Source organism: Streptomyces sp. H27-C3 (assembly GCF_030063415.1).
In the GTDB taxonomy this organism is placed as follows: Bacteria; Actinomycetota; Actinomycetes; order Streptomycetales; family Streptomycetaceae; genus Streptomyces.
In genome coordinates, this window is sequence record NZ_JASITA010000018.1 from 56,415 (window position 1) to 110,915 (window position 54,501).

The 54,501-nt window shown below is 70.6% G+C and carries 61 protein-coding genes and 3 pseudogenes (2 of these 64 running past the window's edge); 33 read left to right on the forward strand and 31 right to left on the reverse strand.

The window, feature by feature from the left end; genetic code table 11:
• From QMK30_RS19515 to QMK30_RS19530, 4 genes are all read right to left on the reverse strand, one after another.
• Positions 1-739 carry the 5' portion of an N-acetylglucosamine kinase gene (locus tag QMK30_RS19515; protein ID WP_283519567.1) on the reverse strand. Its footprint begins 380 nt before the window's first position, so only the first 739 of its 1,119 coding nucleotides appear in the window; its start codon is at positions 737-739; its stop codon lies beyond the left edge, outside the window.
• Positions 736-1,413 (reverse strand): uracil-DNA glycosylase, encoded by a 678-nt coding sequence (locus QMK30_RS19520; RefSeq protein ID WP_283519568.1) that lies wholly within the window; start codon positions 1,411-1,413, stop codon positions 736-738. The genes QMK30_RS19515 and QMK30_RS19520 overlap by 4 nt, the downstream gene beginning before the upstream one ends.
• 34 nt (positions 1,414-1,447) lie before the next feature.
• A complete protein-coding gene (locus QMK30_RS19525) occupies positions 1,448-2,533 on the reverse strand; it encodes a WD40/YVTN/BNR-like repeat-containing protein (RefSeq protein ID WP_283519569.1) in 1,086 nt (361 codons plus the stop codon).
• Between the two features lie 223 nt (positions 2,534-2,756).
• The gene (locus QMK30_RS19530) at positions 2,757-3,686 is read right to left on the reverse strand and encodes a saccharopine dehydrogenase family protein (RefSeq protein ID WP_283519570.1); all 930 of its coding nucleotides are present in this window, start codon (positions 3,684-3,686) and stop codon (positions 2,757-2,759) included.
• A gap of 24 nt (positions 3,687-3,710) precedes the next feature.
• Here QMK30_RS19530 and QMK30_RS19535 point away from each other — a divergent pair, with 24 nt between their 5' ends.
• Positions 3,711-3,983: a TetR family C-terminal domain-containing protein gene (locus tag QMK30_RS19535; protein ID WP_283519571.1), complete on the forward strand. Its 273-nt coding sequence runs from the start codon at positions 3,711-3,713 to the stop codon at positions 3,981-3,983.
• 19 nt (positions 3,984-4,002) lie between these two features.
• Here QMK30_RS19535 and QMK30_RS19540 read toward each other — a convergent pair whose 3' ends face one another.
• On the reverse strand, positions 4,003-4,620 hold the full coding sequence (locus QMK30_RS19540; protein WP_283519572.1) for a TetR/AcrR family transcriptional regulator: 618 nt from the start codon (positions 4,618-4,620) through the stop codon (positions 4,003-4,005).
• Positions 4,621-4,831: 211 nt separating this feature from the next.
• Between QMK30_RS19540 and QMK30_RS19545 the strand changes: the two genes are divergently transcribed.
• From QMK30_RS19545 to QMK30_RS19560, 4 genes and pseudogenes are all read left to right on the forward strand, one after another.
• The gene (locus tag QMK30_RS19545) at positions 4,832-5,596 is read left to right on the forward strand and encodes a class II aldolase/adducin family protein (RefSeq protein ID WP_283519649.1); all 765 of its coding nucleotides are present in this window, start codon (positions 4,832-4,834) and stop codon (positions 5,594-5,596) included.
• A 41-nt stretch (positions 5,597-5,637) separates the two neighbouring features.
• The gene (locus QMK30_RS19550) at positions 5,638-7,521 is read left to right on the forward strand and encodes a neutral/alkaline non-lysosomal ceramidase N-terminal domain-containing protein (protein ID WP_283519573.1); all 1,884 of its coding nucleotides are present in this window, start codon (positions 5,638-5,640) and stop codon (positions 7,519-7,521) included.
• A 68-nt stretch (positions 7,522-7,589) separates the two neighbouring features.
• Positions 7,590-7,958: pseudogene (locus QMK30_RS19555) on the forward strand (hypothetical protein); the annotation flags it as partial.
• A gap of 238 nt (positions 7,959-8,196) precedes the next feature.
• The gene (locus tag QMK30_RS19560) at positions 8,197-8,595 is read left to right on the forward strand and encodes a hypothetical protein (RefSeq protein WP_283519574.1); all 399 of its coding nucleotides are present in this window, start codon (positions 8,197-8,199) and stop codon (positions 8,593-8,595) included.
• A gap of 62 nt (positions 8,596-8,657) precedes the next feature.
• Here the strand turns inward: QMK30_RS19560 and QMK30_RS19565 are convergent, their stop codons facing one another.
• A complete protein-coding gene (locus tag QMK30_RS19565) occupies positions 8,658-9,737 on the reverse strand; it encodes an NADH:flavin oxidoreductase/NADH oxidase (protein ID WP_283519575.1) in 1,080 nt (359 codons plus the stop codon).
• A 159-nt stretch (positions 9,738-9,896) separates the two neighbouring features.
• On the opposite strand from QMK30_RS19565, the gene QMK30_RS19570 reads away from it, so the two are divergent.
• Positions 9,897-10,253 (forward strand): ArsR/SmtB family transcription factor, encoded by a 357-nt coding sequence (locus tag QMK30_RS19570; protein ID WP_283519576.1) that lies wholly within the window; start codon positions 9,897-9,899, stop codon positions 10,251-10,253.
• A 48-nt stretch (positions 10,254-10,301) separates the two neighbouring features.
• Here QMK30_RS19570 and QMK30_RS19575 read toward each other — a convergent pair whose 3' ends face one another.
• Both QMK30_RS19575 and QMK30_RS19580 read right to left on the reverse strand, forming a co-directional pair.
• A complete protein-coding gene (locus tag QMK30_RS19575) occupies positions 10,302-11,648 on the reverse strand; it encodes an FAD-dependent oxidoreductase (protein WP_283519577.1) in 1,347 nt (448 codons plus the stop codon).
• 262 nt (positions 11,649-11,910) lie between these two features.
• Entirely contained in the window at positions 11,911-12,585 is a 675-nt protein-coding gene (locus tag QMK30_RS19580) for a DUF305 domain-containing protein (RefSeq protein WP_283519578.1), read from the reverse strand.
• A 143-nt stretch (positions 12,586-12,728) separates the two neighbouring features.
• Between QMK30_RS19580 and QMK30_RS19585 the strand changes: the two genes are divergently transcribed.
• Positions 12,729-14,216, forward strand: a complete 1,488-nt coding sequence (locus tag QMK30_RS19585) for an LVIVD repeat-containing protein (RefSeq protein ID WP_283519579.1) — start codon at positions 12,729-12,731, stop codon at positions 14,214-14,216.
• Here QMK30_RS19585 and QMK30_RS19590 read toward each other — a convergent pair.
• The 7 genes from QMK30_RS19590 to QMK30_RS19620 all read right to left on the reverse strand — a co-directional run bounded on the left by QMK30_RS19590 (position 14,204) and on the right by QMK30_RS19620 (position 19,602).
• Positions 14,204-14,845, reverse strand: a complete 642-nt coding sequence (locus QMK30_RS19590; RefSeq protein WP_283519580.1) for a TetR/AcrR family transcriptional regulator — start codon at positions 14,843-14,845, stop codon at positions 14,204-14,206. The two genes, QMK30_RS19585 and QMK30_RS19590, sit on opposite strands and share 13 nt — an antisense overlap.
• Positions 14,846-15,001: 156 nt before the next feature.
• Positions 15,002-15,763, reverse strand: coding sequence for a GNAT family N-acetyltransferase (locus QMK30_RS19595; RefSeq protein ID WP_283519581.1), 762 nt, complete (start codon positions 15,761-15,763; stop codon positions 15,002-15,004).
• A 62-nt stretch (positions 15,764-15,825) separates the two neighbouring features.
• Positions 15,826-16,515, reverse strand: a complete 690-nt coding sequence (locus QMK30_RS19600) for an HAD family hydrolase (protein WP_283519650.1) — start codon at positions 16,513-16,515, stop codon at positions 15,826-15,828.
• 2 nt (positions 16,516-16,517) lie between these two features.
• Entirely contained in the window at positions 16,518-17,198 is a 681-nt protein-coding gene (locus QMK30_RS19605) for a phosphatase PAP2 family protein (RefSeq protein ID WP_283519582.1), read from the reverse strand.
• 33 nt (positions 17,199-17,231) lie between these two features.
• Positions 17,232-18,167, reverse strand: a complete 936-nt coding sequence (locus QMK30_RS19610) for a M56 family metallopeptidase (RefSeq protein ID WP_283519583.1) — start codon at positions 18,165-18,167, stop codon at positions 17,232-17,234.
• A gap of 125 nt (positions 18,168-18,292) precedes the next feature.
• Positions 18,293-18,868, reverse strand: coding sequence for a DUF5134 domain-containing protein (locus QMK30_RS19615; protein WP_283519584.1), 576 nt, complete (start codon positions 18,866-18,868; stop codon positions 18,293-18,295).
• Positions 18,869-19,026: 158 nt separating this feature from the next.
• Positions 19,027-19,602: a TetR/AcrR family transcriptional regulator gene (locus tag QMK30_RS19620; protein ID WP_283519585.1), complete on the reverse strand. Its 576-nt coding sequence runs from the start codon at positions 19,600-19,602 to the stop codon at positions 19,027-19,029.
• 153 nt (positions 19,603-19,755) lie between these two features.
• Here QMK30_RS19620 and QMK30_RS19625 point away from each other — a divergent pair, with 153 nt between their 5' ends.
• Together QMK30_RS19625 and QMK30_RS19630 are read left to right on the forward strand one after the other, a co-directional pair.
• The gene (locus QMK30_RS19625; protein ID WP_283519586.1) at positions 19,756-20,760 is read left to right on the forward strand and encodes an agmatine deiminase family protein; all 1,005 of its coding nucleotides are present in this window, start codon (positions 19,756-19,758) and stop codon (positions 20,758-20,760) included.
• Positions 20,757-20,930, forward strand: coding sequence for a hypothetical protein (locus tag QMK30_RS19630; protein ID WP_283519587.1), 174 nt, complete (start codon positions 20,757-20,759; stop codon positions 20,928-20,930). The genes QMK30_RS19625 and QMK30_RS19630 overlap by 4 nt, the downstream gene beginning before the upstream one ends.
• 73 nt (positions 20,931-21,003) lie before the next feature.
• Here the strand turns inward: QMK30_RS19630 and QMK30_RS19635 are convergent, their stop codons facing one another.
• Together QMK30_RS19635 and QMK30_RS19640 are read right to left on the reverse strand one after the other, a co-directional pair.
• Complete coding sequence (locus tag QMK30_RS19635) at positions 21,004-21,390, reverse strand: VOC family protein (RefSeq protein WP_283519588.1); 387 nt, start codon at positions 21,388-21,390, stop codon at positions 21,004-21,006.
• A gap of 92 nt (positions 21,391-21,482) precedes the next feature.
• Positions 21,483-22,169, reverse strand: coding sequence for a DUF2848 domain-containing protein (locus QMK30_RS19640; protein ID WP_283519589.1), 687 nt, complete (start codon positions 22,167-22,169; stop codon positions 21,483-21,485).
• 126 nt (positions 22,170-22,295) lie between these two features.
• On the opposite strand from QMK30_RS19640, the gene QMK30_RS19645 reads away from it, so the two are divergent.
• Together QMK30_RS19645 and QMK30_RS19650 are read left to right on the forward strand one after the other, a co-directional pair.
• Positions 22,296-23,660, forward strand: coding sequence for an MFS transporter (locus QMK30_RS19645; RefSeq protein WP_283519590.1), 1,365 nt, complete (start codon positions 22,296-22,298; stop codon positions 23,658-23,660).
• Between the two features lie 25 nt (positions 23,661-23,685).
• Positions 23,686-24,477, forward strand: a complete 792-nt coding sequence (locus QMK30_RS19650) for a carbon-nitrogen hydrolase family protein (protein WP_283519591.1) — start codon at positions 23,686-23,688, stop codon at positions 24,475-24,477.
• Positions 24,478-24,485: 8 nt separating this feature from the next.
• Here QMK30_RS19650 and QMK30_RS19655 read toward each other — a convergent pair whose 3' ends face one another.
• Positions 24,486-25,133, reverse strand: a complete 648-nt coding sequence (locus tag QMK30_RS19655) for a GntR family transcriptional regulator (protein WP_283519592.1) — start codon at positions 25,131-25,133, stop codon at positions 24,486-24,488.
• A 96-nt stretch (positions 25,134-25,229) separates the two neighbouring features.
• On the opposite strand from QMK30_RS19655, the gene QMK30_RS19660 reads away from it, so the two are divergent.
• Positions 25,230-25,781, forward strand: a complete 552-nt coding sequence (locus QMK30_RS19660) for a GNAT family N-acetyltransferase (RefSeq protein ID WP_283519593.1) — start codon at positions 25,230-25,232, stop codon at positions 25,779-25,781.
• A gap of 50 nt (positions 25,782-25,831) precedes the next feature.
• Here the strand turns inward: QMK30_RS19660 and QMK30_RS19665 are convergent, their stop codons facing one another.
• On the reverse strand, positions 25,832-26,515 hold the full coding sequence (locus tag QMK30_RS19665) for a glycerophosphodiester phosphodiesterase (RefSeq protein WP_283519594.1): 684 nt from the start codon (positions 26,513-26,515) through the stop codon (positions 25,832-25,834).
• 272 nt (positions 26,516-26,787) lie between these two features.
• Between QMK30_RS19665 and QMK30_RS19670 the strand changes: the two genes are divergently transcribed.
• The 6 genes from QMK30_RS19670 (at position 26,788) to QMK30_RS19695 (ending at position 31,882) form a co-directional block, all read left to right on the forward strand.
• Entirely contained in the window at positions 26,788-27,039 is a 252-nt protein-coding gene (locus QMK30_RS19670) for an alpha/beta hydrolase fold domain-containing protein (RefSeq protein ID WP_283519595.1), read from the forward strand.
• 187 nt (positions 27,040-27,226) lie between these two features.
• Complete coding sequence (locus tag QMK30_RS19675; protein ID WP_283519596.1) at positions 27,227-28,624, forward strand: DUF6421 family protein; 1,398 nt, start codon at positions 27,227-27,229, stop codon at positions 28,622-28,624.
• Positions 28,625-28,650: 26 nt separating this feature from the next.
• Positions 28,651-29,424, forward strand: coding sequence for an SDR family NAD(P)-dependent oxidoreductase (locus tag QMK30_RS19680; RefSeq protein WP_283519597.1), 774 nt, complete (start codon positions 28,651-28,653; stop codon positions 29,422-29,424).
• Entirely contained in the window at positions 29,421-30,491 is a 1,071-nt protein-coding gene (locus QMK30_RS19685; protein ID WP_283519651.1) for a threonine aldolase family protein, read from the forward strand. The genes QMK30_RS19680 and QMK30_RS19685 overlap by 4 nt, the downstream gene beginning before the upstream one ends.
• A 75-nt stretch (positions 30,492-30,566) precedes the next feature.
• Positions 30,567-31,166 carry a transglutaminase-like domain-containing protein gene (locus QMK30_RS19690; RefSeq protein WP_283519598.1) on the forward strand — a complete coding sequence of 200 codons (600 nt, stop codon included), beginning with the start codon at positions 30,567-30,569 and terminating at the stop codon, positions 31,164-31,166.
• Between the two features lie 11 nt (positions 31,167-31,177).
• Positions 31,178-31,882 (forward strand): B3/B4 domain-containing protein, encoded by a 705-nt coding sequence (locus tag QMK30_RS19695; RefSeq protein WP_283519599.1) that lies wholly within the window; start codon positions 31,178-31,180, stop codon positions 31,880-31,882.
• Between the two features lie 20 nt (positions 31,883-31,902).
• Here QMK30_RS19695 and QMK30_RS19700 read toward each other — a convergent pair whose 3' ends face one another.
• Entirely contained in the window at positions 31,903-32,625 is a 723-nt protein-coding gene (locus tag QMK30_RS19700; protein WP_283519600.1) for a lysophospholipid acyltransferase family protein, read from the reverse strand.
• A 244-nt stretch (positions 32,626-32,869) separates the two neighbouring features.
• On the opposite strand from QMK30_RS19700, the gene QMK30_RS19705 reads away from it, so the two are divergent.
• From QMK30_RS19705 to QMK30_RS19730, 6 genes are all read left to right on the forward strand, one after another.
• The gene (locus tag QMK30_RS19705; RefSeq protein ID WP_283519601.1) at positions 32,870-33,226 is read left to right on the forward strand and encodes a TlpA family protein disulfide reductase; all 357 of its coding nucleotides are present in this window, start codon (positions 32,870-32,872) and stop codon (positions 33,224-33,226) included.
• A 211-nt stretch (positions 33,227-33,437) separates the two neighbouring features.
• Positions 33,438-33,953 (forward strand): flavin reductase family protein, encoded by a 516-nt coding sequence (locus tag QMK30_RS19710; RefSeq protein ID WP_283519652.1) that lies wholly within the window; start codon positions 33,438-33,440, stop codon positions 33,951-33,953.
• A gap of 199 nt (positions 33,954-34,152) precedes the next feature.
• Positions 34,153-34,938 carry an electron transfer flavoprotein subunit beta/FixA family protein gene (locus tag QMK30_RS19715; RefSeq protein ID WP_283519602.1) on the forward strand — a complete coding sequence of 262 codons (786 nt, stop codon included), beginning with the start codon at positions 34,153-34,155 and terminating at the stop codon, positions 34,936-34,938.
• Positions 34,939-35,017: 79 nt separating this feature from the next.
• A complete protein-coding gene (locus tag QMK30_RS19720; RefSeq protein ID WP_283519603.1) occupies positions 35,018-35,980 on the forward strand; it encodes an electron transfer flavoprotein subunit alpha/FixB family protein in 963 nt (320 codons plus the stop codon).
• A gap of 153 nt (positions 35,981-36,133) precedes the next feature.
• Positions 36,134-37,417: a DUF6986 family protein gene (locus tag QMK30_RS19725; RefSeq protein ID WP_283519604.1), complete on the forward strand. Its 1,284-nt coding sequence runs from the start codon at positions 36,134-36,136 to the stop codon at positions 37,415-37,417.
• A gap of 108 nt (positions 37,418-37,525) precedes the next feature.
• Positions 37,526-38,635 (forward strand): serine/threonine-protein kinase, encoded by a 1,110-nt coding sequence (locus QMK30_RS19730; protein WP_502963170.1) that lies wholly within the window; start codon positions 37,526-37,528, stop codon positions 38,633-38,635.
• On the opposite strand, the gene QMK30_RS19735 is transcribed toward QMK30_RS19730, so the two are convergent.
• Positions 38,610-39,656 carry a LacI family DNA-binding transcriptional regulator gene (locus QMK30_RS19735; RefSeq protein ID WP_283519605.1) on the reverse strand — a complete coding sequence of 349 codons (1,047 nt, stop codon included), beginning with the start codon at positions 39,654-39,656 and terminating at the stop codon, positions 38,610-38,612. The two genes, QMK30_RS19730 and QMK30_RS19735, sit on opposite strands and share 26 nt — an antisense overlap.
• A gap of 133 nt (positions 39,657-39,789) precedes the next feature.
• Here QMK30_RS19735 and QMK30_RS19740 point away from each other — a divergent pair, with 133 nt between their 5' ends.
• Entirely contained in the window at positions 39,790-40,752 is a 963-nt protein-coding gene (locus QMK30_RS19740; RefSeq protein WP_283519606.1) for an ROK family protein, read from the forward strand.
• 332 nt (positions 40,753-41,084) lie between these two features.
• Positions 41,085-41,588 carry a tetratricopeptide repeat protein gene (locus tag QMK30_RS19745; RefSeq protein WP_283519607.1) on the forward strand — a complete coding sequence of 168 codons (504 nt, stop codon included), beginning with the start codon at positions 41,085-41,087 and terminating at the stop codon, positions 41,586-41,588.
• Positions 41,589-41,616: 28 nt separating this feature from the next.
• Here QMK30_RS19745 and QMK30_RS19750 read toward each other — a convergent pair whose 3' ends face one another.
• On the reverse strand, positions 41,617-41,805 hold the full coding sequence (locus tag QMK30_RS19750; protein ID WP_283519608.1) for a DUF8839 family protein: 189 nt from the start codon (positions 41,803-41,805) through the stop codon (positions 41,617-41,619).
• 514 nt (positions 41,806-42,319) lie between these two features.
• Between QMK30_RS19750 and QMK30_RS19755 the strand changes: the two are divergent.
• Positions 42,320-42,442 (forward strand): annotated as a pseudogene (locus QMK30_RS19755) (IS701 family transposase); the annotation flags it as partial.
• A 100-nt stretch (positions 42,443-42,542) separates the two neighbouring features.
• On the opposite strand, the gene QMK30_RS19760 reads toward QMK30_RS19755, so the two are convergent.
• From QMK30_RS19760 to QMK30_RS19775, 4 genes are all read right to left on the reverse strand, one after another.
• Positions 42,543-43,199 (reverse strand): NAD(P)H-dependent oxidoreductase, encoded by a 657-nt coding sequence (locus tag QMK30_RS19760; RefSeq protein ID WP_283519609.1) that lies wholly within the window; start codon positions 43,197-43,199, stop codon positions 42,543-42,545.
• Positions 43,200-43,233: 34 nt separating this feature from the next.
• Complete coding sequence (locus QMK30_RS19765; protein ID WP_283519610.1) at positions 43,234-43,566, reverse strand: ArsR/SmtB family transcription factor; 333 nt, start codon at positions 43,564-43,566, stop codon at positions 43,234-43,236.
• A gap of 160 nt (positions 43,567-43,726) precedes the next feature.
• Complete coding sequence (locus QMK30_RS19770; protein ID WP_283519611.1) at positions 43,727-44,206, reverse strand: nuclear transport factor 2 family protein; 480 nt, start codon at positions 44,204-44,206, stop codon at positions 43,727-43,729.
• A gap of 62 nt (positions 44,207-44,268) precedes the next feature.
• The gene (locus QMK30_RS19775) at positions 44,269-45,009 is read right to left on the reverse strand and encodes an AraC family transcriptional regulator (protein WP_283519612.1); all 741 of its coding nucleotides are present in this window, start codon (positions 45,007-45,009) and stop codon (positions 44,269-44,271) included.
• 54 nt (positions 45,010-45,063) lie between these two features.
• Between QMK30_RS19775 and QMK30_RS19780 the strand changes: the two genes are divergently transcribed.
• From QMK30_RS19780 to QMK30_RS19790, 3 genes are all read left to right on the forward strand, one after another.
• The gene (locus tag QMK30_RS19780) at positions 45,064-46,308 is read left to right on the forward strand and encodes an MFS transporter (RefSeq protein ID WP_283519613.1); all 1,245 of its coding nucleotides are present in this window, start codon (positions 45,064-45,066) and stop codon (positions 46,306-46,308) included.
• A 29-nt stretch (positions 46,309-46,337) separates the two neighbouring features.
• On the forward strand, positions 46,338-46,940 hold the full coding sequence (locus QMK30_RS19785; protein ID WP_283519614.1) for a gamma carbonic anhydrase family protein: 603 nt from the start codon (positions 46,338-46,340) through the stop codon (positions 46,938-46,940).
• 163 nt (positions 46,941-47,103) lie between these two features.
• The gene (locus QMK30_RS19790; RefSeq protein WP_283519615.1) at positions 47,104-47,955 is read left to right on the forward strand and encodes a hypothetical protein; all 852 of its coding nucleotides are present in this window, start codon (positions 47,104-47,106) and stop codon (positions 47,953-47,955) included.
• 309 nt (positions 47,956-48,264) lie between these two features.
• On the opposite strand, the gene QMK30_RS19795 is transcribed toward QMK30_RS19790, so the two are convergent.
• On the reverse strand, positions 48,265-49,236 hold the full coding sequence (locus QMK30_RS19795; RefSeq protein ID WP_283519616.1) for a MerR family transcriptional regulator: 972 nt from the start codon (positions 49,234-49,236) through the stop codon (positions 48,265-48,267).
• Positions 49,237-49,306: 70 nt separating this feature from the next.
• Here QMK30_RS19795 and QMK30_RS19800 point away from each other — a divergent pair, with 70 nt between their 5' ends.
• From QMK30_RS19800 to QMK30_RS19810, 3 genes are all read left to right on the forward strand, one after another.
• The gene (locus QMK30_RS19800) at positions 49,307-50,068 is read left to right on the forward strand and encodes a maleylpyruvate isomerase family mycothiol-dependent enzyme (protein ID WP_283519617.1); all 762 of its coding nucleotides are present in this window, start codon (positions 49,307-49,309) and stop codon (positions 50,066-50,068) included.
• A gap of 47 nt (positions 50,069-50,115) precedes the next feature.
• A complete protein-coding gene (locus QMK30_RS19805; RefSeq protein ID WP_283519618.1) occupies positions 50,116-50,478 on the forward strand; it encodes a DUF952 domain-containing protein in 363 nt (120 codons plus the stop codon).
• A 128-nt stretch (positions 50,479-50,606) separates the two neighbouring features.
• A complete protein-coding gene (locus QMK30_RS19810) occupies positions 50,607-51,248 on the forward strand; it encodes a M23 family metallopeptidase (RefSeq protein ID WP_283519619.1) in 642 nt (213 codons plus the stop codon).
• Here the strand turns inward: QMK30_RS19810 and QMK30_RS19815 are convergent.
• From QMK30_RS19815 to QMK30_RS19830, 4 genes and pseudogenes are all read right to left on the reverse strand, one after another.
• Positions 51,235-52,233 carry a glycosyltransferase family 2 protein gene (locus QMK30_RS19815; protein ID WP_283519620.1) on the reverse strand — a complete coding sequence of 333 codons (999 nt, stop codon included), beginning with the start codon at positions 52,231-52,233 and terminating at the stop codon, positions 51,235-51,237. The genes QMK30_RS19810 and QMK30_RS19815 overlap by 14 nt on opposite strands.
• A gap of 7 nt (positions 52,234-52,240) precedes the next feature.
• Positions 52,241-52,815, reverse strand: a pseudogene (locus tag QMK30_RS19820) (class I SAM-dependent methyltransferase); the annotation flags it as partial.
• A 65-nt stretch (positions 52,816-52,880) separates the two neighbouring features.
• Positions 52,881-53,645, reverse strand: coding sequence for a PIG-L deacetylase family protein (locus QMK30_RS19825; protein WP_283519621.1), 765 nt, complete (start codon positions 53,643-53,645; stop codon positions 52,881-52,883).
• Positions 53,642-54,501 carry the 3' portion of an acyl-CoA dehydrogenase family protein gene (locus tag QMK30_RS19830; protein ID WP_283519622.1) on the reverse strand. It continues 145 nt past the right edge of the window, so the window shows 860 of its 1,005 coding nt (coding positions 146-1,005); the start codon falls outside the window, past its right edge; the stop codon is at positions 53,642-53,644. The genes QMK30_RS19825 and QMK30_RS19830 overlap by 4 nt, the downstream gene beginning before the upstream one ends.

Below are 54,501 nucleotides of genomic sequence, written 5' to 3' on the forward strand. Positions count from 1 at the left end.
GGTAGAGCAGCGCGGGCAATTCGGGAGCGGGACCGAAAACCGCTTCCACCCGGGCCAGCAGCGCCGGGGAACCGCCGCGCCTGCCGTCATGGGCGCGCATCGCCGCGTCGAGCCCGGCCCGCCCGATCCAGGCACCCCCGCCGCAGTCGCCCAGCAGGTGCCCCCAGCCGTCCGCCCGGCGCCAGCCGGTCAGATCGGTGCCCAGCGCGATCATCCCGGTACCGGCGGCGACCACCGCTCCGGGGCGCTGGCCGAGCGCTCCCGCGTACGCCGTGACGGCGTCTCCTGCCAGCGCGAGACGCCGTACGCCGAGCGACCGCGCCAGCGTCCCTGGCAGCTCGGCGCGCAGGTCGGCGCCGAGCGTCGCCATTCCGGCGGCGCCGATCGCGACGGCCGACACGGCGCCGGCCCCGGCCCGATCCAGCAACGTCCGCACCATGGGCAGCAGTTGGTCCAGCAGGTGCCCGGCGTCGATTCCGGCGGGTCCGGTGCGTACGGGCACCCGGGACGTGGCGTTCCACACCGGCCCGACGCCGACGCTTTCCCTGGCGCCGACGCTGCTTCCCGCGCCGACACTGTCCCCGGCGCCGACGCCGCTTCCGGTGTGCAGTCCGTTCCCATCGTCCGGGCCGTTCCCGGCGTTCGCGAGGGCCACCCGCAGCCCCGAGCCGCCGGAGTCCACCCCCAGCACCCAGGGTCCCGTACCGCCGTGGGGCGCGGCCCCGGCCGGCACCGTCACGGCAGCCGCCAGTCAACCGGCTGCGCGCCCTGGCGGACCAGTAGTTCATTGGTCCGGCTGAACGGGCGCGAGCCGAAGAAACCACGGTCGGCGGACATGGGTGAGGGGTGCGAGGACTCGACGGCCGGCAGGTCGCCGAGCAGGGGACGCAGATTGCGGGCGTCGCGCCCCCACAGCACCGACACCAGCGGCCCGCCGCGCGCGACCAGCGCCCGGATGGCCTGCTCGGTCACCACTTCCCAGCCCTTGCCCCGGTGCGCCGCGGGCGCGCGGGGTGCCGTGGTGAGGGCCCGGTTGAGCAGCAGCACTCCCTGCCGCGTCCAGGGCGTCAGATCACCGTTGGACGGGCGGGGCGCACCCAGGTCGGTGTGCATCTCGCGGTAGATGTTCTCCAGGCTGCCCGGCAGCGGTCGCACCTCCGGCGCCACCGAGAAGCTCAGCCCCACGGCGTGCCCCGGTGTGGGGTAGGGGTCCTGGCCGACCATCAGGACCCGCACATCGGCGAACGGCTGCTGAAACGCCCGCAGTACGTTCGCACCGGCCGGTAGGTAGGTACGCCCCGCGGCGATCTCCGCACGCAAGAAGTCGCCCATCGCGGCGATCTGTTCGGCCACGGGCTCCAGTGCGTCTGCCCAGCCCGGCTCGACGATCTCTTTCAACGGTCTTGCTGCCACGAACGTCACTCTACTGGCGCGGACCCCGCCCCCATCAACCGACGGCCGCCGCCCGCACGCTCAGTACGTCCGGCAGGTGCGAGGCGAGGAGCTGCCAGCTGTCCCCGTCGTCCGCACTCGCGAAGAGCTCACCGTTGCGATTGCCGAAATACACGCCCGCCGGATTCGCGTCGTCCGTACAGAGGGCGTCGCGGAGCACCGTCCCGTAGTGCGCTTCGGCGGGCAGTCCGGCCGACAGGGGCTCCCAGTTCTTACCCGCGTCGCTCGTCCGGTAGACCCGGCACTTGTTGTCCGCGGGCACTCGGTCGGAGTCGGCGGCGATGGGGAAGAGGTACACCGTGTCCGCGCGGTGCGGGTGCGAGGCGGCGGCGAAGCCGAAGGTGGAAGGGAGGCCCGCCCCGATGTCGTGCCACTGCGCCCCCGCGTCGTCGCTGCGGAACACACCCCAGTGGTTCTGGAGGTACAGCCGGTCCGGATCGACCGAATCCTGCGCGATCTTGTGAACGCACTGGCCGAACTCCGGGTCGGGGTCCGGCAGGAAGACCGCGGAGACGCCCTTGTTGGACGGCGCCCAGCTCTCGCCGCCGTCCGTCGAGCGGAACACTCCGGCGGTCGATACCGCGACCGTCACGGCCCGGGCGTCGCGCGGATCGGTGACGATCGTGTGCAGCCCCTCACCGCCACCGCCCGGCACCCACTGGGAGCGAGTCGGATGCTCCCACAGTGATCGAACGAGCTCGAAGGACTCCCCGCCGTCCGTGGAGCGGAACAGCGCGGCCGGCTCCGTGCCCGCGTACACCACGTCGGGCGCCGCGGGCCCGGCCGGATGGAGCTGCCAGACCCGCTCCAGCGAAGCCCCGGTGAACTGCGGGAACTTCACCGCCGGCTGCTTCGGCTCGACCCAGGTCGCGCCGAGGTCGTCGGAGTGGAAGACGGACGGCCCCCAGTGCGCGCTGTCCCCGCCGACCAGCAGCCTGGGCGCAGCCCGGCGGGTGTCGATGGCCGTCGAGTACACCGCCTGCGCGTTGAAATGCGGCCCGTCGAACTCCCACTCCCCGCCGCGCCTGCGGCCGATGAAGAGTCCTTTGCGGGTACCTACGGTGAGCAGTACGTCGGTCATTGCCGACACCTCCAGGACGCCGATGTCTCAGATACGGGTCAGTGTGCACCCACCCACTGACAGTGGCCCCTGGAGCGGGTGTTGTCCCAGGTCAGTGCGGTCTGTCCCGGCCCGGAGCGGCCGGCCGGGGACGGGGCGGCGGGGGCGCGGGACGGCCGGTCGGTGACCAGTGCGGTCCGCCCAGGATCAGGACCAGGACCAGGACCAGGACCAGGACCACGATTCACAGTCGGCGGTCGGCGGTCGGCCCGTCGGTCGGTCGGTCGATCGAGGTCAGGACGGCCCGCGGCCGGGTGTCGCGGCGACCGTGCAGGCGCCGAGTCGCTCCAGCTCGCCCAGGAACGCTGCGGCGGGCACCGCCTCGGCCGGGGCGAGCACCCCGGCCCGCGCGGGCGCCTCGCCGCCCGTCAGCCGCATTGCCGCCACCACCGAGGCCAGTGCCCCGGCCCGCCAGATGTCGCGCCCCCACAGATGGCCGTTCCGGCCGCCGCCGCCCAGCGGTCGCCTGCACCGCGACGGTGAACTCCGTCCCGGCGCGCTCCTGCGCACTCGCCCCCTCGCTCGTGAAGACCTGCTCCTCCTCGAAGGTCGACGAGGTCAGCTGCGATTCGACGGTGCGCGCCGCGATGTGCCGCGGGATCGTGACGACCTCGCTGGACGGGAAGGGCGCGATCATCGTGCGCGGTCCCAGCGGCGGTGGGAAGGGGAAGACCGCGTTGCGGATCTCGGCCGGTCCCACCCTCTGGGCGCCCTCGGTGAAGGTCACCCGGTCGATCTCAGCGATCAACAGCTCGGCGGTCCGCCGCGCGCCGGGCGTCATGCGCCAGCCGGTGACCGCGTAGCCGACGGTCACCCGGTCCACGGCGGCCATCCCCGCGGTCACCGCCGAGGCGAGCAGGTCGGCGAGGCCGCCGTAGAAGCTCATCGAGGGGACCAGGACGGCGCCCGAGCGACGCGCCGGTTCGTCGAGGGTGTCGAAGAGGTGCTTGACGGGGTGCGGTTCGACGGCGTGGTCGAGGTAGTGGCACCCCGCTTCGGCCGCGGCCGAAGCGACGGCTGCGCCGGTCTCGGCGTAAGGACCCGCGCAGTGGATCAGCGCGGCCGCGCTCTCGGTCAGTCGGCGCAGGGCCTTCGGGTCGTCCAGGGGCGCCACCTGGACCGGGACTTCCGCCGCATCGTGCTGCTGGACGGACCGTCCGTGCTTGGCTGGGAGCAGGTGCGCGAGATCGAGTACGAGCACACTCTGCGCGTGCTGCGCGACGGCATGACCGCAGCGGCGGAGGACGGCCTGATCGCCGACGGCGACCTCACCGCCCGCTGCCAGCTGGTCTTCGGCGCGCTGTGCGAGGCGGGCATGCTGCTGGCGCGCGCCGAGGACCCGGAAGGCAGGCTACCGGTGGTGGCGGCCGAGGCCGAACTCCTCCTCGGCGCACTGGTCAGGGCGCGCTGAGGACGACTGGGGTCGCGGCTCAGGCCGTGCGGTCCTGAGTGGTCGACGCCGACAGCAGCAGAGGCAGGAACCGGTGGGCGAGCGCCCCCGGAGCCAGCCGCCCCGGTTCGACGTAACTCTGGCCGAGCGCCCCCTCGCGCATCGCGATGACGATCCGCACCAGCTCGTCCGGGGCGACCGTGAGGCGCAGCCCGGCCCGTGCGAAGAGGCCGTGCAGCAGCCGGACCGCCTCCTCGCGCAGCCGGGCGTCATGATCGGCGAGCATCCGCGCGGCCCGCGGGTCCCTGATGGCGTGCGGGGTGAATTCGGTGGTCACCAGGAACCAGGTGCGCTCGTCCGGTTCGGTGTACGCCAGCACCTCGGCGATCCGGCCGACGGTGAGTTCGTCGTCACTGATTTCCGCGGCCGCCCGGGCGATGCGCGCGAGTTCCCGGTCGGCGTGCGCGTCGAAGAGCGCGAAGAACAGCTCGTCCTTGGTCCGGAAGTTGGAGTAGAAGGCGCCCCGGGTGAAGCCGGCCCGGCGGCAGATGTCCTCGATCCCGGCGCCCCGGAAGCCGGACTCGGCGAACACCTCGCGCGCGGCGTCCAACAGCCGCGCCAGCGTCTGCGGCCGGCGTTTGGTCGGTCCCTTGGGCATCGCCCACCTCCCGGAAATCCCCGGAAATCTACGGAACTCCCGGTTCTCCCAGGACCCTTGACAGTCCGTACGACCTCGGAAAGCATCCCGACCCGTATCGGATACGTGAATGTATCCGATACGTACGACGTATCCGATGGACGAGGAGGCAACCATGACCGCCGCGACGTCGCCCACCATGACCCAAGTCATCGCCGCAGCCGTAGGTCCGATGCCCGAGGGGGGCTCGGTCCCGACGCCCCCGGTCTTCGACTCTGTCGACGCCGAACGGCGCTACCGCAAGGAGCAACTTGCCGCCGGATTTCGGCTGTTCGGCAAGTTCGGCTTCTCCGAGGGGGTCGCCGGGCACATCACCGTGCGTGATCCTGAGAACCCGGAGTGGTTCTGGGTCAACCCCTTCGGCATGAGCTTCGGCCAGATCAAGGCCTCCGACCTGATCCTGGTCGACCACGAGGGCACGTTGCTGCACGGCGCCCGTCCCGTGAACCGGGCCGCCTTCGTCATCCACTCCGAGGTGCACAAGGCCCGCCCCGACGCGCTGGCCGCCGCGCACTCCCACTCGCTGCACGGCAAGGCCTTCTCCAGCCTCGGTATTCCGCTCGCCCCGATCACCCAGGACGCCTGCGCGTTCTTCGAGGACCACGGCCTCTACAGCGACTTCACCGGAGTGGTCAGCGACGCCGAGGAGGGCCAGCGCATCGGTGCGGCCCTGGGCCCGCACAAGGCCGTCATCCTGCAGAACCACGGCCTGTTGACGGTCGGCCGGTCCGTCGCCGAGGCCGTCTGGTGGTTCATCACCATGGAACGCTCCTGCCAGGCCCAGCTGTTGGCGATGGCCGCAGGCACGCCCAAGCTCATCGACCGCGACACCGCGCTGCGCACCCGCGGCCAGGTCGGCGGCCACTTCGCGGGCTGGTTCCAGGCCCGGCCGCTGTGGGACCGGATCACCGCCTCCGACCCCGACCTCTTCGACTGATCCCGCCGGCCCCCACCGAACTCCCCTGAAGGAGTACGCACATGAGCTACCTGGCCGGGCGTGGCATCGCGGACATCACAGGGGAGGCGGCGGGCTGCGGGATGCTCGGATACGGCAAGGCCGAGCAGCAGTCGACGGGCATTCACACCCGGCTGCACGCGAGGGCGTTCGCCCTCTGCGATGGAGAGGGCCGGCGGATCCTGTTGGTCGTCTGTGAGCTGCCGCTGATGTCCGCGGGCGTCGTCAGGGACGTCCTGCGACGGTTGCCCGACGGTTACACCGAGTCCAACGTGATGATCACCGCGACCCACACCCACTGCGGCCCCGGCGGCTACTTCCACCACGAGCTCTACAACAGCAACACCGGCGGATTCCGCGAGCAGACCTACCGGGCGATCGTCGACGGCATCGTCGAGGCCGCCCGAGCCGCCCACGCCGACCTCGCCCCGGCGGTACTGCGGCTGGCCCACGGCGAACTGCTGGGCGCCAGCGTCAACCGCTCACGGCGCGCCTTTGACCGCAACCCCGCCGCCGACCGGGCGCACTTCCCGCACGCCGTGGACCCGCAGACCACCGTGCTGCGCATCGAACGCGAAGGGCGGCTCGCGGGCGCGGTCAACTGGTTCGCCACCCACAACACCACCATGACCAACACCAACACGCTCATCAGCGCCGACAACAAGGGCTACGCCGCGTCCTGTTGGGAGCGGCATGCCAAGAGCGCGGGCCTCGTGACGGCGTTCGCGCAGACCAACGCCGGTGACATGTCGCCCAATCTCCTTCTGCGGCCGGGCAGCGGCCCCACCGAGGACGAGTTCGAGAACACCCGCATCATCGGCAGCCGCCAGTACGAGGCGGCCCTAGCCCTGGACGGCGACGAGCTGACCGGCCGTCTGGACGCGCGGCTCACCCATGTCGACCTCTCCAAGGTGACGGTACGGCCCGAATTCACCGGAGACGGCCGTACGCACCGCACTTCAGGCCCGGTCGCGGGCGCGTCGGCCTTCGCCGGTGCCTGGGCGGACGGACCGGGCTTCAAGGGCTTCAGGCCCGGCCGCAACCTGCTCTGGGACACCCTTTCGCAGCAGGTCATCTACCCCTTGGCGCCCGGACTCCGCGACGCGCAGTCACCCAAGGGACTGTGCCTGCCCGCCGGCCTCGTCAACCGCCTGAGGCCCGTGATCCAGGAGAGGATCCCGGTCCAACTCCTGCGGATCGGACCGCTGTACCTCATCGGCCTGCCCGCCGAGGTCACCATCGTGGCGGGGCTCCGGTTGCGCCGTACCGTCGCGGACATCGTCGGCGCTGACCCGGCGCAGGTGCTCGTCGCCGGGTACAGCAACGCGTACGCGCACTACGTGACCACCCCCGAGGAGTACGACGCCCAGGAGTACGAGGGCGGCAGCACCCTCTTCGGACGCTGGGAACTGCCCGCCCTGTGCCAGAGCACGGCCGGTCTCGCGGAAGCGATGCGCGACGGCGTACCGGCAGGGCGCGGCACGCCGGAGCGGCTGCGGCCGCCGCGCAGGCGCCACCGACGGCAGGGGAGCGACAGCCCCCATCCCGGCCGGGACTTCGGCGACGTGCTGTCCTTCGGACGCGACGGCAGCGTGGTCACCGCCAGGTTCGTCGCCGCGCACCCCGGCAACGACCTGCGCCGGGGCGGCACCTATCTGGCGGTGGAACGGCTCTGCGCGGGTGGTGGAGACGGCGGCGAGGGCGACTGGATCCGTACCGCCGACGACGGCGACTGGTCCACGACCTTCCGCTGGGCGGCGGCCGGAGGATCGGCCTCCACCGTGACGGTGACCTGGGACGTCCCGGCGGACACCGCGCCCGGCAGCTACCGGCTGCGCTACTTCGGCGATACGACGTCGGGCCCGTTCACCGGCGCGACCGGTCCCTTCGAAGTGCCGGGGCGGTAGGCGGAACCGGGAGGTGCGGAAGCGCCGTTGTACCTGCGGAAGCGAAGCGAACTGAGGGGAGTGCGCCGATGGCCATCGGGTCGGTGCGGATCGACGGGGACAGCCTGCTGCTGCCGGGCGGGGTGGGGGTGCGGTGCGTACGTACGCTGCGGCTGCCCGAGAAGGGGACGCACGCGCTGCCGCCGGGCCTGGGCTCCTTCCCGCTGCGCAGGGTCGAGGACTACCCGGACACGGCTCCGGCACAGTGGGTGGAGCGGGGCGGGGTGATGCTCCCGGTCTACCTGCGGGAGGCGATGTGGCTGAGCTTCTCCGGGACCGTGGAGCCGGCCGCCCTCCAGGTGGGCGTGGGCAAGGTGTGCGCGGTGTCAGGGAAGCCCTGGAGCAGCCGGCTCGCGCACGACCCGCAGAACTATCTGGCGCTGCCGCGCCAGCCCTGGGCGGCGTCAAGCCCGCCGGAGAATGGCTGGGCGACGACCACACGCCGTGGCAGGAGCCGTCGCAGCACCAGGTCAAGCCACTGAAGGACGCGCCCGGGAAACCGGTGGCCGACGGGGACTGGTGACGTCGGGGACCGGTGACGTCGGTACGGTCGCGGTGGGCGCGCACGCCCGCAGAGAGCCGCCGGTCCGTCGGCGTAATCCGTCGGCGTACGAGTCGGCGCATGAGGAGACAGCGATGCCCGAGATCCGTATGCACACCGTGGACGATTCGGCGGGCCGGGTTGAGGTGGCCGCCGGGCCCGCCGGGAAGGCCGGCGCCGGGCAGGTCCACATCGGTGCGCGGGGCGGCGCGTACGTCGGTCTCGTCGCCACTGCCGAGCAGGCCAGGGAGCTTGCGGCCGTTCTCCTGCGCGCGGCCGACGAGGCGGACAGCAACCGGCAGACGGAACCCGTGACCGTCAAGGCGGGGGAGTTGCGCCGGGGAGACGTGCGCGGCGGCGAGCGTACGATCACGGTCGAGCGCGTCAAGATCGACGGGAACACGGCCCAGATCACCTGGACATCGGGCCCCGGTCGCCAGTGGACCCAGGGCTATGCCACGGACACGGACATCATCCTCCGGCGGCGGGCATGACACCGGCCCCCGCCGCGTTCCACGGATGCGGCGGGGGCCGGTGCGCTGTGCCGGTCGTCGGATCAGACCGACCGGTGGTACTGGTCGGGGACGTGGACGTCCCCGCCGAGCTCGCGGGCCGCGTGCCGCGCGAAGGACGGGTTGCGGAGCAGTTCGCGGCCCAGCAGGACGGCGTCAGCCTCGCCATTGGCGATGATCTTCTCGGCCTGCGCCGCGTCGGTGATCATCCCTACGGCGGCCACCGGCAGTTCGGTCTCGGCCTTGACGCGGGCGGCGAAGGGGACCTGGAAGCCGGGGCCGACCGGGATCTTCACACCGGATGCGTTGCCGCCGGTGGAGACATCGAGCAGGTCGACGCCGTGCTCCTTGAGGAGGCCGGCGAGGCGGACGGTGTCGTCCGGGGCCCAGCCGTTCTCCTCCAGCCAGTCGGTGGCGGAGATGCGGAAGAACAGCGGCTTGTCCTCGGGCCACACCGCCCGTACGGCGTCCACGACTTCGAGGGCGAAGCGGACGCGGTTCTCGAAGGAGCCGCCGTAGGCGTCGGTGCGGTGGTTGGAGTGCGGGGAGAGGAACTCACCGATCAAGTAGCCGTGGGCGCCGTGGAGTTCAACGACCTCAAAACCGGCGGCCAGGGCGCGCCGGGCCGCCGCCGTGAATTGCCCGACGATGTAGTGGATCTGCTCGGTCGTCAGCTCGTCCGGTACGGGATGACCCTCCGCGAACGGGACCGGGCTCGGGGCCGTGGGCTGCCAGCCGCCCGCGTCCACAGCGACCGGCCCGCCGTCCACCCAGGGGCGGCCGGTCGAGGCCTTGCGTCCCGCGTGGGCGATCTGAATGCCCGGAACCGTGCCCTGGCTCTTGAGGAAGCGGGTGATCCGGGCGAGGGCCTCGACCTGGGTGTCGTTCCAGATGCCGAGGTCATACGCGCTGATCCGGCCCTCGGGGCTCACGCTGGTCGCCTCGACGAGGATGAGGCCGGTGCCACCGGCCGCGCGGGCGGCGTAATGGGCGAAGTGCCAGTCGTGGGCGACGCCCGCTTCAGGACCGGTCGGCTGCGCCGAGTACTGGCACATCGGCGCCATCCAGACCCTGTTCGGGATGGTCAGGGATCGCAGAGTGTAGGGCTCGAACAGGCTGCTCACGGTGGACTCCATTCACGACGGTGCCGAATACGCGTCGTACGATACACATCGTAGTACGGTGAATGTCAAACTACGATGTCTCTCGTATAATGGAATCTCGAAGACCAAGAATCAAGACGAAGCCGCAAGCTGAAGATCCAGGATGGAAGTGGAGTCGCCGTGACCGCCGCCACGAGCAGTCGAGAACTCGCGCACCCCGCGCGCGAGGAGATCCGCCTCGAAGGGGTGCTGCACGCGCTCTCCGACCCCATCAGGATGCGCGTCGTCCGCGAGATGGCGGTGGTCGACATCGGGCTTCCCTGCTCGTACTTCACGCTGCCCGTCACCAAGTCCACGTCCACCCACCACTTCCGGGTGCTGCGCGAGAGCGGTGTGATCCAGCAGGTCTACCGGGGCACGGCCAAGCTCAACGGCCTCCGCCGCGACGACCTGAACGCACTCTTTCCCGGGCTGCTCGACAGCCTCCTGGTCGCCGCCGACGGGCAGGAGGGCCGGTTGGGGCGGGCCGGTAGCTGATTCACCGGGGCGAGCGACCGCGCTGATCCGGCGGAGCCGCCACCCGGTTCAGTCCGTCCTGTGCGCCGCCGCCAGCAGCCCCGCCCAGTCGTGGAGCTTCACCGAGCCCCGGCCCAGCGAAACCCCCAGCGCGGCCTCCGCCACCATGATCGCCTGCCACTGCGGCCACTCCACCGGCCTGAGCCCCGATGCGCGCAGGGCGTCGAGGGGGTCGTCCGGGAGCGGGCGCCCGGCCATTGCGGGTGCGTCCGCGAGCAGCGAGGCCACCGTCTCCTTGGAGCACGGCCGGTTGGTGCCGATCACACCGGTCGGGCCGCGCTTGATCCAGCCCGCCACGTACTCCCCGGGCGATGGGACGCCGTCCCGCAGGACCCGCCCGGCGGCGTGCGGCACCGTGCCGCGCGCCGGGTCGAACGGCAGCCCGGCGAGCGGCGTCCCCCGGTAGCCGACCGACCTCAGGACCAGCTGGGCCTCGATGTCCTCATACGTTCCGGTGCCGCGTACGCCGCCGGAGCCGTCCGGCACGGTGCGCTCGAACCGGACCCCGACCACCCGCCCGTCCTCCTCGAGCACCTCTACGGGCCGCAGGAAGAACCGCAGGTGGATGCGGCGCGCCCGGTCTTCGGTGTCGCCCTCCGCCCAGCCCCGCAGCACCTCGACATTGCGCCGGTTCACGGCGGGCAGGGCCGCCGGCCGCGCGTAGTCGGGATCCAGGGCCAGCTCGTCGGGCCGGACCACCACCCGGGCGTCGGGCAGCGTGCCCAGCTCCCGCAGCTCCTTGGTGGTGAACTTCGCCTGCGAAGGACCGCGTCGCCCCACCATGTGCACGTCCTGCACCAGGCTGTCGGCCAAGGCGCCGAGCGCGGGCTGCGGCACATCGGTGTGACGCAACTCCTGGGCGTCGCGGGCGAGGATCCGGGCCACGTCCACCGCCACATTGCCCACCCCGATGACGACGGCCGAACGGGCCCCCAGCGCGAAGGCGTTGGGGGCCGCGTCCGGGTGCGCGCTGTACCAGGAGACGAAGTCGGTCGCGGAGCAGCTGCCCGGCAGGTCCTCGCCCGGGACGCCGAGTCTGCGGTCCGTCGCGGCCCCGACGCAGTACACCACCGCGTGGTAGAGCTCCAGGAGCCGGGTGGCCGGAAGTGCGGGCGATCCCACTTCGATGTTGCCCGCGAAGGTGATCCGCTCGTGTTCGAGGACCGTCCGCAGATTGTTCTGAAGGGACTTGATCTTCTCGTGGTCCGGCGCGACGCCGTACCGGACAAGGCCGTAGGGGCAGGGGAGCCGGTCCAGTACGTGCACCCGCACGTCGGGTACCGCCTCCTGCTGCACCAGGGCCTGCGCGGCATAGACCCCGCTCGGGCCTGAACCGATGACTGCGACGCGAAGCACGGCGGGGGCTCCTTCCCGCAGGATGTCTCCAGCATCGCACCGAAGTGCCGTCCTGCGGGAGATGGGCGAGGAGTGCCTTCGCGCCACGGGGCAGGGGCGTGGGCGGCGGATCGCGTCCAGGACACGCACGCCGGGCCCGCCAACGTTCCTCCTCGACGGCGTCGCGGTGCTCGGCGGCCGGATCAGGTGCCGGCCCGCGGAGGCCTCGTGATGGTGGCCGCCCGGCACGGGACCGGCGTCGCGAGCCCTCGGTGCGCAGGGCTCACTTCATATCGCGCATCCTGCCGACCTCGACGGTCTGCTGGGCGACCACATCGCTCGCCATCTCCTCGATCAGGACGTTGTTCCCCTGTGCGCGGACATCGGTGGCCATGGCGATGGCGCCCTCGTGGTGAGTGATCATCAGCTTCAGGAAGAGACGGTCGAAGGTCTCGCCCTGCGCCCCCCGCAACTGTGCGAGCTGCTTCTCGGAGGCCATCCCCGCCATCGCCTCGTGCTGGTGCACGTTCTTGCGCTTCGCCCCGCCGTTGTTGTCGAGCCAGCCCTGCATGGCGCCGATCTCCGGCCCCTGGGAGCCCGCGATCCGCTCGGCCAGCCGCTTGACCTGCGTCGAATGTGCCTGTTTCGGCGCCAGTTCGGCCATCACCAGGGCCTGGCCGTGGTGCTTGATCATCATGTGTGTGTAACTGAAGTCCGCCGAGTTCGGCGAGTCGTCCGTGCCTGCCTTCGCCGCCTCGTCCGCAGACAGGGTCCGCGCGGGTTCGCCCGGCTTGCCCGGCGCCACCACCGAGGGCCCCGCGGCGGCCTTTGGCTGCGACGCGTCCCGGTCTTCCCTGCCGCCCGCGTCACAGGCGCCCAGGCCGAACGCAAGGAGTGCGACCGACGTCGCCGTGAGGGCGAGCGGTCGAAAACGTGCGGACCTGCGACGGAACGACATGGTGACTCCTTGGGACACAACGGGCATTTGGAGACCGACTTCTATTACGTCTTCGTTGCCATCTGTTGAGATGTGCATGCAAAGGAAGATACTGCCGAGGTCCGCGAACCGTTCAACCATGAACGGACACAAGGGAGGACGCAGTGACCTCGTTGCACAACACCAGAGTGCGGCGCAGACGTCTGGGCGTGGCAGTAGCCGCGGCCGGTCTCTTCGCCACCCTGCTGACGGCAGGCACCGCAGCCGCGACCCCCGACCCGGGAGACGCGCCTGCGAAGAAGAAGGGCGTCACCACCTCGCAGCAGGCCGAAGCCAGGGCTGCCATCGAGAGCGGTGAGATACCCGGCGTGGACGAGATCGTCCACAGCGAGAACATCAAGCACCTCGCGAACATCCCCAAGGACGCGCTCAAGGGCACCAATTCGGACCTGGCGTTCCAGGGCGAGTACGCTTTCTCCGGGAATTACGACGGCTTCCGGATCTTCGACATCAGCAACCCGAAGGTCCCCAGGACCGTCGCGCAGGTTCTGTGTCCCGGTTCGCAGAACGACATCTCCGTCTCCGGGGACCTGCTCTTCCTCTCCACCGACTCCTCGCGCAGCGACGACTCCTGCACCAGCACCACGCAGCCCGCGACGGAGAAGTCCTCCTGGGAGGGCATGAAGATCTTCGACATCAGCGACAAGCGCAACCCCAGGTATGTCGCCGCCGTCGAGACCGCATGCGGTTCGCACACGCACACCCTCGTGCCGGAGCGCCGTGACGTCTACGTCTACGTCTCCTCGTACTCCCCGAGTGCGACCTTCCCGGACTGTCAGCCGCCGCACGATGGGATCTCCATCATCAAGGTGCCGCGCAATGCCCCGCACAAGTCCGCGGTCGTGGACTTCCCGGTGCTCTTCCCGGACGGCGGCAACCCGGGCTCGCCCACCAACCCGGGTGTCTCCAAGACCACCGGCTGCCACGACATCACCGTGCTGCCCTCCAAAGACCTGGCGGCCGGCGCCTGCATGGGTGACGGCATCCTCTTCGACATCGAGGACCCGGAGAATCCCAGGGTCATCGACCGCGTCCAGGACAACGTGAACTTCGCGTTCTGGCACTCGGCGACCTTCAACCAGAAGGCCAACAAGGTCGTCTTCACCGACGAACTCGGCGGCGGTGGCGCGGCCACCTGCAACGCTGCCATCGGCCCGAACCGCGGCGCCGACGGCATCTACGACATCACCGGCAAGGGCGACAAGCGCAAGCTGGTCTTCAAGAGCTACTACAAGATCGACCGCCACCAGGCGGACACCGAGAACTGCGTCGCCCACAACGGCTCGCTGATCCCGGTCAAGGGCAAGGACATCATGGTCCAGGCCTGGTACCAGGGCGGCATCTCCGTCTGGGACTTCACCAACTCCTCCGAGCCCAAGGAGATCGCCTACTTCGAGCGCGGTCCCCTCAGCGCGGACACCCTGGTGACCGGCGGCTCCTGGTCGGCGTACTACTACAACGGCTACATCTACTCCAACGACATCGCGAAGGGCTTCGACGTCCTGAAGCTCAGCGACAAGCGCACGGACGGCGCGAAGAGAGTGTGGCTGGACGAGCTCAACGTCCAGACACAGCCCGACTACCGCCGCTGACCGGACTCAGAGGTACGCGTGTCGCCGGGCGGTTCCCCGCCCGGCGACACGCCGCTTTCCCAGTCCAGCCCGTACCGCTGGAACAGCTCGGCCCGCAACAGGTCCGGCGGCATCGGGGCGCCGGGCAGCAGCACGGCGAACACCGCCCCCATCAGCAGGGCGCGCAGCAGCGGATAGTCGACGTCCGCATCGGGCGAGCCGTAGTGCACCACCGTGTCGCGGAGCAACTGCGCGAGGCGCTGCTGCTCCGGACACTGCACGAACCCCTCGGCCTGCAAAATGCCCGCCATGTGCGTGCGCATCAGGCGGGGCCGTTCGCGCGCCAGACCCAGAATGGCGTCGATGGCGCGGGCAAGGAGCTCGTCACCGTCCTCGGTGCGGGGCTCACGCTCCAGCGCGGCCTGGAGCGTCATGTGCATCAGCCGGTGCACGGCCGACTGCAGCAGCTGCCGTTTCCCGGGGAAGTAGTACGACACCAGCCCCCGGGCCGCGCCGGCCCGGTCGGCGATGTCTCCGAGCTTCGTCGCCTCGTAACCGTGCTCCCCGACGAGCTCCACGGTCGCCTGCAGCAGCCGCTCCCTTGAACGTCGTCGCAACTCTTCATTGACCGATGCGCTGCGCGGGGACATGCTGTACTCCTGCGTTGACTGGCTACGAGCCAATATACTCAGTTGTCTCACGTCAGCCCCCTTCCGGGGTCCGTATCGTGGGATTGCCATCCGTTATCCGGCGGCGCGGGGGACTGCCGGATACGGATGGCGTTTTCTGTCGGGGAGCTGAGAGGCTCAGCCCTGCCAGGCGAAGACGTGTGACCGGCCGATGGCCGTGAAACCGCGGCGTGCGTACCAGCGCTGCGGCCAGCCTTCCGGGTCGGACACCAGGAAGAGCAGGGCCGAGTCCCCGGCGTGGTGCACGGCGGTCGACAGGATCGCGTTCGCGTAGCCGCGCCCGGAGTGGTGGTCGGCGGTGATGAGGCCTTCCAACTGGGCGATGCCCTGATCCGGTTCGAGATAGACGTCGGCCCAGGCGCTGATGGTGCCGTTCTCGTCGCGTACGGCGAAGAAGTCGACCCGTTCGGCGCCGCCGAGCCGGGCCGCGCGGGAATCGGCGAGCTGACTGATGACGCCGTCGTCGGCGTCGGGCAGCCAGCTGCGGAACTGCCGGACGGTGGCCGGCCGCAGCTCGTTCAGGGACACCGTGCGCACCCGCGGGTCGGGGGCGGCGGCCTTGCCGGAGCGCACCATGACGAGCTCGGTCGCGTGGGTGTACCCGGCGGCCGTGAGCGCCGGGGCAACGGCGGCCCCCACGGCGTCGTCCAGCACGGTGATCCGGCGGTGGGCCAGGTGCCCGAGCACGGAGTCCGCGAGTGCGGGGAGCCGGGCGGGCGGCGCCGTGTCGTCGATGACGATCTGGTTGTGTTCGGGGGAGTGCGCGTACTCGGGGGTCAGCACCGCCACGCCACCGGGCACCTCGGTGGTCTCGGCGGCCTGGCGTCTGGCGAAGGACGCACGGAAGGCCGCGATGCGTTCAAGATCCGTGGCTGGCATGCGGTCACTGTATCGACGGGCCGCCCGGACTCGGCGGCTGCACGGATCCCGCGCGAGGCGGATCAGTCGACGAGGTCGAGCACCGGGCGCAACCCCGCGGGCCGCTCATCGGCGGGCCCATGGTCAACGAACCGCACCGCGCAGCCCAGTTCGGCCGCGCCGCCGTCCGCGTGCCGGTCGTCGCCGACCATCAGGACCTCCAGCGGATCGTGCCCGAGCGCCTCGCAGGCCGCGGCGAAGAGTCGCGGGTCCGGTTTCTGGATGCCGTGCTCGTAGGACAGGACGTACGCGTCCACCCGTGCGTCCAGCCCGTGCGCGCGGAACACCGGCCGCAGGTCCCAGCCGATGTTGCTGACCACCGCGACTCCGATGCCTCGGCGGCGCAGCTCGCCGAGCACCTCGGCGGTGTCGGGGTACGGCCGCCAGGCGTCCGGCGACATGTGGCGGTCGTAGAGGGCGTCGTACAGGCGTGCGTCCGGGAGCTCCACCTGGCGGGCGAGGCCCGTGTAGGCGGCGCGGTGGCGCTCCGTGCTCTCGTCGCGGGTGGCCCACAGGTCCGCGAGATGCGGCGGCACCCGCAGGGGAGAGGCCCCGCCGGGCAGCGCGCCCGCTGCCTCCAGCTGCCGCGCGTACCGGGTGAACGCTTCGGGCGGTACGTCGAGACCCAGCTCGTCGATGGCGGCCCGGAGCCATGCGCCGGTCGGTTCGATCCTCAGGAGGGTGCCGGAGAAGTCGAAGAGGACGGCCTTGATCGTCACGCGGGTACTCCTTCTCGGGAGGCGCGACCGTACGCCACGACGGAGAGGGCCACGAGCGCCACCCCCAGCAGCCATCCGCCCAGCACGTCGGTCGGCCAGTGCACGCCGAGATACATCCGGGTCAGGCCGACACCGGCGACCGACACCACGCCCACCACGAGGACGACGGCACGCAGCAGGGAGTCCGCGCCGCACAGGGCGAGCAGCCACACCAGCAGTCCGAAGGTGACCGTGGCCGTCATCGCGTGGCCGGACGGCCAGGCCGCGAAGTGCGCGGAGTCGACCGGGTCGGGCCACTGGGGCCGCTCACGGCCCACCGCGGCCTTGAGGCCCTGTTGCAGCAAGGTCCCGGCCACGCTGGTCGCGACGGCCCAGAGGGCCGGCAGCCGCTCTCCCTGCCACAGCAGCCAGCCGACGGCGACGGCCAGCAGGGCGCGCATCATCCAGGGGTCCCACACCCAGTCGGCGAGGATCCGGTTCGTCTTCGTGATCCCGGGGTGGCCGACCGCCGAGCCGTGCAGGCCGTCGACGACCGTGCGGTCGAACGACATCAGGGGTCCCCACTCGAACGCGACGAGCAGCAGGAGCAGGCCCGACAGGGCGGTGAAGGCGATACCGGTGCGCAGCGGGGCCGGGGGTGCGGGGCGGGCCGACGAAGCGAGGTGTGGGGGGTGCATGGAAAGATCCTCACCCACGACCGGTGGTGGAAACTATCCCAGGGCGCGCAGCCCCGGCACGAAAGCCACCAGCAGCGGCACCACCGGGACGAACGAGGCGGCGGCCGTCAGCCGCAGTCTGCGGCCCGCGGTGAGGCGGGGGGCCGCAGAGAGCAGCCGGTGCACGCGTCGCGGAAGTTCCGCGTCGGACATCGCGCAGGGGCCGAACACCCCGCGGTCCTCGTTGAGTTCGACCAGGGCCAGCGCGATCGTGAGGCGGCCGAACCGCCGTGAGGCGACATCGTCGGCAGCCAGCTCCACCAGCCGGTGCATCTCGTCGCGGAACGCCGCGAACACCGGGATCTGCGGAAAGCCGATGGCCAGCGCGGACGCGCAGTGCAGCAACCAGTCGTGCCTGGCCCGCGCGTGTCCCTGCTCGTGCGCCAGCACGGCGTCGAGCTGGCGGCCCTTGAGGCGCTGCAACGCCGCTGTGGTGATGACCAGTTGCGGCGCCGCCCCGGGCAGCCACCAGGCGTCGGGCCGCTCACCCTCGAGTACGACGAGCCGGTCACTGCCGGGCTCCTCGCCGGGCATCAGCGGGGAGCGTACGAGCAGTTCCGCGCGCCGCTGCCTGCGGCCCACGTGCGCCCGGCGGATCTCCCGGACCAGCATCGCCGCGGTCCAGACGCCTCCGCACGCCAGCAGCACCGCGATGACCGCCGACCAAGGGCCGTACGCGGCAAGGGCGTACGCCTCCATCACGCCGTGCGGCGCGGAGGCGAACACGTGGCCCCGTACGGCCTGCCAGGCGGCGGCCGCGCTGAACGTCATCGACAGTGCGAAGCACAGCAGCACGGCGGCCACCACGCACTGCCACACCCACAGCGCCACCACGGGCTCGCGATCCCGCCAGTCGGCGCGCGACATGAGCCGCGGGGCCGCGACGGCAGCAAGGACGCCGAGCAGCAGAAGCGCGAGGGAGACCGTCATGGGGTCAGCCTATGAGGCGGTGCTACCTGGCGGTACGGCCTCGCGCGGCAAGTGACGCAGGCCACGGTTTCGCCGAGGACCGCAGAGGCGTCTAGAGCCGCCCCCGCAGGGGAAACCCGGCGCCCTCACAGCGTGAGCAGCATCGCGATCATGCCGATGCCCATGGACAGCCGGCAGGCCAGCGCGAGCTCCGGCCGCGCCCCCCAGGCGACGGCCACGCCGCTCTCCGGGTCCCTCGCCACCACGGACACGGGCATCAGCCGCACCCCCGAGCGCAGCACGTATCCGGCGTAGTACAGCAGCAGGGCGCCGGTCAGCAGCGGGATTCCGCCCGCGCCGTACCCGGTCGTGTGCCCCGTGTGCGCGGAACTTCCGGCGCCGGGCGCCATCACCAGCGCCATATAGACCATCGCGGCCGACCCGATCACATGGTGCAGGTGGTGCGTGCTCCCGCGGGAGTGACCCAGGGCCCACAGCGCCGCGACGCCGAACACGGCGGCGTACAGCGCCCACCCCCACACCGGCGGCGCGATCGCCGCCGCGGGAAGGGCCATAGCTGCCATACCGAATCCCATCAGCGCCTCGCTGCCCGCACCCGTGCGGTGTTCCCCCGCGCCGCTGCTCATGCGCAGCAGGCAGTACGCGCCGGTCGCCGCGCACAGCGCAACGAGCAGCCAGCCGGACATCGCCTCTCCGTGCACGGCGAACCTCCCCGTTCGACGGACGGTGTCGTCCCGTCGATGCCCAGGGCCGTGACGTCGTATGCGAGCGCACGGGGGTACATGGGGGGCTCACCGGAGGTATTCGAGTCCGCCCCACCCGTGCGAGCCGCGCCGGGCAAAGCCGTGGCCGGACCGGACTACCGCTCGCCGAGCTCCACGGTGAGGGCGCCGCCGAGCAGCTCACGGGCCCGCTCCAGGGTCAGTGACCCGCTGAGCCACCGCTCGCTGATCCCCTCGACCAGCGCCGTGAGGCGCTCCGCCGCGGCTTCGGGGTCGGCCCCGGCCGCGGCCGAACCGGCGCTCTGCGCGGCGCGGATCGCCTCGGCGACATCACTCACCCAGGATCGGGTGGACTGCGCCAGGGTCTCGCGCAGGTCGGTCTCGAAGATGGCGCTGGCGCGCAACTCGCCCCAGGCGGTGCTGTTCTCGCGGACCCGGGGCGTGTCCTGGAGTTCGAGGAGGAGCATCTGCTCCAGCTCCTCGCGCGGGCCACCGGAGGCCGTCGCGATCTCGTCCGTGTACGCCCCGGCCCGGTCACTGATGAATTCGAGCGTCCGGCGGACCAGACCGGCGCGGTCGCCGAAGTGGTAGTAGATCAGCGCCGTGGACACCCCCGCCTCGGTGGCCAGCTGCTCGACGCGCAGTCCGCGCACACCACTGCGGGCGATGACCCGTACGGCGGCTTCCATGATCAGCACCTGGCGATCGGACATGTTCTCTACTCACTCCTCGGGAAAATCCGACGGTCGATCCCTGACCGAAGTCCTTGACTGAAAGTTCAGTCAAGCCACAGGATAGCGGCCAACGATCGGCTGACTGAATTTTCAGGCAGCCGGTGTCTCAGCGAGGAGAGCGGAGCCAGTGCGATGGGTACACGGATGCCGGCCGAGTGGGCCGAACACGAGGCATGCCTGATGGCATGGCCGACCCGGCAGGAACTCTGGGGCCCGGTCTACGACCGGGCGCTGGGGGAGTACGCGGCGGTGGCGCGAGCCATCTCGGCCTTTGAGCCGGTGATCATGATCGCCGGACCCGGTCGGGGCGCGGAGGTACGCAGGGCCTGCGGGAAGCAGATCGAGGTCATCGAGCTGCCGACCGACGATTCCTGGCTGCGCGACTCGGGCCCGATCCTCGCGTTCACGCAGGACGGCGAGCGCGTCGGAGTGGACTTCCGCTTCAACGCCTGGGGCGAGAAGCGCTATCCGTGGGACTCCGACGACAAGCTCGCCGGGTTGCTGCTCGACCGGCTGGGTATCGGCCGCGTCCACTCCTCGATGGTCCTCGAAGGCGGCGCGATCACCGTCGACGGCGAGGGGACACTCATCACCACCGAGCAGTGTCTGCTCCACCCCAACCGCAACCCCCTCATGAGCCGTGAAGAGATCGAGTCCGTGCTCAGGGAGCGGCTCGGCGCCGACAAGGTGATCTGGCTCCCCTACGGCGGGCTGGAGGACACCGAGACCGATGGGCACGTGGACGGGGTGTGCGCCTTCGTCGGCCCCGGCCGGGTCGTCGTGTCACTGCCGGACGACCCGGACCACCCCGACTACGCCCGGATGCGCGCCAACCGTGCGGTGCTGGAAGCGGTCACGGACGCCCGCGGAAGGAAGCTGGAGATCATCGAGCTGCCACAGACGGCGTACGCGGACCTCGACGGCGAAGAGATCGAGGTCGGCTATCTGAACTTCTACCTCGCCAATGGCGGTGTGGTCGTCCCCGTCGCCGGAACGCCGGAAGACAGGGCGGCCCTGGCCGTCCTCGCCGCCGCGCTCCCCGACCGCGAGGTCGTCGGGGTGGAGACACCGACGCTCGCCTACGGCGGTGGCGGCATCCACTGCATCACCCAGCAGCTCCCCAAGGCCGGGGCGTGAGCACCATGACGTACGAGCTGCTCACCTCCTTCGGCTCCCCGCTGGGCTCCCCGGCCCGGCGCTCGGGCAAGACGCTGACCTCCCGGTCCGCGCTCGGCCTGCTCCCCGCCGGAGCCACCGCCACGGGCTCGGTGCGCGTGACGGGCGGCGGCCGGGCTCACGGCCGGTAGCGCAGCGGATGCTCCTCGGGCACCTCGACGACCGCGATGTGTACGCCGTCGGGATCACCCGAGGAGTTCCCCCTCAGGGTCGGTACCGCAGCGGGTGATCCTCGGGGACTTCCACGATGACGATTTTGCATCCGTCGGGATCCGCGATCCACATCTCGACGAGCCCCCAGGGCTCCTTCACCGGCGGGCGCAGCACCTCGACGCCGTGCGCCGTCAGTTCCTCGTGCGCAGCCTTCGCGTCCGCGACCTGAAGCCACAGCTGGAGGCCGGGGGAGGGTGGGGTGTCGGAGCGCCCGGAGACCTCCAGGAAGCCGCCGCCGAGGAAGTACACTGTGCCGCGCTCGGGGCCCGTGCCGAAGTCGCGGTACACGGCGAGCCCCAGCGCGTCGCCATAGAAGGCGCGGGACCGTTCGGGGTCGGTGGGGTGCAGGAGCGTCCTGCTGCTCAGTACGTGGACCATGCGTCCGGACCCTAGGGGATCCCCGCCAGCGCGGCGAGGCCCGGCGCGCCCGTGTCCCGGGCGCCCCTCGGCTTTGCGCCACCGCGCGCGGCTCAGCCGATCGGCGTCGGCATCCGGACCACGTCGTAGGCCAACGGGATCACGTCTCCGGTGCCCGGGTCGCTCAGCTCCACGCGCCAGCGCTCGGCGAACTGGTCCACGCCCTCGGTCATCGGGATGGTGCCCGAGATCAGCACCGTGCCGGGAATCAGGTCGCCGCGCCCACGCAGTACGTCGGCCCAGTACCCGGGGGTGAGCAGCTCGGCCAGCGTGCCGTCCTGGATCAGCGTCTCGGCGCCCTCGTGGGTCACCCAGGCCCGCAGGGTCAGCTCGTCGAGCCGCTCCGTCACGTCGGACAGCGGCCAGGCGCGGCGGGCGAGCACGTCGGGCCCGGCGTTCTTGCTCCACGCCACCCCGTGCACCTCCAGCTCCCGGTCGGTGTGGTCGCAGGCCGCCGACAGCAGCAGCTCCCCGTCACCGGCCACCACCAGCGCCCACTCGGCCTCGCCCGAGGTGGCGCCGTGCTGGACACTGACCAGGTCGGTCTGCTGGGCGAGGTAGGGCGAGACCGGGTAGAGCGCGGGCGTCACGGAGGGGGCGGGCACGCCCAGCGCGGCGAGTTCCGCCACGTGCGCCGCCACGTCGTCCTGGCTGCGTCCGGCGTATCCGGCGTTCAGCACCTGGACGACATCGACGTCCCTGGTGGAGCCGTCGGGGAGTTCGAAGGTCAGCAGCGCCATGGAAAATCTCCACATCGGTCGCGGTATCGGAGCGGTTAACTTTGCGCGGAGGGCTTGCGCATACGACCTGTATACAAGAAGTATGCCGAAAGGTCGACGTCACGCCCTCGCACAAGGACGGAAAACGTGAAGCGCACCAGCACCAGCACCGACAATCCCCGGGCCGACAGGTCCGCGGTCCGCCGCGCCTTCTTCGCCAGCCTCACCGGAACCGCCCTGGAGTGGTACGACTTCGCGATCTACTCCGCGGCCGCCGCGCTGGTTTTCGGCGACCTCTTCTTCCCCTCCGAGGACCCCACGACCGGCACCCTGCTCGCCTTCTCCACCTACGCCGTCGGCTATGTGTCCCGGCCGCTGGGCGGTTTGGTCTTCGGCCGCCTCGGGGACGTGATCGGCCGCAAGAAGGTCCTGATCGCGACCCTCGTACTGATCGGCGTCGCGACCTTCCTGATCGGCCTGCTGCCCACCTACGCCACCATCGGCGTCGCCGCCCCCATCATGCTGGTGCTGCTGCGCTTCGCCCAGGGCGTCGGAGTCGGCGGCGAGTGGGGCGGGGCCGTGCTGCTCTCCAGCGAGTTCGGCGATCCGCGCCGCCGCGGCTTCTACGCCTCCGCCGCACAGATCGGCCCGCCGGCCGGCAACCTCCTGGCCAACGGCGTGCTCGCGACCCTCGGCGTACTGCTCACCGAGGACCAGTTCCTGTCCTGGGGCTGGCGGGTGGCGTTCCTGCTCTCCGGCGTTCTGGTGGGCTTCGGCCTGTGGATCCGCGCCAGGCTGGAGGAGACCCCGGTCTTCAAGGCCATGGCGGCCGAGCGGACCCGCCCCGAGGCGCCGGTCCGCGAGGTCTTCGCCACCCATCGCCGCGCGCTGGCCGCCGCGATCCTCAGCCGGGTCGCCCCCGATGTGCTCTACGCTCTGTTCACCGTCTTCGTGCTGACGTACGCGACGGGCGAGCTGGACATGAGCCGCGGCTCGGCGCTCGCCGCCGTCCTCATCGGCTCGTCCCTGCAGGTCTTCCTCATCCCGCTGGCCGGCGCCCTGTCCGACCGCATCAACCGCCGCCTGCTGTACGGCGTCTCCGCGGTGGCCGCCGGAATCTGGCCCTTCCTGTTCTTCCCCATGGTCGGCGGCGGCAGCTGGCCGCTGCTCACCCTCGGAGTCGTGGTGGCTCTCGCGATTCACTCGCTGATGTACGGGCCCCAGGCGGCCTTCATCGCCGAGCAGTTCACCCCGCGCCTTCGCTACACCGGCTCCTCGCTCGCCTACACGCTGGCCGGAGTCATCGGCGGAGCCATCGCCCCGCTGCTGTTCACGGCGCTGCTGGGCGCGTACAACACTTGGATCCCGCTGGCCCTGTACATCGCTGTCGCCGCGGCAGTCACGATCACCGGGATCCGCCTGGGCCGCGACGCGGACAGCTCCGAGGAAGAACCGGGAAGGGAAAAGGCGCAGCAGCCGTCCGCCCCTGCCCCGACCGCCAATACCGGCTGACCCCACGCCCGGAAGGAACCACCCCATGCGCATCGCCCTGAGCCAGATCACCACCGGCCCCATTCCCGAGCGCAACCTGGGGCTGCTGCGCGAACAGACCCTCCGGGCAGCGGAATCCGGTGCCCGCATCGTCGTCTTCCCCGAGGCCGCGATGGCCTGCTTCGGCACCCGGCTCGCCCCGCTCGCCGAACCCCTGGACGGCCCCTGGGCGACCGAGGTCCGCCGGATCGCCGCGGACAGCGGCATTGTCGTGGTCGCCGGCATGTTCACCCCCGCGCCCGGCGGCAAGGTGACCAACACACTGCTGGCCACCGGGCCCGGCGTCGAAGCGGCCTACGACAAGATCCATCTGTACGACGCCTTCGGCTTCGCCGAGTCCGACACCGTCGCGCCCGGCGCGAAAGTGGTCACCATTGACGTCGACGGCGAACGCATCGGTCTCGCCACCTGCTACGACGTGCGCTTCCCCGAGCTGTTCCGCGCCCACGCCGACGCCGGAGCGGTCCTCACGCTGCTTCCCGCGTCCTGGGGCGCGGGCCCCGGCAAGCGCGAGCAGTGGGACCTGCTCATCCGCGCCCGCGCGCTCGACGCCACCCTGTGGCTGGCCGCCGTCGACCAGGCCGACCCGGCGGCCTCCGGCGGGCCGGAGGCCTCGAAGGCCCCCACCGGAATCGGCTGCAGCGCGGTCGTCGGCCCGGACGGGACCGTACGTCGGCAGCTCGACGCGGGACCGGGGCTACTGGTGGCCGACGTGGACATCGATGAGGTCGACACGGTCCGCCGCGCCGTGCCGGTGCTGGCCAACCGCAGGCTGTAGAAGGCGCCTCAGCCGGCCAGGAGCACCTTGAGCGTCGTCTCCAGGTGGCTGTCGATCGCGGCGCACGCCGCCGGTGCGTCACCGGCGGCGATCGCGGACAGGATCGCGCGGTGCTCGTCGAGGACGGACCCCTGTCGGCCGTGCTGGTTGTACAGCGCCACCACCCCGGCCCGGATCTGCCTGCTGCGCAGCCCGTCGTAGTGCCGGTCGAGCAGCGCGTTGCCCGCGCAGGACACCATCGTCGCGTGGAAGAGGTGGTCCACCGCGATGAACTCCTTGGCCGACTCCGGCCCACTGAGGGTGCTTTGACGCTCCAGCAGCTCCGTCAGCTCCCGCACCGGGGCCCTGTCACCCGCGATGAGCCGCTCGGCGGCGTATCGCTCGACGATTCCGCGCAGCTCCATCAGCTCGGTGATCTCCCGGCCCGTCAGCGGCACGATCTGCGCGCCGCGCTTGGGCACCAGCCGGACCAGGTCCTCGGCCGCGAGCAGCAGTAGCGCTTCGCGGATGGGGGTGCGCGAGACCCCGATACGGTCCGCGATCTCCTGCTCGGACAGGAACGCGCCTTGCAGATCCGGATCGGTGAGGACGTTCTCCTTGAGAAACGCGTACGCCTTGTCCCGGCCCGAGACCACAGCTACCCCCACAGATTGCATACAACAAGTATACCGAAACAATGCCCGAGGCACACCCGCCCGGCACGCGTTACCCTCGGTGCTCCCGTGCGGCAGCAGAGATCTTGGAGCGCTTTCATGGACACCACCCCGCGTCCGGCCACCGGCGAACTCGTCTTCAGGGACGCCGAACCGGCCGACGCCGACGCGCTGGTCTCGCTGATCGAGTCGGCGTACCGGGGGGACTCCAGCCGGTCCGGCTGGACCACGGAGGCGGACATCCTCGAAGGGCAGCGCACCGACCCCGACGGCGTCCTCGATGTCATCAAGTCGACCGGCGGCAAGCTGCTGGTCGTCGAGCGGGACGGCGCCCTGGTCGCCTGCTGCCAGCTCGAATCACGGGGTGACGCGGCCTACTTCGGTATGTTCGCCGTGCGCCCCGACCTGCAGGGCGCCGGCCTCGGCAAGGTGATCATCGCCGAGGCGGAGCGGGCCGCCCGCGAGAGCTGGAGCGCGAGCGAGATGCACATGACCGTGATCTCGGTGCGCGACGATCTCATCGCCTGGTACGAGCGCCGCGGCTACCGCCGTACGGGAAAGATGACGCCCTTCCCGTACGGCGACGAGCGCTTCGGTATTCCGCAGCGGGCCGACCTCCAGTTCGAGCTGCTGGTCAAGGCGCTGGCGTAAACGATTCTCCGGATCGGCGCCGCGCGGGGCCGACCGGCGCGGCGCCGGGCTCAGGCCGTGAAGCGTCCGGTGCGGCGGATCTCCGGATAGTCGGTCGTCGCGCCGTCCAGTTCCAGTGCGCGCACCAGCCGCAGCTGGTCCTGGGTGTTCACCACCCAGCCGATGATCTTCAGCCCCGCCGCGTGCGCCTGCTCGACCGTCTCCAGGGTCAGCCTGCGGATGTTCAGCGCGAGGGCCGCGGCGCCGACCGCCCTGGCGCGATCCACCACGTCGGTGCCGTAGCGGCTGGCGATGAGCACCGTCCGTACACCCGGCACGAGTGACGCGATCTCGGCGACCGCCGCGTCGTGGAACGAAGACACCTCCACACGGCCCGCCAGATCACGCCGGAGCATCACCTCGGCGAGCGCCCGCGCCGCCGCCGCGTCCTTGATCTCCGCCTGGAGCGGCGACTTCACCAGGTCGAGCACCTCCTCGAGGAGAGGGACGCGCTCACCCATCCCCGCGTCGAGTCCACGCAGTTCGGCCAGGGTCATGTCGGCGATCTTGCCCTTGCCGTCGGTCGTACGGTCCACCTCGGCGTCGTGCATGACCACAAGCGCGCCGTCCTTGCTCAGACGCAGATCCAGTTCGATGACGTCCATGCCGGCCTGTTCGGCGCGTACGAAGGAACGCAGGGTGTTCTCCGGCTCGACACCCATGACCCCACGGTGACCAATGGTGAGGAAACTCAAGGCAATCTCGCTTCCGTCGACAGCGGCTCCAGCGCAGCCTAACGGCCCGCCTGCGAGAGGGAACCTGCCCCGCGCGGGGGAGCGGAATGCTCCGATCGCGCGCTCGCGATCCCGGGGGCCAGACCGGTGATGAGGGCGGCGACGAGGACGGCACAATACTCACGCGATACGGCTCCCGAAGGTACGGACGAGGGGGGATCCGTCCGTCCCGCTCCCCGCGGCGGGGCCCGTCGCGAGTGGCGTCACTCGTGCGTGGGTGAGTCCTGCGGGCCGTGACGCCGGGGCGGCGCCGGTCGTTCTCGGGGCAGTACCTGGGCCCGGAGGGTGACATCGGACACCCCCACGCCTCTCAATCGCGGGCCGGTGACCTGTCGGGACTGCCGCCCGCGCTGATCGCCGCGGCGGGCTGCGATCCGCCGTGCGACGAGGGGAGGGCGTACGGCCCGGAAGCTGCGGGACGCCGGAGTGGCGGGGGTTCGGCGCCGGTGTCCCGGGATGTTCCACGGGTTCCTCAAGTTCGGTGAGCCCCTCGGTCATACCCAGAACGCTGTGGCCTCGGTGGCAGAAGCGATCGCAGGAACGGCCAAGGGCAGGAAGAACGGCGGCGAGCTTGGGGGCTCGGCAGGATAATTTACTGAGATTCCTCTTGAGCAGGAGAACCGAACACCGATACGGTGTCTTGACGCGAGGTTCTCCCGTGAAGGAAGTGACATGACGGAAATTCTTGTGCAGGACGTAGTCGCCGATGGCATATCCGGTGACCGGCGCGTGGTCGAGCACCCGGCCTGGCCCGAGCTCAAGAATGCCGTGGAGCAGATCCGGCCCTGGCAGTCGAAGGACGGATCCATCGACTTCGACGCCGAGGGCGCCCCGACGCGCGCCGTCGCGGAGGCCACTCTCGATCGCGTCATCACCGCGATCGAGGCGCTCGCCCCGCTGCTTGCGCACAATGCCGCGTACCACCGGGCCCTCGTCGTCGATCTCCGCAAGTGGTCCGGTGGCGCCTTCGGCGTGCCGGACTTCCTGGACTCGCTGCTTGCCTTCCAGCCCGCCCAACAGCGCGCCGACGGCCTCCAGCACCTGGTCGTCTTCCCGATGTACACGCAGAACGGCAACCCCGACCGCAATCTCGAAGCGGTCGTGCTGCGGATGGTGTGGCCCGACTGGCTCGCGGAGCTGGAGCGCACGCGCTACGACAACCCGCTCTTCCTCGGCATCGCCTTCGAGGACTTCACCGCCGGTTACGACACCAACTCGGCGGTGCTCTTCCCGGAGACGATCGCGGTGCGCGAGGCCCCCGAGCGCTTCACCTGGGGCGGCATCTTCTGCGACCGTGAGGCGGCCCGTTTCCGCCGGGTCACCGAGGCCTCCGTCGAGATCCTCGGCGTCGAACTGCCCGACGGCATCCGGGAGATGATCGGCGACCAGGACCGCTGCCAGCAGGCCTTCGTGCTGTGGGACATGGTCCACGACCGCACCCACAGCCATGGCGACCTGCCCTTCGATCCCTTCATGATCAAGCAGCGCCAGCCGTTCTGGATGTACGGCCTGGAGGAGCTGCGCTGCGACCTCACCGCCTTCAAGGAGGCCGTGAAGCTGGAGGCCGACGGCTTCGGACAGGGGCGCGACGTCCAGTACGCCGTGCTCTTCGACCGGATGTTCCGCTTCCCGGTCACCGGTGAGCGCGTACGCAACTACGACGGGCTCGGCGGCCAGCTGCTCTTCGCGTACCTCCACAAGCACGACGTGCTGCGCTGGACGGACAACACGCTGAAGATCGACTGGGACCGCGCCCCGCAGGTCACCAACCAGCTCTGCGGTGAGATCGAGAAGCTCTACCGCGACGGCATCGACCGGCCCAAGCTGGTCCACTGGCTCGCCGCGTACGACCTGGTCTCGACGTATCTCGCGCCGCACCCGGGATCCCGCTGGGCCAAGGGCGCCGACGCCCTGGACCTGTCGCTGCCGCCGCGCAAACTCGTCGACGAGGTGCTTCCGGACGAGTTTCCGCTGAGCATGTTCTATGAGGCGCTTTCCAAGAAGCTGAAAAATGTGATCGCCTCTACCAAGGGGATCACTGCGGCGAGCGCAGAGCGGGTGGCCGCATGAGCCCTCGTGCCCAGGAGGCGACGACCATGAACGTGAAGACCGACGGCAAGGCCAACGGCAACGGGTCGCTGGAAGGCGCTGTGGTCGCGGTGGCCGGAGCGGGCGGGCCCGCGGGCCGGGCGACCCTGCTCAGGCTGGCCGAGGCGGGCGCGACCGTGGTCGGCTCGGACGCCGACGCGGCGCGGCTGGCGGAGGCCGTGGACGCCGCCAGGTACGCCCACGGCGGGGCCACGGTCACCGGCGACACCGTGGACCTCCTCGACCTGGAGGCCACCCGTGCCTGGGCGGCCCGCACCGAGAAGGATTTCGGCCGGATCGACGGCATGGTCCACCTCGTCGGCGGTTGGCGCGGCAGCGCGACCTTCGCCGAGACCGACCTCGCGGACTGGGAGCTGCTGGAAAAGCTGCTGATCCGCACCGTCCAGCACACCTCGCTCGCCTTCGAGGCCCCGCTCCAGCGCAGCGACCGCGGCCGCTACCTCCTGATCAGCGCGGCCGGCGCGTCCAAGCCCACCGCGGGCAACGCCGCGTACGCGGCCTCCAAGGCCGCCGCCGAGGCGTGGACGCTGGCACTGGCCGACTCCTTCCGCAAGGCGGGGGGCGAGGACGGGCCGCGTACCGCGGCTGCCATCCTGGTCGTCAAGGCACTGGTGCACGACGCGATGCGCGCCGAGCGCCCGAACGCTAAGTTCGCGGGCTTCACGGACGTCAAGGAACTGGCCGAGGCCATCGCCGGAGTCTGGGACCGGCCCGCCCCGGAAGTGAATGGACAGCGCCTGTGGCTGAGCCCCAAGCCGTGAACGTGACGAAGACCGACGCCCGGCGGCACCACGACCCCCGGGTGCGCGGCTTCGCCAGTGACAACTACGCGGGCGCGCACCCCGAGGTGCTTGCCGCGCTGGCCCTCGCCAACGAGGGCCATCAGGTCGCCTACGGCGAGGACGACTACACCGAGCACTTCCAGCGGATCGTGCACAGCCACTTCGGCGGGCTCGCGGAGGCGTTCCCCGTCTTCAACGGGACCGGGGCCAACGTCGTCGCACTGCAGGCGCTCACCGACCGTTGGGGCGCGGTCATCGCCGCCGAGTCCGCGCACATCAACGTGGATGAGTGCGGAGCCCCCGAGCGGGTCGGCGGGCTCAAGCTGCTGACCGTACCGACGCCGGACGGCAAGCTCACGCCCGAGCTCATCGACCGGCAGGCGTACGGCTGGGACGACGAGCACCGTGCCATGCCGCAGGTCGTGTCGATCACCCAGAACACCGAGCTGGGCACGGTTTACACCCCGGACGAGATCCGGGCCATCTGCGTGCACGCCCATGGGCACGGCATGAAGGTGCACCTGGACGGCGCCCGGATATCCAACGCGGCCGCCTCCCTCGACGTACCGATGCGGACCTTCACCAACACCGTCGGCGTGGACATCATGTCCTTCGGCGGCACGAAGAACGGCATGCTCTTCGGCGAGGCCGTGATCGTCCTCAACCCGGACGCCGTGCGCGCCATGAAGCACCTGCGCAAGCTGTCGATGCAGCTCGCCTCCAAGATGCGCTTCGTATCGGTGCAGCTCGAAGCGATGCTCGCGCGCGACCTGTGGCTGCGCAACGCGCGCCACGCCAACACCATGGCGCAGCGGCTCGCCGAGGGCGTCCGTGGGGTGGACGGCGTGGAGATCCTCCATCCCGTGCAGGCCAACGCGGTCTTCGCGCGGCTGCCGCACGACGTCAGTGAGCGGCTGCAGAAGCACTACCGCTTCTACTTCTGGGACGAGTCCGTCGGCGACGTCCGCTGGATGTGCTCCTTCGACACGACCGAAGACGACGTGGACGGCTTCGTGCAGGCGCTCAAGGAAGAGATGGCCAAGTAGCACCTATCGCATGAGTATGCGACCGACCGGAAAGTTATTGACTGCCGGTCGGTCGCTTCCTTATGCTCGCCGACCATGGAGCTGACCCAGGAGACCTTCGAACCTGCCGCTTATCTGGCCGCCGATGAGGTCGTCGACCATGAGCATCCGCTCGTGCGGGAGACCGCCGCCCGCCTGCGTGCCGAAGCGGTCGACGCATACGCATACGCCGAAGCGGCCTTCGCGTTCGTACGCGACGGGATTCCGCACTCCGGCGACGTGGGCGACCCGAGGGTCACCTGGCGCGCTTCCGACGTCATTGGGCAGCGGACCGGAATCTGTTACGCCAAGGCCCATGCCCTGGTCGCACTGCTGCGCGCCGAGGGGATCCCCGCCGGCTTCTGCTATCAGCGGCTGGCGGACGACGGCGGCTCGGACCCGGTCGTCCACGGGCTGGTCGCGGTGAAGCTGACGGGGCGCGGCGCGTGGGCGCGGCAGGATCCGCGCGGCAACAGGCCCGGTGTCGACGCCCGGTTCTCGCTCGACGGCGAGCGGCTGGCCTACGTCATACGTCCAGAGTTCAGTGAAGTGGACTATGAGGTGCTGTATGCTGCACCACATCCGGCCGTTCTGCATGCCCTGCGCACCGCTCAGGACCGGTCGCAGTTGTGCCGCACGCTCCCCACCGCACTGTGAGAAGGAAGTTCATGACGCTCACGCTCACCGTCTCCGACGAGGTGCGCGCCCTCGCGCCCGGTTTCACCCATCTCGCCGTCGAGGCGCACGGTCTGGTCAACGGGCCCAGCGGCGAGGCGAGTTCAGCCCTCCTCGACGCCGCCGCGCGCCGCCTCGCTGAGCGCCTGAACGGCCGGGCTCCGCACGAGGACCCGCATGTCGCCGCCTGGCGCGAGGCGTACACCGCCTTCGGCAGCAAGCCGTCACGCACCCGCAACTCGGCGGAGGCGCTGGCCGAGCGGGCCCTGACCGACGCCGGACTGCCGCGGATCAACCTGCTCGTCGACCTCTACAACGCGATCAGCGTCGCGCATCTCGTCCCGGTCGGCGGCGAGGACCTGGACCGCGTCAAGGGCGCCATGCGGCTCGTACGGGCCACCGGCGACGAACCGTTCGCCACCGTCGCGGGCGGCGAGGACGCCGTTGGGCACCCGGACGCCGGCGAGGTCGTCTGGCGCGACGACGAAGGCGTCACCTGCCGGCGCTGGAACTGGCGCCAGGGCGTCCGCACCCGCCTGACCGAGGAGTCGGTGAACGCGGTGTTCCTGCTGGAGTCCATGGCCGTCATGACACTCGGCGAGCTCGAAGCCGCGGGGGCCGAACTCGCCGAGTCGCTGGAGAAGCTGAGCCCCGGGGCGCGGATCACCGTTCACTCCCCGGCGCCACACCGCGCGTAGCGCGGCCTTGCGGCGGCAGGTCAGCCCGCCTCGCGCACCTGCCCGGGAAGCGGCGCGGTGCCGCCGAGGTGCGCCGGGATCCACCAGGTGTCCTCGGCGTTCTTCGGGCGTACGGGATAGGCGCGCTGAGCAGCCTCAAGGAGTTCCTGCACCCGCTCGCGCAGCCGCCGGGTGATCGCGCCCGCGAATTCGTCCGTGGGCGCCTCCATCGGCTCGCCGACCCGGATCGTCACGGGGATGTGGTTACGGCCGAAATTGCGCGGCTTTCCCTTGGTCCACAGCCGCTGGGTGCCCCACAGAGCCATCGGGATCAGCGGAACGCCGGCCTCCTGGGCGAGCCGGGCCGCACCCGACTTGAAGCTCTTGAGAGTGAAGGACTCAGAAATCGTCGCCTCCGGGAAGACGCCGATGATCTCGCCGGACCGCAGCGCGTCGAGGGCATGCGCATACGCCGCCTCGCCCTTGTCGCGGTCGACGGGGATGTGCTTCATGCCGCGCATCAGCGGCCCGGAAATCTTGTGCCGGAAGACCGAATCCTTGGCCATGAAGCGCACCAGACGCTTCTGCGGCAGCGTTCCCAGCCCCGAGAAAATGAAGTCGAGGTAGCTGATGTGATTACTCACCAGCACGGCGCCACCGGTGCGGGGGACGTTCTCAGAACCCTGCGTGTCGATCTTCAGGTCGAGCGCCTTGAACAGGGTAAGTGCGGCACCAATGACCGGCCGATAGGCGAGTTCTGCCATGTCGGAGGACCCCTTCTGTGCCCGGGGAGGCTCTCCCGGCGGAAGTTACGGAGCCGTAGGTTAAGCGGCTTTGGGCAGATCGTGCCCCATGAGCGGCCGAGTAGCCAGTCCTGCTGTCCTTCAGGCGCGAGATTCTCGTCACTTGGAGAAACCTGGGGAATCCTCCCGATCCCGGGAACGCTGAAAGGATGAGCAGGAGAACGCGTCCGCGGGAACGGATTGCATGAACGCAAGGGGGCCGAAGGTGCGCGGGCACAAAAGCGGTACGGGCGCCGTCGCGGGTGCAGGCGAGGGCACACGACTCGGCGCGGCCGAACTCGGCGAGAAACCGGGGGAGCGCGCGACACTGGTCCAGTTCTCCAGCGCCTTCTGCCAGCCCTGTCGGGCGACCCGGAGGACCCTTCTCGAAGTGGCGGACATGGTCGACGGCGTCGCCCATGTCGAGATCGACGCGGAGGAACGGCTCGACCTCGTACGGGAACTCGGCATCCTCAAGACGCCCACCGTGCTCGTGCTCGACGCGGAGGGCCGGATCGTGCGCCGGGCGGCGGGGCAGCCCCGCCGGGCCGACGTCATCGCGGCCCTCGGCGAGGCCGTGTGAACGCGCATGCCGGTGACGCATCTCCCATATTCCGGACGCGGCTTGACGGTCCGTGCCGCGAATCGACAATCTGGCCGGGTGCCGCCAGAACTCCTTCTCCACGGGCGGGCCCATGTCGACCTGGCCCGCGACGCGAGTGTGCGCTGTCCGCGTGCCTGAGCACCCACGGACGCGCATGCGCCCTCCGCAGAAGGACACGAAGGACAACCCGATGACGGCCTCCCCCTCGCTCGATTCCCGCCGCCAGGCCCTGCAGGCCTCTCCCGACCTGCTCCGCTCGGTCTTCCGGCAGCACGCGGCCGGCGTCGCGGTGATCACCGCGCAGGGCCCGGCGCCCGTCGGGTTCACCGCCACCTCGCTGAACTCGGTCGCCGCGGACCCGCCCCTGATCTCCTTCGGTGTGGGCACCGGCTCGTCGAGCTGGCCCGTCCTGGCGGAGGCCGAGCACATCGGCGTCCACATACTCGCCGAGGGTCAGCAGGAGCTGGCGGCCACCTTCGCGCGCAGTGGCGCGGACCGTTTCGCGCCGCCCACCCGGTGGCGTACGGGGCCGGAGGGCGTGCCGCTGCTCGACGGCGTACTGGCGTGGCTGGTGTGCCGGGTTGTGGCGCGCGTGCCGGCGGCGGATCATCGCATTGTGCTCGGCCAGGTCGTCGCGGGCGACCCCGCCGGGACGGGGCGGCCGCTGCTCTATCACCAAGGACGCTTCAACGCGCTGAGGGACTGAGAGTTCCCGGTGGACAGGGATGCCTCACCGTTGGCAAGGTCACAGTTCAAAGCGCTTGCTTACGGGGAATGCACTGGGTGTACTGGCGAGTAATATTCCAGCCGGAGCGGTCCGCCCCGACCGGGATCCGCCCCTTCAGGCGCCTATGCTGCCTGCAGCGAGGCACCAAAAAAGTAGACGATGCAGTAGGAGAGCCGGCGTGAGCCTGAGGATCGTTGTCTGTGTGAAGTACGTGCCCGACGCCACTGGCGACCGGCACTTCGCCGATGACCTGACCGTCGACCGCGACGACGTCGACGGCCTGCTGTCGGAGCTGGACGAATACGCCGTCGAGCAGGCGCTGCAGATCGCCGGCGAGGCGGACGACGCGGAGATCACCGTGCTGACCGTCGGCCCCGAGGACGCCAAGGACGCGCTGCGCAAGGCGCTGTCCATGGGCGCGGACAAGGCCGTCCATGTCGAGGACGACGATCTGCACGGCACCGACGTCATGGGCACCTCGCTGGTGCTCGCCAAGGCCGTCGAGAAGACCGGTTACGACCTGGTCATCTGCGGCATGGCGTCGACGGACGGCACCATGGGTGTCCTGCCGGCGATCCTGGCCGAGCGCCTGGGCGTCCCGCAGGTCACCCTGCTCTCCGAGGTCTCCGTCGACGGAGGCGTCGTCAAGGGCCGTCGTGACGGCGACAGCGCGAGCGAGCAGCTCGAGGCGTCCCTGCCGGCCGTCGTGTCCGTGACGGACCAGTCGGGCGAGGCCCGCTACCCGTCCTTCAAGGGCATCATGGCGGCCAAGAAGAAGCCGGTCGAGTCCCTGGACCTGGGCGACCTGGACATCGACGTCGATGAGGTCGGCCTCGCGGGCTCCTGGACCAAGGTCGAATCCGCCACGGAGCGTCCCGCCCGTACGGCCGGCACGATCGTCAAGGACGAGGGTGAGGGCGGCAAGCAGCTGGCCGAGTTCCTCGCGGGCCAGAAGTTCATTTAGGGGGCGTCCGGCCCCGAGGCCCGCGCGCCACCAGTTGCCCCAGATTCTTCGCACTCGCCACTCGCAGGAGAGCAATCCCATGGCTGAAGTTCTCGTCTATGTCGACCACGTGGACGGCGCCGTCCGCAAGCCCACCCTTGAGCTGCTGACGCTCGCCCGCCGGATCGGCGACCCCGTCGCCCTCTCGCTCGGTGCCGGCGCCGAGGCCACCGCCGCCGTGCTCGCCGAGCACGGTGCGGTAAAGGTCCTCACCGTCGACGCCCCCGAGCTCACCGACTACCTCGTCGTACCGAAGGTGGACGCGCTCCAGGCCGCGTACGACGCAGTTTCGCCGGTCGCCGTGCTCGTGCCGTCCTCCGCCGAGGGCAAGGAGATCGCGGCCCGCCTCGCGGTCCGTATCGGCTCCGGCATCATCACCGACGCCGTCGACATCGAGGCCGGTGACGAGGGCCCGGTGGCCACGCAGGCCGTCTTCGCCGCGTCGTACACCACCAAGTCCCGCATCTCCAAGGGCACGCCCGTCATCACGGTCAAGCCGAACTCCGCGCCGGTCGAGGCCGCCGCGGCCGCGGGCACCGTCGAGGCGCTCACCGTGTCCTTCTCCGAGCTGTCCACCGGCACCAAGGTGGTCTCGCGCACCCCGCGCGAGTCCAGCGGCCGTCCCGAGCTGACCGAGGCCCCGATCGTGGTCTCCGGTGGCCGTGGCGTCAACGGTGCCGAGAACTTCTCGGTGATCGAGGCCCTCGCCGACTCGCTCGGTGCCGCCGTCGGCGCCTCGCGCGCCGCGGTCGACGCCGGCTGGTACCCGCACTCCAATCAGGTCGGCCAGACCGGCAAGTCGGTCTCCCCGCAGCTGTACATCGCGTCCGGCATCTCCGGCGCGATCCAGCACCGGGCCGGCATGCAGACCTCGAAGACCATCGTGGCCATCAACAAGGACGCCGAGGCCCCGATCTTCGACCTGGTCGACTACGGCGTGGTCGGCGACCTCTTCGCGGTCGTCCCGCAGCTGACCGAAGAGGTTCAGGCGCGTAAGGGCTGACCTGCGGAAGTCTGTTGGGCCGGGGCCGTGCGGTGATCTTCACCGCGCGGCCCCGCGCTGTTTGCGGCAACCATTGACGCAGACAGTGGGCGCCTATTAACTTCACTATGCGGATTATTGATTCCGTGAAGCGGAAACTTGGAGGGTGTGGGAATGGGTCAGCAGGAGACGGTTGCAACGAGCCTCGCGGGCGCGATCAGCGAGGGGATCAGCGCTTCCCTCGCGCCGGTGGACGCAGACCTCGCCCGCCGCTACCCGGGGGACCCGGGCACCCGCCAGCCCGTCCACACCGTCTACGTCCCCGCTGACGTCTTCGCCGCCGGCACCGTCCGCGCGTGGGGCGACCAGGCACTCGCCGCCCTCGACGAGCACGCACCGGACGCCGCCGCCCTCGCCGGCGTCCTGGGCATCCCGGACGAGCACGCCGATTCGGTCCACGCGCGCGTGCGGGCCAAGCTGGAGCGCGAGCCCGTGGAAGACCTGCGGATCGACTTCGAGGACGGCTACGGCCCGCGCCCCGACGCGGAGGAGGACGCGGCGGCCGCCCGCGCGGCCCGCCTGATCGCCGAGGCGTACGACAACGGCACCGCGGCCCCGTTCATGGGCATCCGCATGAAGTGCATGGAGGCGGCGGTACGCGACCGGGGCATCCGCACGCTCGACATCTTCCTCACCGGGCTGATGGAGGCCGGCGGCCTGCCCGACGGCCTCGTGCTGACGCTGCCCAAGGTGACGTACGCCGAGCAGGTCACCGCGATGGTGCGGCTCGTCGAGGAGTTCGAGAAGGCACGGAGCCTGGAACCGGGACGGATCGGCTTCGAGATCCAGATCGAGACCACCCAGTCGATCCTCGGCGCCGACGGCCGCGCCACCGTCTCGCGCATGATCGAGGCCGCCGACGGCAGGGCCACCTCGCTGCACTACGGCACCTTCGACTACAGCGCCTCCTGTGGCGTCTCGGCGGCCTACCAGTCGCTGGACCACCCGGTCGCCGACCACGCCAAGGCCGTCATGCAGATCGCGGCGGCGGGCACCGGCGTGCGGCTGTCCGACGGCTCGACGAACGTCCTGCCGGTCGGCGCGACCACACAGGTCCACGACGCGTGGCGGCTGCACCACGGTCTGGTACGCCGTTCACTGGCCCGCGCCTACTACCAGGGCTGGGACATGCACCCGGCCCACCTGCCGACCCGCTACGCCGCGGTGTACACCTTCTACCGCGAGGGACTTGAGCAGGCGGCGGCCAGGCTCACCGCGTACGTGAGCCGGGCCGGCGGCGATGTGATGGACGAACCCGCCACCGCCAAGGCGCTCAGCGGCTATCTGCTGCGCGGCCTCGACTGCGGGGCCGTGGACGTCGCGGAGGTCGCCAGGCTCACCGGTATGACCCGTGCCGACCTCGACGCGCTCGCGGGCCGCCCGGTCGTCGTCAAGTAGCAGGCACAGCTGTCACTGCTGCCCCGTACCCTGTACCCGACCACAGTCGGACACAGGAACGGGCAGTGGTGTCAACGAGAACGAGCGGCTCGCCGGGCCGCTATCCGAGTGATCGAACAGCTGGGCCGGGGCGGCATGGGCGTGGTGTGGCGCGCCGTCGACGAAGTGCTCGGCCGCGAGGTCGCCGTCAAGGAACTGCGGACGTTCAACGACTCGTCGGCGCCCGAACTGGCCGATCTGCGGGTGCGGATGCAGCGCGAGGCACGGGCCGCCGCGCGAGTGCGGCACCCCGGCGTCATCGCCGTGCACGACGTCACCGACCACAGCGGGCGCCCGGTCATCGTCATGGAGCTCGTCGACGGGCCCTCCCTGGACGACGTTCTGGCCGAGCGGGGAGTCCTGGACCCGAGCGAAGCGGCGTCCATCGGCGCCGAAGTACTGCGGGCGCTGGGCGCCGCCCACCGCGTCGGGGTGCTGCACCGTGACGTCAAGCCGCGCAACATCCCGCTGGACCGCAGTGGCCGGGTGGTTCTCACCGACTTCGGGATCGCCGCGATGGACGACCCGGGGGACGGCTCGACCACGCACCTCACGCGCAGTGGCGAACTGGTCGGATCCCTCGACTACTTGGCGCCCGAGCGCGCCCAGGGCAACGACCCAGGCCCGGCGTCCGACGTATGGGCGCTCGGCGCGACGCTGTACGCGGCGGTGGAGGGCTCCTCGCCGTTCCGCCGCACCTCGACCTGGTCGACGCTGACCGCGATCGTCGTGGATCCGCTGCCGGAAGCGCGGCGCGCGGGCCCGCTGGGGCCCGTGCTCCAGCGGCTGATGCACAAGGACCCTGCGCAGCGTCCCGACGCGGACGCGGCGGCCGGGCTGCTCGCGGCGTGGCGGCCGGGGAGCACACCGCGGTCGCCACGACGCCGGGCGGCGACGTCCGCGGCGGCATACCCGGGGAACTTCGGCCTGGGACCCGCAGGGTGTTCCGAGCGGCCCTCCGCAGGCCGCGCCGCGCGGGGTGACCGAGCGCGACGTGCTGCCGCACCGGCCCGAGGGTTTCGGCCCCGCGATGAGCCCGATGCCCGCAACACCGGTGTCTTCGTCAGCGTCGTCTACCTCAAGGGCGGCGACAACGACCAAACCGCTGCCCGGTCTGCCGGTCTGCTGAGGCGGCGCGATGTCCCCCGTACGCTCAGCGCGCCCGGTCCCAGGGCCTGATCTCGCCCGAGCCACGGGCGATGAGGCGGGTCGGGAGCTCCACGCGCGCCGGAGGGTCGTCCGAGCCGTCCAGGCGCCGGAAGAGCCGGTCGGCTGCGGTGCGGCCCAGCGTGGCGGCGTCCTGGGCGATGACGGTGAGTCCCGGCTGCAGCAGGTCGGCGAGCTCGATGTCGTCGAATCCGACCAGGGCGATCGGGCGCTTCCGTGCGGCCAGTACGCGTACGGCTGTCACGGTCACACGGTTGTTGGCCGCGAATATCGCCGTGACGGGCTCGGGGGCGTCCAGCATCGCGGTGGTCGCGTCCTCCACCCGCTCGGGGGCGGTGCTGCCGAGCGACATCCAGGATTCGTCGACCCGCAGTCCGGCGCCCTCCATCGCGGCGTGGTAGCCGCGCAGCCGCTCGATGGCGGTGTGGATGCGCGGCTGGTCGCCGATGAAGCCGATACGGCGGTGCCCGTGGGCGATCAGATGGGCGACGCCCTCACGGGCACCGCCGAAGCTGTCGGAGAGCACCACGTCCGCGTCGATCATCCCGGCGGGGCGGTCCACGAAGACCGTGGCGATGCCCGCCGCGATCTCCGGCTCCAGATAGCGGTGGTCGTCCCCGGCGGGGATCACGATCAGACCGTCGACACGCCGGGCGCACAGGGCGAGCACCAGCTCCTGCTCCCGGGCGGGGTCCTCGGCGCTGGATCCGTTGATGAGGAGGGCGCCGTGGGCGCGGGCCACTTCCTCGACGGCGCGGGCCAGCGGCCCGTAGAAGGGGTCGGCGAGGTCTTCGAGGACCAGGCCGATGCTGGCGGTACGGCCCTTGCGCAGCACCCGGGCGCTGTCGTTGCGGCGAAAGCCCAGGGCGTCGATGGCCTCCTGGACACGCCGTTCGGTGTCGGGCGTGACACCCGCCTCGCCGTTCACCACACGGGAGACCGTCTTGAGGCCCACCCCGGCACGCGAGGCGACATCCTTCATGGTCGGCCGGGTGCCGTAGCGGGGCTCGGGGCGGCTCGCGGTCTCGGCCACAGTGCGCTGTCCTGTCGTTGTCGAATGTGTCAAAGGGTGTGGCGTCGAGCATAGAGCCTGGACAACGTTGTCAGCTGAATAGAGACTGGTCCCTGACCTGTCACCATCCTGCCCACCTGGAGACCCGACACCGATGCACACCGACCTCGTCGCCGCGCTGGACATCGGCGGCACCAAGATCGCCGGAGCTCTGGTGGACGGCAGCGGGCGGATTCTCCTGCGGGCGCAGCGGCCCACGCCCGCACGCGAGGACGGCGAAACGGTGATGCGCGCCGCCGAAGCGGTCCTCACCGAGCTGACGACCTCCCCGCTGTGGGAGCGCGCCGGGGCCGTCGGCATCGGCAGCGCGGGTCCGGTGGACGCCTCCGCCGGCACGGTCAGTCCGGTCAATGTCCCCGGCTGGCGCGGTTTTCCGCTGGTCGAGCGGGTGCGGGCGGCGACGGGCGGCCTGCCGGTCGCGCTGGTCGGCGACGGCGTCGCGATGACGGCGGCCGAGCACTGGCAGGGCGCGGCCCGCGGCTACGACAACGCTCTGTGCATGGTCGTGTCGACCGGGGTGGGCGGCGGGCTCGTTCTGGACGGGAAGCTGCACACCGGACCGACGGGCAATGCGGGCCACATCGGCCACATCAGCGTCGACCTGGACGGCGATCTGTGCCCGTGCGGAGCGCGCGGCTGTGTGGAACGCATCGCCAGCGGCCCCAACATCGCCCGCAGGGCCCTCGACAACGGCTGGCGGCCGGGGCCGGACGGCGATGCCACCGCCGCGGCCGTGGCATCGGCAGCCAGGGCCGGGGATCCGGTCGCCGTCGCCTCCTTCGAGCGGGCCGCCCAGGCCCTGGCCGCCGGCATCGCCGCCACCGCGACGCTCGTCGAGATCGAGATCGCGGTCATCGGAGGGGGAGTCGCGGGCGCGGGCGATGTGCTCTTCACGCCCCTGCGCCGTGCGCTGCGCGACTACGCCACGCTCTCGTTCGTACAACGCCTGACCGTCGCCCCGGCCCTGACCGGCACCGACGCGGGCCTGGTGGGTGCGGCGGCGGCCGCCACGCTCGGCGGAAGGTCGGGCGAGACGGCCGCGGCCGCCATGGGCTGACCGCCGAACGGGACCGCGCGCCGGGGCCGCGGTAGAGAGCCGCCGACCTGGACCGTCGACCGGGGCTGCCTTCCGGGACCGCTGTCCGGCTGAATGGCACGGTCGGCAGAACCGCGCAGTCGACTCAACCGCACGGTCGGCTCAACCGCACTGTCAGTGCCCGCCGTTAGGCTGGCCCGAACAATCCCCTACCCAGGGTGTTGCTGCTGCTGTGGTGCCCCGCCCGTGATGCAGGCGGGGCACTGCTACGTATGGGGACGGCCAACGGACCGTGAGCGCGACCGTTTCCGGGGGTTTGCCGGGCGCGCCGACTCATGCCAGCGTGGGCCGGCATGAGCGGTGATCAGGAGCGGGACGCGGCGCTGTCGCAGGCTGTACGGCTGCGCGAGCAGGGGCGGACCCGGCAGGCGCGCGAGGAGTTGATGGCGCTCGCGCAGCGCTATCCGCAGGACACCGAAATCGCCTATCAGGCCGGGTGGGCGCACGATGTGCTCGGCTTGGAGGCCGAGGCCGTCCCGTTCTACGAACGGGCCCTGAGCGGACCCGGCCTCTCGGCGGAGGACCGGCACGGCGTCTTCCTGGGCCTGGGAAGCACCTACCGGGTGCTCGGCCGCCACGAGCTGTCGCTGCGGACCCTGCGCGGCGGCCTCGCGGAGTTTCCGCGGGACCCGGCGCTGCGGGCCTTCCTGGCCATGGCGCTGTACAACGCGGGGCAGGGCCGCGGGGCCGTGCGGACCCTGCTCAAGATTCTGACAGCCACCAGCACCGACCCCCGGGTGCGGAGTTACCGCCGCGCGATCGACCACTACGCCGACGACCTCGACGCCATGGAGTAGGGCGCGCGAGCACCGGCCCGGTCGGGCGTCAGCCCGTCGCGCAGGTCTCCACCTGCCGCGACCGCTGCTCCACGATCACCAGGAACGCGTCCGACTCCAGGTCCATCACGACCTCGGCCGGACAGCCCTCGGCGCGCCGTGCGTGGGCGAATTCCTCCGCCGGCCAACTGCCCCGCGGTCCTCCGGCCGGGAACTGCTCCAACACCGTGCGGCTCATGCTGTGCCCCGTTTCCGTACGTGTTGCTTCCGTAGTTGCCGGACTCGTGCTCGTGTGCCCCAACGAGACTCCGTACGCATGCGTCACGGTTCCCCCGTCCCACCAGGGCGCCTTCTCATAGGGTTCGACGCCGCGCGGGGGCGGGATCGTTGCTTTCTGTCGGCAACAGCATCGGCACGGTTGTGTGTCCGAACGGTCGCGGGCACCATGCCGCGACCCCGGGTTTCCGTGGCAGGGTGTTGCGGGCAAGCCACTGGGGGCAACGGAGAAAAGGGGGGAACCGTGATCGTCTGGATCAACGGTGCGCCCCAGAAAGTCACTGGTCAGCGGCTTACCTGCTGGAACGTCCTACAGCTATCTAGCCTAAGTTAGCTTAATCTGGCTTTACTTAGCCCTGGTGGGTAAGATCTTTCTCCCATTCGTCTCCCATGGGGGCAAGGCGCGAGCCCCTTCCTGGCTAGTACTGCAACGGTGTCTACCGTGACTGTTGGCCAGGTCGCTCGTTGGTGTGGATATGGGTGGGGACCTTGCTGATGTGCGTGTATGGGCGACCCAACTGGACGCGGTGCACGAGCGGTTCGTGCACCGCTTCAACCGGTCCGAACCGCGGGAGTCGGGGCTTGCTTACATGCAGGGGACGGCGCGTCTCTGCACCGGCCGCACCCCGACTGCTGCTGCGGCCCGTTGGAGTTGCGACGGCCGTTCCCGGCAGAGCGAGCTTCCGGCAGTGAATCGGACTACTTCATGAGCGTGACAGTCTCCCTGACCACAGCCAGCGCCGCTGTCCGTTCTTCGTCGGTCATGCGAGCGGGTCCATAGGTGATCACGGGGTCGAGGACCTGGTAGCCGACGAACTCCAGCATTCCGCGGTGGATGTGGAACAGGAAGTCGTCCATCGAGCCGTACGAGCCACCGGGACGGAAGGACTCACTGGCCCCGCCGGTCGTGAACAGCAGCATCGCGCGTTTTCCGGCGAGTGCCGCGTCGCCGAGGATTCCGTAGTCCCCGCCGAAGACTCCGCCCATGACGAAGACCCGGTCCACCCATCCCTTGAGTGTGGCGGGCAGCGAGAACCACCACAGGGGGAACGACAGGACGAGCAGATCGGCGGCGATCAGCCGGTCAAGATGGGCCCTGACGGTCGCGTCGAGCGTCCCGTCCTTGACCGCGCGCATCTGCTCGGCCTGCGGCTTGAAGTAGCCGTCCACCGGTGCGAACTCCTCGCGGGCGAGGGTCGGGGCCCATGCGTCGGCGTAGAGGTCGAGGATGTCGACCCGGTACCCGGCATCGCGCAGAGCCTGAGCCGCAGTGGTCATCTGGGCCGTGCTGAAGGAGTGGGGCTCGGGGTGAGCGTGAACGATCAGGGCGGTGGGGGCAGCATCGGAGGTCGACATGAAGAAATCATATCGACATATCGCGATGTGTCAATCAGATGGTGGTGTCGATCGCTCTCGCCACCTGTGCAAGCCGCTCCTCGTCGCGCCGGTAGTGGGTCCACTTGCCCACCCGGGTGGGATGCACAAGGCCTGCCCGTTCGAGCGTGCTCATGTAGCTGGAGACGGTTGACTGGGCGAGTCCCGACTTCGCATGGATGTGTGTGACGCATACGCCCACCACCTGGCGGTCCGCGATCGGCTGGTACTCGCCGAAGTGCGTTTCGGGGTCCTTCAGCCACTGCATGATCTGCAGACGGGCGGGGTTGCCGAGAGCCTTGAACACCTCGATCAGATCGCCCGGACCCAATCCTGCCGCTTCAGTCATGCGTCACCTCTTGACCTCTTGCCCAGATACCCTGACGCATCACGATATCTCGATATCTGGTCCGGCCGGTCGCGGGAGCGATGACTCGGGTGCATCAGCTCAGCCGGCAATGAGCCGGCTGTCGGCTGGATCGCCGAGGCGCCTCTCAGGGGCGAGTAGATCAAGAAGCAGGCGTCGGCCGGGACTCTGCGGAAAACACGGGAGGTTGGCCCGTGGTCCAGATCACCTGTGCGGACAGGAGGCTGATGCGCCAGCCCTCGTGCGTGCGCCGCAGCTCCGTCTCGTAGCGGCCGCCCACGGTGAAGAGAGGGTCGGCTTCCTTGCCGCGCTGCTGAACCGTGGCGTCGTGGTGGACGTGCGTCATCAGCGCGTTCCAGGACGCTGTGGCCGTTCCCGAGGCGTCCTCGACATCCACCAGCACGTCGGAGGCGATGTGCTGCGTGCGGGCGTACCGCTCGACTGCTTCCTTGGTGTCATTCATGGCTTCGATACCCCCGGATGCGCCGATCGGGGTCACCGTGCGCACATCGTCGGTGAAGTAGCTGCGAGCCCAGCCGTCCTCGAACTTCCGCTCGTCCAGGGCGCGGAAGAAGCGGCTGATGAGCGTGCTGATCTCGGTCTGATCCGTCTGCGTGGTCATGGCTCAAGCTTCTTCCCTCAACCGCACTTAAGGTCAAGATCGAGGCAAGTGGAGTACCGGGCTCAGCTCTGGTGTGCCCCCGGAGTGTGTCCGAAAGCTCGGCGGAAGACATCGATGAATGCGCTGGCCGAGGCCCACCCGCATGCGCGTGCCACCGAGGTCACCGGGGTGTTCTCGGCGAGCAGGACCAGTGCGCGGTAGAGGCGCAGTTGGGTGCGCCACTGGGGGAAGGTCATGCCGAGATCGGACTGGAACAGGCGGGAGAGGGTGCGGTCGCTCGCGCCGATTTCCTTGCCGAGCATGGCCAGGCTCCTGCTGTCGGCCGGATCGGCCTGCAGGATCGCGCAGAGTTCCTTGAGCCGCGGGGCGGAGGGCGTGGGCAGGTGTACGGGCTCGTGGTGTGAGGCTTTCAACTGGTCGAGCATGACCGCCCGCAGACGTCTGCGTACGGGACTGTCATCGAGCGGGGCGCGGGTGTAGGCGAGGATGAGCTCACGCAGGAGGGGGCTGACGGTCAGCACGGTCGGCCCGTCCAGGCCCAGTGGGTTGTCGGTGGCGGGCAGGCCGACCAGGTGCAGATCGAGCCGGCCGTGGGCCTGGTGGGCGTGGACGGTGCGGGCCGGTACCCAGATGGCCCGGGTGGCCGGCGCGACCCAGGTGCCCGCACCGGTGGTGATGGCCAGCACTCCGCGGGCGGCGTAGACGATCTGATGGTCGTCGTGCCGGTGGGCGTCGATCGCGGCCCCGGGCGCCAGCCGCTGGGCGCGTGTCGGCGCGACGGGCTCATGGCGGATTTCCTTCATTGGTTGGCATTTTATCGGAAGCGCGACGCCGTGTTCGACGATGACCATAGCGGTGTGCCGAGAAAACGAACCATCCTCCTGCTGTCCGTCGGCCACGGCTGCGTAGACATCTACCAGGGTGCGATTGCTGCGCTCATCCCGTTCTTCGTGACGGAACGCGCCTACACCTACGCCGCGGCCTCGGGCATCATGCTCGCCGCCTCCCTGCTGTCCTCGGTGGCCCAGCCGCTGTTCGGCGCTCTCACCGATCGTTGGGCGATGCCCTGGCTGCTGCCGGTCAGCACGATCCTGGGCGGAGTGGGAGTCGCCCTGAGCGGTCTCAGCGGCTCGTACGCGCTGACGTTGGCGTTCGTGGCCGTATCCGGGCTCGGGGTCGCCGCGTACCATCCCGAATCGGCCCGCGTCGCGCGCATCGCCGGCAAAGGCAGCCACACGGCGATGGGCTGGTTCTCCCTCGGCGGCAACATCGGCTTCGCCCTCGCCCCGCTGATGGTGACTGCGGTGGTCGCGACCGGGGGGCTGCGGCTCACGCCGTTGATGGTGGCGCCCGCCCTGGCGGGCAGCGTGCTGTGCCTGCCGGTCCTGCGGGCGCTGGAACGGGACGAGCGGGCCCGTACCGGCATCGCCGCCCCGGTGGGCATCGACGACAAGACGTCGTTCGTGAAACTGTCGTTGGCCGTGGTCTGCCGGTCCATTGTGTTCATCGGGCTCAGCACATTCATCGGTTTCTACGCCGAGCAGCGCACCGGGGGCGGGGCGGCAGCAGGCTCCGCGGCCCTGTTCGTCCTCTACGCCGGGGGCGCGGCGGGCACCGTACTCGGCGGGAGCCTGGCCAACCGCTGGGACCGGGTCACCGTGGTACGTGGGTCGTACCTGGTCAGCGTGGTCGCCGTCGCCGGAGTCGTGTTCGTCCCGGGGCCCGCGCTCTTCGCCTTCGTGGCCCTGACCTCCGCCGGCCTCTACGTCCCCTTCTCGCTGCAGGTCACTCTCGGGCAGGACTACCTCCCGAACCGCGTAGGCACGGCGAGCGGCATCACTCTGGGCCTGACGGTGAGCGTCGGCGGACTCGCGACCCCGCTGATCGGTGGCATCGCCGACGCCACCTCGCTGCAGACAGCCCTGACACCACTGATCCTGATGCCTGTTCTGGCCTGCCTGCTGTTCCGGATGCTGCCCGAACCGGCCGTGCCCAAGGTTGAGGCGCTGCCGCAACAGGTCGCGGAGTGCGAGGAGACCCCATTTGCTGCTGCTGATGAGGCCACAGCTCGTGGCGCATTGGCCTGGCAAAAACACGCGTAGACAACCCGAGCTGCGGCATGATCGCAGGCATGTTGATCGAACACGAGGGCCGCTCGCCGACCGTGCACCCCACCGCGTACGTCGCGCCGACCGCGACACTGAGCGGGGACGTACGGGTAGGAGCCGGGTGCCGGGTGTTGTTCGGCGCCGTACTCACTGCCGAGGGCGGGCCGGTGGAGCTCGGTGAGGGCTGCATCGTGATGGAGAACGCCGTCCTGCGCGCCACACGCCGCGATCCCTTGACCTTGGGGCAGAAAGTCCTGGTCGGCCCCACCTCGTACCTGACCGGATGCGCGGTGGAGGACGAGGTGTTCCTGGCCACCGGCAGCCGGGTGTTCAACGGCGCGCACATCGGGACACGCTCGGAAGTGCGCATCAACGCCGTCGTACACCTGCGCACCGTGCTGCCCGCCGACTCCTTGGTGCCGATCGGCTGGGTAGCCGTGGGCAACCCGGCGCGCATCCTGCCGCCCCAGGAGCATGAAGCGATCTGGGCGGTGCAGAAGGAACTCGACTTCCCCGGCTACGTCTTCGGCCTCGATCGGCCCGCTGACGGCGAGAGTCTGATGCCGGGCATCTCGGAGCGTTTCGGCCGGGCTCTCGGCCGCCATCGAGACGATCGCCAGGTGTGAGTCCCGGCCCCCTGGCGCCCCGGGCCTGCACAGGGGCGTGCAGTCACGTCTCGGCGAAGCCTGAAGCCGAAGGATCCGCGCATGGGCGCGCGGATTACGTCCCCGGGGGGCTCGCTGCGGTAGCCGGCTGACAGTTGGCGAGGGGCCTGATACCAAGCGACGTATGCGAATACGTCTACGTGGATGCTGCCTCGCCCTGAGCGCCGCTCTGTCGCTGATCGGATGCGACGCCCCGGGCGACGACGCGTCCGGCAAGGACCAGGGTGGGTACGAGGGAAAGGAACTCGGCGGCGTGAGCGAGCCGCGTCCCGGGCCTGCGCACCCCAAGGCAGGCAAGGCGTCGGCAGATCCGCGTACCGGAGATTTTAATGGCGACGGATTCGACGATCTGGCCGCGGAGGCGAACGGGCGCGTCATCGTGGTGTACGGCGGCCCGCGCGGCCTCGATCCACGGGTGAGAACGTCCGCGCGAGTGTCTGCCGCCTTGGACGCCAAAGAGGTCAACAGCCCCTGGTACCCGGTGGACGTCATCACCTTCGACCGGGGTGATCTGGACCAGGACGGCTTCACCGACCTGGTGGCCACCCGCCGCGACGGGCAGCAGTACGCGATGTGGGGCGGCTCGCGGGGGCTGGTCGGGATACGACGCCTGGACACCGGTGCGCGCACGGTGCGGGATCTGGAGTCGGCAAGCTGGGCCACCGGCGCCGTCGGGGACTTCAACGGGGACAGCGCCACCGACGTCTTCCGCCTCGGCTCGGCGAACGGCTCCGAAGGCACCATCCACTTCGGCCCTTTCGGACGCGACGGCGAACCCGCCCGCGTCCAGGACCCCGACGCCAAGCAGCCGAAGGACTCGACTCCCTACCGGGCCGTCGCGGGGGACTTCGACGCAGACGGCTACGACGACCTGACCGTGTCGCTGCGCTGGACCGACCCGGACATGGAGGGCGACGGTATTACGTACCCCAGGGGTGACCAGTACTTACCGACCGAGGTTCCGTCTATCTCGTGACCGACGTGGCACACGCGGACGGCACCGGTCGCATCCAGGCCATCAACCTCCAATCGCCCGGTGTGCCGGGCACATCCCGCTCCGGGGACCTGTTCTCGGCCAGAGCCCCCCTGCTCGACGTGAACGGCGACGGCCGTCTCGACCTGGTGGCAACGACGAGCCACGGCAGCGCGCTCAAAGGCTTCTGGATACTGCCCGGCACAACCTCCGGGCTCGACACACGCGACGCGATATCTCTCCTACGAGGACCTGGGCCTGGGCAGCTGAGGAGCCGAGAGTTCCAACCACGCAACGTTCGCGTGCGCCTTGTTACGTCTCTTTCTTGATGGACGGATTCGCCGGTGCTTCGGCAATTCCCGTCCCAGCGGCGCCGCCAGGCCTTACCGAGCGTTCGAGCGAGTCGGTCAGCCACAGGTGGGACGCGCCGAGAGCGACCGGGGTGCCACTGGCCTCGGTCACCAGCCGCCAATAGCGGCGCATCCCCGGCACGCGGTCAGCAGCCACGTACGACAGTAACCGGCGCCTGAACCGGAAGGAATCGCTGCCGCCACGCACCATCGCATGCGCCGCAACAAACCGATCGAGTGCGGGGCCCTCCCGAGGCGGCTCACCTGCCCGCACCAGGGGCTCAGCCAGCGCGCACGCCTCACCGATCCCGTCCAGCAGCTCGCCCTCGTCGGTGATCAGCTCTGCGTTCGCCCGTGCCATCGCCAGCAGGCCACGCGTCAGCGCCCGGTCACCGGCCAGGGCGAACAGCTCGGCGAAGGCGACCACTTGTGGCGGAGTCGGGTCGGCGGGTGGCTCGGGCACGGCCATCGCCATGAACGTCGTGAGCATCACCTCGGACACCGGGGCCACCATCGCGCGCCTCCAGAAATCGATCAGCGCATCGCGGGCGACACCCCCGCTCCCCACTGCGGCCAACAACTCCAACCTGGCGGCCCGTTCGCCCGGCCCGACCTCCTCGACCGCGCGCAGGGACGCCCGCCGCCAGGCCAGATCCGCGATCTGTACATCAAGAGCCGCACGCTCCAGCGCGACCACCTCAACCACAGAGCACTCGCCGACAAGCACACGCCGAATGGAAGGCAGGCCCAGCCCAAGTCCGCGCAGCCGCCTGACCAGACCGAGCCGCTCCACGGCCGCCTGATCGAACCGACGGTGTCCGCCGGTGCTGCGTACCGAGTCGACGATGCCCTCGTCGCAGTAGAAACGAACGGTCCGCACCGGAACGCCGGTCAGCCGGGCCAAGTCGCCGATCCCGAGCGTCTCTTCGAGCAAAGGCACTTGAACCTCCACTGGACTGGAGCTTCTACGGTACCGGCGTACCCCCGGGAGAGGAGCTTTCGCAATGATGAAGACGCTGGACACCGCACGGCTCATGGAGGGTTTGGAGGAGCAGACCGCAGGGTTCGCGCGCGCGGTCGCCGGAAGTGACCCCGACATGCAGGTGCCCACCTGCCCGGGCTGGCCGCTGCGCACCCTCATCGGGCACGTGGGTCAGCAGCACCGATGGACGGCCGAACTCGTGCGTACCGGGGAGCAATTGACCACCCCCGACCCGCAGCAGGCCGACCCCGGCGCCCCGGGAGAGTGGGCCCGGTGGCTGCACGAGGGCGCGCAGGTGCTGATCCACGCCATCCGGCAGACCGGCGCGGACACCGAGATACGTACCTTCCTCGGGCCGCGGCCGGCGGCCTTCTGCCTGCGCAGGATGCTGAGCGACACCTGCGTCCACCACTACGACGCGGCGTTCGCGACGGACACCGCGTTCCGGATCGCCGACGATCTCGCCGCCGATGTGATCAGCGAAATCCTGGACCTCCTGTCCACACCGGCCTTGGAGACGGCCAAACCCGAGATCGCCGAGTTGCGCGGCCGGGGTGAGAAAATCGGGTTCAGGCCTACGCTCACGCAGGGGTGGGTGATCACCAGGACACCCGAGGGACTGCGGGGGGAGCGCGGTCCTGTCGAGGCCGACGTGGTCGTATCGGGTGCGGTGGCGGACCTCATGCTGGTGGTCTCCCGCCGCATACCGCCGAAGGAAGACCGGGTGTCGGTGCAGGGCGACCGCGCGTTGCTGGACCACTGGCTTGCCCGTACAGCGCTCTGACCTGCGCAGCCCCGAACTCCCTCGGCGGCGTTCGCTATAACTGGACCATGATCTATCACGTGGTGCCGCTCGACGAATGGGTGGCCGTTCCTGATCGTCCGTACGCACCCGCGTCCCTCTCGGACGACGGCTTCGTGCACTGCTCCCCGGACGAGGCAACGACCCTTGCGGTCGCCGGCGCCTTCTATCGGGGAGTGCCGGGGCCGCTCCTGGCCCTGGTCATCGACGAGCACCGGCTCGCTGCCCCGGTGAGGTGGGAGGCCGCGGACTCCGCTCCGCCTCCCGGAGTGGCGACCGGCACGCTGTTCCCCCATGTCTTCGGTCGCATCAACCGCGACGCGGTCGAAGACGTGAGGGAGATCCGGCGTGATGAAGGGGGCCGGGCCACGGCCCTGGCCGTCTGGCAGTGACCTGCCCGGACACCCGGGTGCGGTCAGCCCACGGGAGGCTGAGGGGTGCTTCCCGTCCGGGGCACGCGTGCCCCCAAACGGCCCAGCCAGGCGTGCGCGCCGTGCGCGCCCCAGGTGTCCTGACGGGCATGACCTCCCATATAGATCAGCCACCCGGAACGGCCACCACACGACGCGGCGCTCTCGGTATTGGCATGGCCCTCCTGGGCGGCGCCTTCTCCGTGGGGATGGCGCCTGGCGCCGCCACCCGCACCGACGACACCTGCCTGATCGGCTACGACGCCGCGTTCGAGGACGCACTCGCCGAGGCGGACGCACGGACACCGGTCGAGGAAGACCGCCTGGGGGCCGGGCTTCCCGGGGTGTTCGCGCGGCCACTGCGGCGCGGCTACCGGGTCACCGCGCGCTACGGGGTACGTGGCAACTGGCTCGCCGGACACCACACCGGCATCGACCTCGCGGTGCCCCGGGGAACACCGGTCTACGCCGTCAGCGCGGGCACCGTCGTCCTCGCCCAGCGTTCGGGGGACTACGGCAACGCGGTGACCATCCGCATGCCGGACGGGCACTACACGGTGTACGGACACCTCAACCGGATCCGCACCCGCGTCGGGGCCCGGGTGTCCGCGGGTGCGCGCATCGCGGACAGCGGCAGCACCGGGCGCGCCACCGGCCCTCACCTTCACCTTGAGATTCGGTCCTCACGGCCCTACGGCTCAGATGTGAATCCCGCCGCGTACCTGGCACGGCGGGGCGTCAGGCTGCTGTGACGTCGGACGGAGCGCCGTTTCCCTTTGAATCACCCTGTGCACGGACGGGCGTCCGTGTCTCGTGGTTCGCGCCCGGCCGCCTCGGGCGCACGACGGCAACGCTCTGCCACCCTCGCCGTCCGCGGGTGGCAGAGCGTTGCCTTTGCCCCGAGTCCGCTCGGCACCGTCGCAACAACGGCCTCACGCTCCGACCGTGGCGCATCTCACCGCTCACCCCGCAGCCTCTTCCCCCGCCTCGGCGGTCACTGGCGCGAGCAGGCTGAGCGGGTTGAGCCGGTCCAGCTTGGCCAGGTGGTCCCCGAAACCGCCGCGTGCGCGGACGCGTGCGGGACGAGGTGGTGACGGGGCAGTTGGAGGTGCGCAGGATGCGCGCGCCAGTTCGTTCCAATGCGGCGACCAGGCCGTGATCCTCGTCGAGCGGTAGCGGTGGGAAGCCGCCGGCCGTCGTGTATGCGCGGGCAGCGACGCCGAGGTTGGCGCCGTGCACGTGCGGGTGTCGCCACGGGCAGCCGGTCGGCGGGCGGGATGCCTCGTACAGGTGGTGGTAGTGGGCGGCCAGCCGGGGCTTGTGCGGGGGCCAGTGGTCGACGGACACGGTGCCGACCACCGCATCCCAGTCCTCTTGCGCCCGGGCCAGCTGGAAGGCCCAGTCGGGCGGCACTGTGCTGTCGGCATCAGTGGAGGCGATCCACACACCGTCGGGGCCGCCGCCGAGCGAGGCCAGTGCAGCACATACCGCCGTCGCCCTGGCCCTCCCGACGTTGCGGAAGCGGACGGGGACCACGAGGGCGCCCGCGTCCCGGGCGACCGCTGCGGTGGCGTCGGTGCAGCAGTCGGCGGCGACCACCGCAAGCACCTGCACCGCGTCCAGGGCGGGGTGCTGTGCCGCAGTGCGCACGGCGTCCAGAGCGGCCGGGAGCAGGGTCTGTTCGTTGCGGGCCGGCAGCACGACGGCGATCGCCCGGACCGTGTTCCGGTCGGTCATACGAGGCCTCGCGTGCGGCGGGTGAGGGCGCGGCCGTGCCGCCGGGGGCGGTGCGGGCGTACACCTGGAGGACGAAGTCGTCCTCGCGGTGGTCGGCGGTCAGTGTCAGTCCGGGTGTGGAGGAGACGGTCTCGGCGAGCGTGCTGCCCGTTCCCCGGTGCTCCGCGACCGGGTGGTTCCAGTGCACCGTCACCAGGGTGCCGCCCGCCTCCAGAGCGCCGACCGTACGGGTCAGGACGTCCTGGAGCGTGGGCGCGTCGAGTAGTAGAGCAGCTCGGACAGCACGATCAGGTCGAAGCTGCCCGGCGGCCAATCGCCGTGCAGGGTGAGACGGCGTACATCCACCCGCGGGAGATCCGCAGTGCGACTGCGCGCTGTGGCGACCGCGGACTCCACCCGGTCGCAGGCCAGTACCTGATCGCAACGTTCGGCGATCCGAACGGTCAACTCGCCTACGGAGCAAGCAGGTTCGAAGGCGCGTCGGTAGCGGGGGAGTGACAGGCTCGCCACGGTGAGGTCGTACTTCCGGCGCTCGTACCAGCGTTCCGCGAGGTGCCACGGGTCGGGTGCGTGGCGGTACATGTCATCGAAGTACGACGCCGGAGTGCTGGGTGTGTCCGGTGCGTTCGGTGCGTTCGAAGTGTGGGTCATCGGAACACCACCTCTCGATCGCGCAGGTGGTGTGCGATCTCCTCGGGCGGCAGGATCGCCGCGTCACCCGGCCCCGGGCCCAGTGGTTCGATCTGGCTGACGAAGCGTCCGACCGCGGCCCGTTTCCGGTCCTGCACGTCCGGGGGCAGTGCGATGCGGGCCGCTCGCTCCCAGGGCACCCGCACATCGCCGGGCGTCGCCCAGTGCCACATCCACACCGGGTAGAGCCAGCAGGGGACTTCTGCCGAGGCCGCCGCGCGGACGGCGGCGCGCCCCGCCGCCTCGTGGTCCCCGTGCACGTCGCCGGTCCACGGCGCGACGACCAGGTCCGCGCCATGGACGAGGGGTGCGAGCTGTGCGGCGACATCGTCCTCGTACGTGGTGACCCCGGTGTCGGGGACGTGCAGCCGTACGACGGTGGAGTCCTTCGCCCCGAGCTCGGCGAGTGCGGCGCGGGTCTCGGCCGCTCGGATCCGTACGAGTTCGCGGGTGGTGAGCACCCGGCTGTCGGGGTGTGACGCCTCGCCGTCGGTGATGGCCACCACGGTCACGTGTGTACCGGCGGCGGCGAGCAGGGCGATGGTGCCGCCGAAACCGAGCACCTCGTCGTCGGGGTGCGCCGCGACGACGACCACGCGAGTAAAGGGACGCACGGCGATCTCGGGCACGGCGGCCCAGCCCGGCCAGGCCCGCCATGCCGCTTCATCGGTGCCCGGCGCCTGGATAGGGTCGGCGAAGGGCCGCGTCGGGGTGTCGGTCATCGCTCGTCCTGCGGCCTGGCGAGGAGTGCGCCCAGTGCGGCGAGGTCGCGTTCCGCGTGGTGCTGGCGGATGTATACGGCCAGGTCCGCCGCGTTTCGGGCGTGCCGGGCGTCGTGGCACAGCGGCCCCGCGCCCGTCGCCCGGCCCACGTGGTCCAGGACCGCCGCGCACACCGACTCCACGAACGCACGCACCCGCATCGCCCGCAGCCTGGCCCCACCGTGTTCGTCGAGGGGGTCCGCGTCGATCTCCTCGGCCGCCCGCTCCAGCAGCACCCCGGCCGCGTACAACTGCACATCCACCGCGCCCAGATGCGCGTCCGTGTGCGGCTCGGCACGCCGGCCGGCCGCCTCGCGCAGCACCCGGGCCACCGCCACCGCGCCCCCGTACCAACAGGCGGCCACGCCGATCCCGCCGTGCTCGAACCCGGGCCGGCGCACGTACGCCTCCGGCCCGCCGACCACCTGCGCGGATACGTCGGTGAACCGCACGTCCGGGGTGTCGCTGCCCGCCATGCCGACGGCCTGCCAGGTGCCGTCGACCGGTCCACAGCCCTTGCCGTCCACCCGTACCGCGAAGAGCCGGCGCTCGTCCTCGGCCCGAGCGGTGACGAGCGCGTGTGTGCAGCTGTGCGCCCCCGAGCAGTACTGCTTGAGGCCGCTCAGCACCCAGCCCGACTCCTTCTGGATCGCGTCGAGCCCTTCGCCGGGCGGCTCCGCCGCCCACACGCCCCACCGCTCGCCGGGAGCGGGAGGCGGGGCGCCCAGCTCCGCGAGGATGGCAATGGCGTCGACGTGTCCCTCCACCAGCCGGGCCGTACACAGATCGGCCTCGGCGACTTCTTGCAGCGCCGCGA

Bases quoted from the DNA above. Each gene is read 5' to 3' on its own strand.
- QMK30_RS19525 (WP_283519569.1), bottom strand. From the start codon at position 2,533: ATGACCGACGTACTGCTCACCGTAGGTACCCGCAAAGGACTCTTCATC.
- QMK30_RS19540 (WP_283519572.1), bottom strand. From the start codon at position 4,620: ATGCCCAAGGGACCGACCAAACGCCGGCCGCAGACGCTGGCGCGGCTG.
- QMK30_RS19545 (WP_283519649.1), top strand. From the start codon at position 4,832: ATGCCCGAGGGGGGCTCGGTCCCGACGCCCCCGGTCTTCGACTCTGTC.
- QMK30_RS19550 (WP_283519573.1), top strand. From the start codon at position 5,638: ATGAGCTACCTGGCCGGGCGTGGCATCGCGGACATCACAGGGGAGGCG.
- QMK30_RS19560 (WP_283519574.1), top strand. From the start codon at position 8,197: ATGCCCGAGATCCGTATGCACACCGTGGACGATTCGGCGGGCCGGGTT.
- QMK30_RS19580 (WP_283519578.1), bottom strand. From the start codon at position 12,585: ATGTCGTTCCGTCGCAGGTCCGCACGTTTTCGACCGCTCGCCCTCACG.
- QMK30_RS19590 (WP_283519580.1), bottom strand. From the start codon at position 14,845: ATGTCCCCGCGCAGCGCATCGGTCAATGAAGAGTTGCGACGACGTTCA.
- QMK30_RS19595 (WP_283519581.1), bottom strand. From the start codon at position 15,763: ATGCCAGCCACGGATCTTGAACGCATCGCGGCCTTCCGTGCGTCCTTC.
- QMK30_RS19605 (WP_283519582.1), bottom strand. From the start codon at position 17,198: ATGCACCCCCCACACCTCGCTTCGTCGGCCCGCCCCGCACCCCCGGCC.
- QMK30_RS19610 (WP_283519583.1), bottom strand. From the start codon at position 18,167: ATGACGGTCTCCCTCGCGCTTCTGCTGCTCGGCGTCCTTGCTGCCGTC.
- QMK30_RS19620 (WP_283519585.1), bottom strand. From the start codon at position 19,602: ATGTCCGATCGCCAGGTGCTGATCATGGAAGCCGCCGTACGGGTCATC.
- QMK30_RS19625 (WP_283519586.1), top strand. From the start codon at position 19,756: ATGGGTACACGGATGCCGGCCGAGTGGGCCGAACACGAGGCATGCCTG.
- QMK30_RS19635 (WP_283519588.1), bottom strand. From the start codon at position 21,390: ATGGTCCACGTACTGAGCAGCAGGACGCTCCTGCACCCCACCGACCCC.
- QMK30_RS19640 (WP_283519589.1), bottom strand. From the start codon at position 22,169: ATGGCGCTGCTGACCTTCGAACTCCCCGACGGCTCCACCAGGGACGTC.
- QMK30_RS19650 (WP_283519591.1), top strand. From the start codon at position 23,686: ATGCGCATCGCCCTGAGCCAGATCACCACCGGCCCCATTCCCGAGCGC.
- QMK30_RS19655 (WP_283519592.1), bottom strand. From the start codon at position 25,133: ATGCAATCTGTGGGGGTAGCTGTGGTCTCGGGCCGGGACAAGGCGTAC.
- QMK30_RS19660 (WP_283519593.1), top strand. From the start codon at position 25,230: ATGGACACCACCCCGCGTCCGGCCACCGGCGAACTCGTCTTCAGGGAC.
- QMK30_RS19675 (WP_283519596.1), top strand. From the start codon at position 27,227: ATGACGGAAATTCTTGTGCAGGACGTAGTCGCCGATGGCATATCCGGT.
- QMK30_RS19680 (WP_283519597.1), top strand. From the start codon at position 28,651: ATGAACGTGAAGACCGACGGCAAGGCCAACGGCAACGGGTCGCTGGAA.
- QMK30_RS19690 (WP_283519598.1), top strand. From the start codon at position 30,567: ATGGAGCTGACCCAGGAGACCTTCGAACCTGCCGCTTATCTGGCCGCC.
- QMK30_RS19695 (WP_283519599.1), top strand. From the start codon at position 31,178: ATGACGCTCACGCTCACCGTCTCCGACGAGGTGCGCGCCCTCGCGCCC.
- QMK30_RS19700 (WP_283519600.1), bottom strand. From the start codon at position 32,625: ATGGCAGAACTCGCCTATCGGCCGGTCATTGGTGCCGCACTTACCCTG.
- QMK30_RS19710 (WP_283519652.1), top strand. From the start codon at position 33,438: ATGACGGCCTCCCCCTCGCTCGATTCCCGCCGCCAGGCCCTGCAGGCC.
- QMK30_RS19720 (WP_283519603.1), top strand. From the start codon at position 35,018: ATGGCTGAAGTTCTCGTCTATGTCGACCACGTGGACGGCGCCGTCCGC.
- QMK30_RS19725 (WP_283519604.1), top strand. From the start codon at position 36,134: ATGGGTCAGCAGGAGACGGTTGCAACGAGCCTCGCGGGCGCGATCAGC.
- QMK30_RS19740 (WP_283519606.1), top strand. From the start codon at position 39,790: ATGCACACCGACCTCGTCGCCGCGCTGGACATCGGCGGCACCAAGATC.
- QMK30_RS19745 (WP_283519607.1), top strand. From the start codon at position 41,085: ATGAGCGGTGATCAGGAGCGGGACGCGGCGCTGTCGCAGGCTGTACGG.
- QMK30_RS19750 (WP_283519608.1), bottom strand. From the start codon at position 41,805: ATGAGCCGCACGGTGTTGGAGCAGTTCCCGGCCGGAGGACCGCGGGGC.
- QMK30_RS19760 (WP_283519609.1), bottom strand. From the start codon at position 43,199: ATGTCGACCTCCGATGCTGCCCCCACCGCCCTGATCGTTCACGCTCAC.
- QMK30_RS19765 (WP_283519610.1), bottom strand. From the start codon at position 43,566: ATGACTGAAGCGGCAGGATTGGGTCCGGGCGATCTGATCGAGGTGTTC.
- QMK30_RS19770 (WP_283519611.1), bottom strand. From the start codon at position 44,206: ATGACCACGCAGACGGATCAGACCGAGATCAGCACGCTCATCAGCCGC.
- QMK30_RS19775 (WP_283519612.1), bottom strand. From the start codon at position 45,009: ATGAAGGAAATCCGCCATGAGCCCGTCGCGCCGACACGCGCCCAGCGG.
- QMK30_RS19785 (WP_283519614.1), top strand. From the start codon at position 46,338: ATGTTGATCGAACACGAGGGCCGCTCGCCGACCGTGCACCCCACCGCG.
- QMK30_RS19790 (WP_283519615.1), top strand. From the start codon at position 47,104: ATGCGAATACGTCTACGTGGATGCTGCCTCGCCCTGAGCGCCGCTCTG.
- QMK30_RS19800 (WP_283519617.1), top strand. From the start codon at position 49,307: ATGATGAAGACGCTGGACACCGCACGGCTCATGGAGGGTTTGGAGGAG.
- QMK30_RS19805 (WP_283519618.1), top strand. From the start codon at position 50,116: ATGATCTATCACGTGGTGCCGCTCGACGAATGGGTGGCCGTTCCTGAT.
- QMK30_RS19810 (WP_283519619.1), top strand. From the start codon at position 50,607: ATGACCTCCCATATAGATCAGCCACCCGGAACGGCCACCACACGACGC.
- QMK30_RS19815 (WP_283519620.1), bottom strand. From the start codon at position 52,233: ATGACCGACCGGAACACGGTCCGGGCGATCGCCGTCGTGCTGCCGGCC.
- QMK30_RS19825 (WP_283519621.1), bottom strand. From the start codon at position 53,645: ATGACCGACACCCCGACGCGGCCCTTCGCCGACCCTATCCAGGCGCCG.